The organism is Staphylococcus simiae (assembly GCF_002902085.1).
GTDB classification, from domain to species: Bacteria; Bacillota; Bacilli; order Staphylococcales; family Staphylococcaceae; genus Staphylococcus; species Staphylococcus simiae.
The window spans coordinates 1-57,671 of sequence record NZ_PPQR01000015.1 but is presented as its reverse complement, the minus strand read 5'-3'; the positions used below and the strand labels follow the sequence as shown (position 1 = coordinate 57,671).

55 protein-coding genes, 1 other RNA gene, 1 pseudogene and 1 riboswitch (1 of these 58 running past the window's edge) are annotated in these 57,671 nt (G+C 31.8%); of the genes and pseudogenes, 47 read left to right on the top strand and 10 right to left on the bottom strand.

The genetic code is table 11. From position 1 onward, the window contains the following. Positions 1–47 carry the end of a glycoside hydrolase family 13 protein gene (locus CD113_RS02865; RefSeq protein ID WP_095092716.1) on the top strand. It extends 1,606 nt beyond the left edge of the window, so only the last 47 of its 1,653 coding nucleotides appear in the window; its start codon lies off the left edge, out of view; it ends in the stop codon at positions 45–47. Positions 48–218: 171 nt separating this feature from the next. Here CD113_RS02865 and CD113_RS02860 read toward each other — a convergent pair whose 3' ends face one another. The 3 genes from CD113_RS02860 to zwf form a co-directional block, all read right to left on the bottom strand. Continuing rightward, positions 219–1,118 (bottom strand): NAD(P)/FAD-dependent oxidoreductase, encoded by a 900-nt coding sequence (locus tag CD113_RS02860; protein WP_002461689.1) that lies wholly within the window; start codon positions 1,116–1,118, stop codon positions 219–221. A gap of 77 nt (positions 1,119–1,195) precedes the next feature. Further along, the gene (locus CD113_RS02855; RefSeq protein WP_002461690.1) at positions 1,196–2,062 is read right to left on the bottom strand and encodes an AraC family transcriptional regulator; all 867 of its coding nucleotides are present in this window, start codon (positions 2,060–2,062) and stop codon (positions 1,196–1,198) included. Positions 2,063–2,255: 193 nt separating this feature from the next. Continuing rightward, a complete protein-coding gene (zwf, locus tag CD113_RS02850; RefSeq protein WP_002461691.1) occupies positions 2,256–3,740 on the bottom strand; it encodes a glucose-6-phosphate dehydrogenase in 1,485 nt (494 codons plus the stop codon). A 771-nt stretch (positions 3,741–4,511) separates the two neighbouring features. Between zwf and rnz the strand changes: the two genes are divergently transcribed. Continuing rightward, positions 4,512–5,432, top strand: coding sequence for a ribonuclease Z (gene rnz / locus CD113_RS02845; protein WP_002461693.1), 921 nt, complete (start codon positions 4,512–4,514; stop codon positions 5,430–5,432). Between the two features lie 254 nt (positions 5,433–5,686). On the opposite strand, the gene proC is transcribed toward rnz, so the two are convergent. After that, on the bottom strand, positions 5,687–6,499 hold the full coding sequence (gene proC, locus CD113_RS02840) for a pyrroline-5-carboxylate reductase (RefSeq protein ID WP_002461694.1): 813 nt from the start codon (positions 6,497–6,499) through the stop codon (positions 5,687–5,689). 142 nt (positions 6,500–6,641) lie between these two features. Here proC and CD113_RS02835 point away from each other — a divergent pair, with 142 nt between their 5' ends. Together CD113_RS02835 and CD113_RS02830 are read left to right on the top strand one after the other, a co-directional pair. Then, entirely contained in the window at positions 6,642–7,412 is a 771-nt protein-coding gene (locus CD113_RS02835; protein ID WP_002461695.1) for an SDR family NAD(P)-dependent oxidoreductase, read from the top strand. Positions 7,413–7,417: 5 nt separating this feature from the next. Next, positions 7,418–7,669, top strand: coding sequence for a hypothetical protein (locus tag CD113_RS02830; RefSeq protein ID WP_002461697.1), 252 nt, complete (start codon positions 7,418–7,420; stop codon positions 7,667–7,669). A gap of 298 nt (positions 7,670–7,967) precedes the next feature. Here the strand turns inward: CD113_RS02830 and CD113_RS02825 are convergent, their stop codons facing one another. Then, positions 7,968–8,879 carry an aldo/keto reductase gene (locus CD113_RS02825; RefSeq protein ID WP_002461698.1) on the bottom strand — a complete coding sequence of 304 codons (912 nt, stop codon included), beginning with the start codon at positions 8,877–8,879 and terminating at the stop codon, positions 7,968–7,970. An 82-nt stretch (positions 8,880–8,961) separates the two neighbouring features. Here CD113_RS02825 and CD113_RS02820 point away from each other — a divergent pair, with 82 nt between their 5' ends. The 3 genes from CD113_RS02820 (at position 8,962) to xerD (ending at position 10,997) form a co-directional block, all read left to right on the top strand. Beyond that, on the top strand, positions 8,962–9,504 hold the full coding sequence (locus tag CD113_RS02820; protein WP_002461700.1) for an NUDIX domain-containing protein: 543 nt from the start codon (positions 8,962–8,964) through the stop codon (positions 9,502–9,504). Positions 9,505–9,608: 104 nt separating this feature from the next. Then, positions 9,609–10,058: a ferric iron uptake transcriptional regulator gene (fur, locus tag CD113_RS02815; RefSeq protein ID WP_002461701.1), complete on the top strand. Its 450-nt coding sequence runs from the start codon at positions 9,609–9,611 to the stop codon at positions 10,056–10,058. A gap of 51 nt (positions 10,059–10,109) precedes the next feature. Continuing rightward, positions 10,110–10,997 (top strand): site-specific tyrosine recombinase XerD, encoded by an 888-nt coding sequence (xerD, locus tag CD113_RS02810; RefSeq protein WP_095092714.1) that lies wholly within the window; start codon positions 10,110–10,112, stop codon positions 10,995–10,997. An 88-nt stretch (positions 10,998–11,085) separates the two neighbouring features. Here xerD and CD113_RS02805 read toward each other — a convergent pair whose 3' ends face one another. After that, positions 11,086–11,616, bottom strand: coding sequence for a DUF309 domain-containing protein (locus tag CD113_RS02805; protein WP_002464312.1), 531 nt, complete (start codon positions 11,614–11,616; stop codon positions 11,086–11,088). Between the two features lie 93 nt (positions 11,617–11,709). Between CD113_RS02805 and CD113_RS02800 the strand changes: the two genes are divergently transcribed. From CD113_RS02800 to CD113_RS02775, 6 genes are all read left to right on the top strand, one after another. Continuing rightward, on the top strand, positions 11,710–12,441 hold the full coding sequence (locus tag CD113_RS02800) for a segregation and condensation protein A (protein WP_002464311.1): 732 nt from the start codon (positions 11,710–11,712) through the stop codon (positions 12,439–12,441). Continuing rightward, positions 12,434–12,976 carry an SMC-Scp complex subunit ScpB gene (gene scpB, locus CD113_RS02795; RefSeq protein ID WP_002464310.1) on the top strand — a complete coding sequence of 181 codons (543 nt, stop codon included), beginning with the start codon at positions 12,434–12,436 and terminating at the stop codon, positions 12,974–12,976. Before CD113_RS02800 ends, scpB begins: the two co-directional genes overlap by 8 nt. Continuing rightward, entirely contained in the window at positions 12,969–13,706 is a 738-nt protein-coding gene (locus CD113_RS02790; RefSeq protein WP_002464309.1) for a pseudouridine synthase, read from the top strand. The genes scpB and CD113_RS02790 overlap by 8 nt, the downstream gene beginning before the upstream one ends. A 133-nt stretch (positions 13,707–13,839) precedes the next feature. Next, positions 13,840–14,565 carry a response regulator gene (locus tag CD113_RS02785; RefSeq protein WP_095092712.1) on the top strand — a complete coding sequence of 242 codons (726 nt, stop codon included), beginning with the start codon at positions 13,840–13,842 and terminating at the stop codon, positions 14,563–14,565. Then, a complete protein-coding gene (locus CD113_RS02780; protein WP_002462196.1) occupies positions 14,546–16,300 on the top strand; it encodes an ATP-binding protein in 1,755 nt (584 codons plus the stop codon). Before CD113_RS02785 ends, CD113_RS02780 begins: the two co-directional genes overlap by 20 nt. A 217-nt stretch (positions 16,301–16,517) precedes the next feature. Further along, positions 16,518–16,651, top strand: a riboswitch (FMN riboswitch). 62 nt (positions 16,652–16,713) lie between these two features. Then, positions 16,714–17,259: an ECF transporter S component gene (locus CD113_RS02775; protein WP_002462198.1), complete on the top strand. Its 546-nt coding sequence runs from the start codon at positions 16,714–16,716 to the stop codon at positions 17,257–17,259. 293 nt (positions 17,260–17,552) lie between these two features. Here CD113_RS02775 and CD113_RS02770 read toward each other — a convergent pair whose 3' ends face one another. Beyond that, a complete protein-coding gene (locus tag CD113_RS02770) occupies positions 17,553–17,801 on the bottom strand; it encodes a ferredoxin (RefSeq protein ID WP_002462199.1) in 249 nt (82 codons plus the stop codon). Between the two features lie 107 nt (positions 17,802–17,908). Here CD113_RS02770 and CD113_RS02765 point away from each other — a divergent pair, with 107 nt between their 5' ends. From CD113_RS02765 to ypdA, 4 genes are all read left to right on the top strand, one after another. Next, positions 17,909–18,862 carry a helix-turn-helix domain-containing protein gene (locus CD113_RS02765; RefSeq protein WP_002462201.1) on the top strand — a complete coding sequence of 318 codons (954 nt, stop codon included), beginning with the start codon at positions 17,909–17,911 and terminating at the stop codon, positions 18,860–18,862. After that, on the top strand, positions 18,852–20,231 hold the full coding sequence (locus CD113_RS02760; protein ID WP_002462202.1) for a RecQ family ATP-dependent DNA helicase: 1,380 nt from the start codon (positions 18,852–18,854) through the stop codon (positions 20,229–20,231). Before CD113_RS02765 ends, CD113_RS02760 begins: the two co-directional genes overlap by 11 nt. Positions 20,232–20,377: 146 nt before the next feature. Continuing rightward, the gene (locus tag CD113_RS02755) at positions 20,378–21,991 is read left to right on the top strand and encodes a LysM peptidoglycan-binding domain-containing protein (protein ID WP_095092710.1); all 1,614 of its coding nucleotides are present in this window, start codon (positions 20,378–20,380) and stop codon (positions 21,989–21,991) included. A gap of 635 nt (positions 21,992–22,626) precedes the next feature. Then, complete coding sequence (gene ypdA / locus CD113_RS02750; RefSeq protein WP_002462203.1) at positions 22,627–23,613, top strand: bacillithiol disulfide reductase YpdA; 987 nt, start codon at positions 22,627–22,629, stop codon at positions 23,611–23,613. 438 nt (positions 23,614–24,051) lie between these two features. Here the strand turns inward: ypdA and CD113_RS02745 are convergent, their stop codons facing one another. Further along, positions 24,052–25,020: an asparaginase gene (locus CD113_RS02745; RefSeq protein ID WP_002463039.1), complete on the bottom strand. Its 969-nt coding sequence runs from the start codon at positions 25,018–25,020 to the stop codon at positions 24,052–24,054. 75 nt (positions 25,021–25,095) lie between these two features. On the opposite strand from CD113_RS02745, the gene cmk reads away from it, so the two are divergent. From cmk to CD113_RS02620, 25 genes are all read left to right on the top strand, one after another. Then, positions 25,096–25,758: a (d)CMP kinase gene (gene cmk / locus CD113_RS02740; protein ID WP_002463041.1), complete on the top strand. Its 663-nt coding sequence runs from the start codon at positions 25,096–25,098 to the stop codon at positions 25,756–25,758. Between the two features lie 390 nt (positions 25,759–26,148). Then, positions 26,149–27,324 (top strand): 30S ribosomal protein S1, encoded by a 1,176-nt coding sequence (rpsA, locus tag CD113_RS02735; RefSeq protein ID WP_002463043.1) that lies wholly within the window; start codon positions 26,149–26,151, stop codon positions 27,322–27,324. Positions 27,325–27,470: 146 nt separating this feature from the next. Then, a complete protein-coding gene (gene der, locus CD113_RS02730; protein ID WP_002463045.1) occupies positions 27,471–28,781 on the top strand; it encodes a ribosome biogenesis GTPase Der in 1,311 nt (436 codons plus the stop codon). Between the two features lie 17 nt (positions 28,782–28,798). Further along, complete coding sequence (locus CD113_RS02725; protein WP_002463047.1) at positions 28,799–29,797, top strand: NAD(P)H-dependent glycerol-3-phosphate dehydrogenase; 999 nt, start codon at positions 28,799–28,801, stop codon at positions 29,795–29,797. Positions 29,798–29,964: 167 nt separating this feature from the next. Continuing rightward, complete coding sequence (locus CD113_RS02720; RefSeq protein ID WP_001043863.1) at positions 29,965–30,237, top strand: HU family DNA-binding protein; 273 nt, start codon at positions 29,965–29,967, stop codon at positions 30,235–30,237. A gap of 650 nt (positions 30,238–30,887) precedes the next feature. Continuing rightward, complete coding sequence (locus tag CD113_RS02715; RefSeq protein WP_002463049.1) at positions 30,888–31,460, top strand: hypothetical protein; 573 nt, start codon at positions 30,888–30,890, stop codon at positions 31,458–31,460. Between the two features lie 2 nt (positions 31,461–31,462). Beyond that, the gene (locus CD113_RS02710; protein ID WP_002463050.1) at positions 31,463–32,188 is read left to right on the top strand and encodes a demethylmenaquinone methyltransferase; all 726 of its coding nucleotides are present in this window, start codon (positions 31,463–31,465) and stop codon (positions 32,186–32,188) included. Position 32,189: 1 nt separating this feature from the next. Next, positions 32,190–33,149, top strand: a complete 960-nt coding sequence (locus CD113_RS02705; RefSeq protein WP_002463052.1) for a polyprenyl synthetase family protein — start codon at positions 32,190–32,192, stop codon at positions 33,147–33,149. Between the two features lie 100 nt (positions 33,150–33,249). Then, positions 33,250–33,699 (top strand): nucleoside-diphosphate kinase, encoded by a 450-nt coding sequence (gene ndk / locus CD113_RS02700; protein ID WP_002463054.1) that lies wholly within the window; start codon positions 33,250–33,252, stop codon positions 33,697–33,699. Between the two features lie 276 nt (positions 33,700–33,975). Next, on the top strand, positions 33,976–35,142 hold the full coding sequence (gene aroC / locus CD113_RS02695) for a chorismate synthase (protein ID WP_002463056.1): 1,167 nt from the start codon (positions 33,976–33,978) through the stop codon (positions 35,140–35,142). A 23-nt stretch (positions 35,143–35,165) separates the two neighbouring features. Then, on the top strand, positions 35,166–36,230 hold the full coding sequence (aroB, locus tag CD113_RS02690) for a 3-dehydroquinate synthase (protein WP_002463058.1): 1,065 nt from the start codon (positions 35,166–35,168) through the stop codon (positions 36,228–36,230). A 9-nt stretch (positions 36,231–36,239) separates the two neighbouring features. Continuing rightward, on the top strand, positions 36,240–37,544 hold the full coding sequence (gene aroA, locus CD113_RS02685) for a 3-phosphoshikimate 1-carboxyvinyltransferase (RefSeq protein WP_002463060.1): 1,305 nt from the start codon (positions 36,240–36,242) through the stop codon (positions 37,542–37,544). Between the two features lie 6 nt (positions 37,545–37,550). Beyond that, on the top strand, positions 37,551–38,795 hold the full coding sequence (locus CD113_RS02680) for a tetratricopeptide repeat protein (RefSeq protein ID WP_002463062.1): 1,245 nt from the start codon (positions 37,551–37,553) through the stop codon (positions 38,793–38,795). 12 nt (positions 38,796–38,807) lie between these two features. Then, entirely contained in the window at positions 38,808–39,359 is a 552-nt protein-coding gene (locus tag CD113_RS02675) for a YpiB family protein (protein ID WP_002463063.1), read from the top strand. Between the two features lie 2 nt (positions 39,360–39,361). Further along, a complete protein-coding gene (locus CD113_RS02670; RefSeq protein WP_002463065.1) occupies positions 39,362–39,955 on the top strand; it encodes a DUF1405 domain-containing protein in 594 nt (197 codons plus the stop codon). 66 nt (positions 39,956–40,021) lie between these two features. Next, positions 40,022–40,702 carry a zinc metallopeptidase gene (locus CD113_RS02665; protein ID WP_040801705.1) on the top strand — a complete coding sequence of 227 codons (681 nt, stop codon included), beginning with the start codon at positions 40,022–40,024 and terminating at the stop codon, positions 40,700–40,702. A 537-nt stretch (positions 40,703–41,239) separates the two neighbouring features. After that, positions 41,240–41,557 carry a nucleotide pyrophosphohydrolase gene (locus CD113_RS02660; RefSeq protein ID WP_002463069.1) on the top strand — a complete coding sequence of 106 codons (318 nt, stop codon included), beginning with the start codon at positions 41,240–41,242 and terminating at the stop codon, positions 41,555–41,557. 26 nt (positions 41,558–41,583) lie between these two features. Further along, on the top strand, positions 41,584–42,726 hold the full coding sequence (bshA, locus tag CD113_RS02655; protein WP_002463071.1) for an N-acetyl-alpha-D-glucosaminyl L-malate synthase BshA: 1,143 nt from the start codon (positions 41,584–41,586) through the stop codon (positions 42,724–42,726). A 4-nt stretch (positions 42,727–42,730) separates the two neighbouring features. Then, entirely contained in the window at positions 42,731–43,933 is a 1,203-nt protein-coding gene (locus tag CD113_RS02650; protein WP_002463074.1) for a CCA tRNA nucleotidyltransferase, read from the top strand. Then, a complete protein-coding gene (locus CD113_RS02645; RefSeq protein WP_095092708.1) occupies positions 43,920–44,891 on the top strand; it encodes a biotin--[acetyl-CoA-carboxylase] ligase in 972 nt (323 codons plus the stop codon). The genes CD113_RS02650 and CD113_RS02645 overlap by 14 nt, the downstream gene beginning before the upstream one ends. Positions 44,892–44,921: 30 nt before the next feature. Then, entirely contained in the window at positions 44,922–47,621 is a 2,700-nt protein-coding gene (locus CD113_RS02640) for a helicase C-terminal domain-containing protein (RefSeq protein WP_002465023.1), read from the top strand. A gap of 452 nt (positions 47,622–48,073) precedes the next feature. Next, complete coding sequence (gene asnS, locus CD113_RS02635; protein ID WP_002465024.1) at positions 48,074–49,366, top strand: asparagine--tRNA ligase; 1,293 nt, start codon at positions 48,074–48,076, stop codon at positions 49,364–49,366. A gap of 282 nt (positions 49,367–49,648) precedes the next feature. Continuing rightward, positions 49,649–50,332, top strand: coding sequence for a DnaD domain-containing protein (locus tag CD113_RS02630; protein ID WP_002465025.1), 684 nt, complete (start codon positions 49,649–49,651; stop codon positions 50,330–50,332). Next, positions 50,325–50,984: an endonuclease III gene (gene nth, locus CD113_RS02625; RefSeq protein WP_002465026.1), complete on the top strand. Its 660-nt coding sequence runs from the start codon at positions 50,325–50,327 to the stop codon at positions 50,982–50,984. Before CD113_RS02630 ends, nth begins: the two co-directional genes overlap by 8 nt. Before the next feature lie 4 nt (positions 50,985–50,988). Then, positions 50,989–51,333 (top strand): YpoC family protein, encoded by a 345-nt coding sequence (locus CD113_RS02620; protein WP_002465027.1) that lies wholly within the window; start codon positions 50,989–50,991, stop codon positions 51,331–51,333. A gap of 500 nt (positions 51,334–51,833) precedes the next feature. Here the strand turns inward: CD113_RS02620 and CD113_RS02615 are convergent, their stop codons facing one another. Further along, entirely contained in the window at positions 51,834–54,047 is a 2,214-nt protein-coding gene (locus CD113_RS02615) for a transglycosylase domain-containing protein (protein ID WP_002464742.1), read from the bottom strand. Continuing rightward, positions 54,044–54,670 carry a Holliday junction resolvase RecU gene (gene recU / locus CD113_RS02610; RefSeq protein ID WP_002464741.1) on the bottom strand — a complete coding sequence of 209 codons (627 nt, stop codon included), beginning with the start codon at positions 54,668–54,670 and terminating at the stop codon, positions 54,044–54,046. Before recU ends, CD113_RS02615 begins: the two co-directional genes overlap by 4 nt. 299 nt (positions 54,671–54,969) lie before the next feature. On the opposite strand from recU, the pseudogene CD113_RS02605 reads away from it, so the two are divergent. The 5 genes and pseudogenes from CD113_RS02605 to rnpB all read left to right on the top strand — a co-directional run. Next, positions 54,970–55,281, top strand: a pseudogene (locus CD113_RS02605) (transposase); the annotation flags it as partial. Positions 55,282–55,774: 493 nt separating this feature from the next. After that, entirely contained in the window at positions 55,775–56,125 is a 351-nt protein-coding gene (locus tag CD113_RS02600; protein WP_002465119.1) for a DUF1798 family protein, read from the top strand. 1 nt (position 56,126) lies between these two features. Beyond that, complete coding sequence (locus CD113_RS02595; protein ID WP_002465118.1) at positions 56,127–56,690, top strand: DUF1273 domain-containing protein; 564 nt, start codon at positions 56,127–56,129, stop codon at positions 56,688–56,690. 13 nt (positions 56,691–56,703) lie between these two features. Beyond that, the gene (gene gpsB / locus CD113_RS02590; RefSeq protein WP_002465117.1) at positions 56,704–57,054 is read left to right on the top strand and encodes a cell division regulator GpsB; all 351 of its coding nucleotides are present in this window, start codon (positions 56,704–56,706) and stop codon (positions 57,052–57,054) included. Positions 57,055–57,117: 63 nt separating this feature from the next. Further along, positions 57,118–57,498, top strand: an RNA gene (rnpB, locus tag CD113_RS02585) — RNase P RNA component class B. Positions 57,499–57,671 lie beyond the last annotated feature (173 nt).

The window sequence follows — 57,671 nt, the reverse complement described above, 5'->3', positions numbered from 1 at the left end:
AAAATTTACAGCCGTATGAAGCATTTGTTGCTGAAATTAACGACTAAATCTGGAATGTGCAACGATAATACATCATTTACTTAGGAGTAAAATTAAATATCATTTGCAACATAGAAGCTACATTTGACACATAATAATTTGGCTATAAAACAATGCATATTAACGACTAATAATTAACCTCAGAAAAGTTAAATTCCTTTTCTGAGGTTATTGTTATATTATTCAATATCATCTTCATCGATGATTTGCATTGCAACAAACTTAGCAATATTATTACCACTTGAAGCAGCGTCAATCAATTGTGAAGGTCTAATCGTTGAAGATTCGCCAGCAACGAACACACCTTTAACTGATGTTTCTCCAAATTCATCGATATCAATACTATCATCATCTGCTCGTTTTAAATTTAATGATGTTAAAAATTCGAAATGGCTATCCAATTCAATACCAACTAAACCAGCAGAACGTGTGATAGTTTTACCATCTTCAAAAATAACACGACTTAGTTGACCATTATCATGTTCAAAGCGTTTAATTTTTCCATTTATAAGTTGAATATTTTTATTTTGAAGGTACTTTATGTCCTCTTGAGTTAAATGGTTGTCATCAGAAGGATTCATAATAATATCACTAACCCAATTTGAAACTAATTTTGCCATAAAGGTAATATGTTCAGATGGAACAGATACGATTAACGATTGATCTTTGAGTTCATAACCATCACACCATGGACAGTAAAAAACAGATTTGCCATAACAAGCTTCAATACCATCTATATGAGGTAATTGCTGTTTTAAACCAGTACAAATCATTATTTTACGTGCTTTAAATGTTGAGTTTAAAGTTTGTACTTCAAAATATTGTTCAATCTTCTTAATATCAATAACTGTGTCGTTAAGTCGTTCTACGTCAGCATATTTGTCAACATCGTGTTGTGCGTTTTGACGTAAAGTACTAGGTGTAACACCATCTTGAGTTAAAAAAGCATGTGAATGTTCAGTAACTTTATTTCTTGGATTATCGTTATCAATAACTAAAGTCGTTTTAAGTGCGCGCCCTAATGTTAAGGCGCTAGCAAGACCTGCAGGCCCTCCGCCAATTATGATGACATCATACATATGTAAACACCTTCCTAATTTTCAATTTGTTAATAATAAAAAAGAGTAGTGTAAAAAACTACTCTTTTAGTTAATTGTTAATATTCATGATATGAACCTTGTTTAACAGGTACCCACAATTGTATTTTAGTAAACGAATCTTCGAATGTGATATCAAGAGGGTAGACCTCAACATATAAACTATTGCGTTCATAAGGTAATGTTAATTGTAGACTAGATTCAATATAATACCACGCTTCATTTGTTGCATAATCAATTTCGCCTTGTAAATTAAATTTAGCATAATGTCTACTAGGTAAATATCTACTTTCTAAGTGAGCAGGGTACCTTTCACTTGGAACGCCTACAAAAATTTCTAAACCATCATCCAAAGGACAACTAACGACAAAAAGTTCAAAAGGGCTGATATCGTTATAACGCCTTAACTCTTTTATCTTACCATCGATGAGCAAGTCTTCTAAAAAATCGGGTACGTTGAAAGGATGCGATAAATCCTTTGTTTCAATAAAGCGAACATAGCCAACTAATGAAATATCTTCTGTTTTTTCTAATCTATAGCGATAAGGCGCTCTTTCAGTAGTGGATAGTTTAATATATAATCTCTTTTGAATTTGTAACTCATTTTTTTTAGTTGATGCTTGAATAGGAGATACACCGTGAAAATCACTGAAATCATTAGCGAAATCATTAGAATTAGCATAATGATACTTTTTTGCGATATCCATTAAGCGTGTTGCACCATTTACTACATCATTCGCTGCCAAAGTCATTTTACGAGCTCTTGCATAAGCTTCTGGTGATAAGCCGACAATCATTTTAAAAGATTGATCAAGATGATAAGGCGAAAGCCCAACGTAATCACTTAATGCTTGCAAATTGAACGGCTCTAATAAACGATCTTCAATATAAACAATTGCCTGTTGTATTTGCTTGATAACGTCCAAAACTTTCACTCCAATTAATTCAATCATTTACTTATATTTTACATTATTTTTAAGTAATATACACCTATTAGTTAGTGGTTTATTAAATTAGTTTACTAATTAAAAGTTGTATAGAAAAAGCGAGTCATAAAAATAAGTATATGATTGATAACTTTACTATTTCTATGATTCGCTTGAACATTTTAACATTAAATTAATGGATATCGTCCCACCATTGATTACCGTCACGCGATAATAATAATTCACTTTCTAATGGTCCGTTAGTACCTGATACATAATTAGGGAATTCAGGGTCAATCATATTCCACTGATCTTGAATAGCGTCTACAAATTTCCAAGTAGATTTAAGTTCTTCCCAATGCGTAAAGTTTGTGGCATCGCCTTTTAGACAGTCGAACAATAGATTTTCATACGCATCTACGGTGTTCATTTTATCTTGTGCACTCATTGAATATGATAATTGTACAGGTTCTGTTTCAATACCTTGTGTATTTTTCTTAGCATTTAAATGCAATGATACACCTTCATTAGGTTGGATATTTATGACTAATAAATTAGAATCAAGACGTTTATCAGTTTCATAATATAGATTCATAGGGACTTCTTTAAATTCAACAACAACTTGAATTGTTTTAGTTTTCATACGTTTACCAGTTCGAATATAGAAAGGAACGCCAGCCCATCTGAAATTATCAATCGTTAATTTACCAGATACAAATGTAGGTGTTTCTGAATCATTGGCAACACGATCTTCATCACGATATGCTTTAACTTTTTTACCATCGATATAACCTTCACCATATTGTCCGCGAACAAAGTTCTTTTTAACATCTTCAGGTTCTAAGTGGCGTAATGATTTCAATACTTTAACTTTTTCAGCACGGATATCGTCACTATTTAAACTAATAGGCGCTTCCATAGCTAATAAGGCAACCATTTGTAACATGTGGTTTTGTACCATATCTTTTAATGCGCCACTTGATTCATAATAGCCACCACGATCTTCAACGCCTAATACTTCTGAAGATGTGACTTGGATATTTGAAATATATTTATTATTCCATAATGGCTCGAACATAGCATTTGCAAATCTTAATACTTCAATATTTTGTACCATATCTTTACCTAAATAATGGTCAATACGGTAAATTTCTTCTTCTTTAAATGATTTACGAATTTGATTATTAAGTGCTTCTGCAGATTTCAAATCACTACCAAAAGGTTTTTCAATGACTAAACGTTTAAATCCTTTTGTTTTAGTTAAGCCGGATGATTTTAAGAAATCTGAAATAACACCAAAGAATTGTGGCGCCATAGCTAAATAAAATAAGCGATTACCTTGTAATTTAAATTCGTCATCTAGTTTATTACTAAATGTTAATAGCTCTTGATAACTTTCTTCTTCACTGACATCATGTTTATGATAAAAAACATGTTCCATAAATGCATCTATTTTATGTGTATCTTTAACGTGCTTTTGAATTGATGATTTAACTTGATTTCGGAAATCATCATTAGTAAGGTCACGACGTCCGATACCGATGATTGCAATATGTTCATCTAAATTATCCTGTTGATAAAGATGGAAAATAGATGGGAATAATTTTCTGTGACTTAAATCACCAGTTGCACCAAAAATTGTAATTAAACAAGGAATATGTTTGTTGTTAGTACTCAAGATTAAAACCTCAATTCTTATTTAGATATATGATTTAATATTATAAGATAAAAGCAATACAAACGTCATATAATATGCTTGAAGAGACTGCGATAAACAGCATACTTTATTTAATATGATGCAATTGACAGTAACTGTCGGGACAATAAATCAATGATAAACCAATATTTGTTGTCTTAACCAGTCTTGCCGGGTTGGGATTACGAAATAAAATTTATTTCTGTCCCACTCACCTGTGCTACTACCGAAACAATACGCCACAACTTTTAAAATATGATAATCATTAATTATATTATAGTTGCTAATTTTCAAAAATAATCTTCATATCACTAATATGATATTGAACACGAACAAATCGTTAACATGTTATGCTGAGCGTAATTACATAAAGGTCACTACAAATATTAACTATTATTCAAAATATGATAACTTATAATATTACAAATAATTATTATTACTGCTTAGTATAACGCAAGTTGCTATTTATATATAGTATGACGTTGCAGCAAAAAATAATCGTCATTAAATATGATGCGATTGATAATAGCTGTTTGATTACTATGATATTGATAAATGAGCTTTTATAAAATTAGTCAGTCATACAAAGACGAGACGATGTCATATATTTACCACTAAAATAGCTTCTTTTACGTTCCTTAGACGTATGACTGTATATGTCATGGATTTAGTTAGTGAAGATTTTAATAAAATTTAAAATAATAATCATTATGATTTTATGATAAAATAAATTGAAGAAAAGGAGGGGCATATATGGAAGTTACATTTTTTGGTACGAGTGCCGGTTTGCCTACAAAAGAAAGAAATACACAAGCAATCGCATTAAACTTAGAACCGTATTCTAATTCCATATGGCTGTTCGACGTTGGAGAAGGTACACAACATCAAATCCTACATCATTCTCTGAAATTAGGAAAAGTGAGCCATATTTTTATTACACATATGCATGGTGATCATATTTTTGGCTTACCTGGTCTACTTTCAAGTCGTTCGTTCCAAGGTGGCGATGGAAAGCCCCTTACATTAATAGGTCCAAAAGGTATTAAAGAGTTTGTGGAAATGTCACTATCATTATCAGAATCTCATTTAAATTATCCTATTACATATATTGAAATTGATGAGGACTTATCATATAGTCATGACGGCTTTACTGTAGAAGCACGTATCTTAAATCATGGGATACCATCATATGGTTATCGTATTGAAGCCCCAGAAACAACGGGTACCATTAATGTACAAGCACTAAGAGATATCGGTTTAGAACCTGGCCCTAAGTATCAAGAAGTTAAATTACAAGACACATTTGAATATAATGGACAACTTTATCAATCACAAGATTTCAGAGGACAATCAAAAAAAGGTCCTATCATTGCTATTTTTGGCGATACGAAACCTTGTGCCAATGAACAATACATAGCACAATATGCCGATTTAATGGTGCATGAAGCGACTTATATCGAAGGTGAAAAAACACTTGCCAATAATTATCATCACAGTCATATTGATGATGTTTTTGATTTGATAAAACATGCCCAAGTAAAACATAGTTTAATCACGCATTTAAGTAACCGATACAATGTTGAAGATATTGAGCAAATTAACCAAGCATTACAGAATAAAGCAGATACACCACAATTTAGCTTTGTTAAAGATTTTGATAGTTTTAAAATATAAAATGAACTTGAGATTAAGTTGTACACTTACTTTTTTAACTACTGTTAAATATAGTCACATTAATGAGGTTATCTATTTTTTTTAGGACTGATAAATAAAAAAAGAATAATTATGTATCAGTCCAACTTGGGAGAGAACCATTAATGATAACTAAATATTAAATAAGGGGAGTGGTACTAAGAAATAAGTTTTCAAAAAAGTATTTCTTAGTATCACTCCCTTAAAATTTAGTTCATGATGAATAGTTATAATAATTAATCTTCAACATTAGATAATTCAATGCTTCGTTCTACTGCAGCATTTAAACAGTCTTCAAAAATGGCAACGATATCATATTGAGATAATGTATCTAAACCCGCTTGAGTTGTACCACCTTTGGAGGTAATATTTTTACGTAATTGAGCCATACTTAAATCTGAACGCTCAATCATCTTACTTGTCCCGATAATTAAATTTCTAATAGATTCTTCGACTTGTTCTTTTTCTAAACCTAATTTAGTACCAGCTTTAACATATTGTTCAAAGACATGATATAAAAATGCTGGACCGCTTCCAGTTATGGCTGTAACTTGATGTAAATGGTCCTCAGACACTTCAATAACAGAGCCAAAAGCTTTAACTAAGTCGTTCACTTCATCTTTAGATTTAGGATCAAAATTAGTGGAAAAACTGATTCCAGTTACGGAATGCCCAACTTGTGCATTTGTGTTTGGCATAATTCGTGCGATAGGATTTTTACAATTTAATTGTTGTTGAATATAATCTATAGGTATACCTGCCATGATAGAAATGAAACGATTACTTTCACTAACGTGTTCAGTGATACGTTCAGCAAGCGCATCAAAATCATGAGGTTTAGTCCCTAGAAATACATAATCCGCATCTTTTAATAATTGTTTATCATCATAACTATAATTAACACCTAGTTTAGCAGCAAAATCTTTCAACGCTTGTTCGTTAGACTTGTTTGTTAAGTAAATATCATTAGGATCTAAATTACTAGAGTTAATAATGCCAGTAAAAATTGCTTGAGCCATGTTTCCAGCGCCATAAAATACAAGTTTCATTAATACCACATCCCTTTAATTTTTGATTTGTATTGTGTATATATTTATTATAATAATATATTAACATAATGAGTCCCGTTGTCATGTAAGTAATAATTAACATAATTCAAAGTATAGTAATAGTAGAAAAGGAGGGAGTAAGTTGATAGGACAACATTATGTTGTTACAGGTGGAACAAGTGGACTTGGTAACGCACTTGTCTTTAAATTGTTAGCTAAAAAAGTTCATGTAACATTGTTAGTACGAGATATGAACAAAGCACATCAATTATATAAAGATCAATATCCTGAGTTAATAAACATTGTATCATGCGATTTAACTTGCCAAGAAGACATACAACATTTAGTTAATGTGTTCGATACACTACCCAAAATTGATGGCTTGATCTATAGCGCTGGAATGGGTTACTTTAAAGCTATAGACCAACATAATGATAAAGAAATGATTAATACGTATCAATTGAATATTTTAGCTTTTAACTTATTGTTGTCTGTATTACGACCTTTTATAAGTGATGATGGTCATATCGTTGGTATCACTAGCCAAGCGGCATTTGTTACTCAAGCTTATGCGGCTCACTATGGTGCATCAAAAGCAGCCATCTATGCATTATTAAACGCTTTAAGGTTAGAAGAACCGACGTTACATATTATGACAGTTAACACTGGACCTGTAGCCACACCATTTCATCAAAAAGCAGACCCTAGCAATACTTATGCTAAAAAAGTTGAAAAATTAATGATTAATGCAGATGAACTAGCAGATAAAATTATTAAAGGTATCCTTAAGAGACAGTTAGAAATTAATGAGCCTCGTTGGATGCATTATATGTTGAAAATGTATCAACTGGCACCACGACTTGCTGAAAAATATTTTAAAAGATTGTTTAGTAATAAAGGTGAAAAGGGGTAGTTGAGTTGATTTGTAGTATAGAAGGTATTGTTCGACAAGCTATAACAAATGCTCAATATAAAAGGGCTTTTGAAGTGTTTCAACTTCGTGACTTAATTGGTCAAGAATGTTTTAATGCTTTAAATTCAACAGAACAACAGTTTGTTGCAGAGAAATTTAAGTTATTAGTGCTACAACATCAAGTCCTAGGTGTAAGTATTAGCCAGCAATCAGAAGATTATGATGTTGACGATATTATCTATAAAAAGCAATATTAATAATAAAAGATTCTCTAATGTTTAGGACTGATAAATATAAAGTGAATAATTTAAAATATAAATTATTTTGAAGCCAAGACTCCTAAGGTGGGGTACGAGACTTAAAAAATAATTATGTATCAGTCCATTTTAACAGAGAACCTAATAAAACCCTTTGATATAACTAAGGAAATTTAGCTATATCAAAGGGCTAAATTTTTATAATCAATTTCAAAGATGTTTTGAACAATGATTTAAGTTTGATTGATAGACATCAAGATAATCAAAATATATGTCAATTTAGTCGTATTAATAGATGTTAGTTGATTAAATGATTTGTATATTGTAAATCTTTAACACGTTCTCTTGCAGCTTTAATTTGATCTAAACTAACTTCCTTATAGTAATTTTCAATATTTTCATCAAGTTGCTCAACACTGCTAGCACCCACAATAATTGAACCTAAAGCATCGTGGGATGTTAAATAATTGAATGTTAAAGCAGTTAAATTACTTTCAATTTCTTTGATAGACGCAATCGTTTCTCCTAAGTCATCGTGAGTATAGTCAAATATACCGTCTTTAAATTTTTGGTCAAGTGCATCAACGCTATTTGCTGTTAGCAACCCTTTAAATACCGGGCCACGTGCAAGAACTTTAACATTTTTATCATGGATAGCATCTAATAAATCTTCTGGTCGGTTATCTATAAGATTAAATTGAGACATGATTGTGTCAATTTGACTGTGTTTCAAGTAGTAATTTATAACATTTGGTCTGATTGATGAAATACCATAAGCACGTATAATACCTTCTTGCTTCAATTCATCGAAAGCACTAATTGTTTCATCTAATGGGTCATCAATAGTACCACCATGTAATTGATATAAATCTAAATGATCTAAGCCTAACCGTTTAAGAGAGCCTTTGACTGCTTCTTTAATATACGCTTTTGATGGATCCCAAATCGTATCACCATTGTCAGTTAAACGATTTCCCACTTTGGTTCCTATAACAATATCATCTCTTTGTTGGTACTTTTTAAGTGCACGTCCAACTATTTCTTCGTTAACACCTTTATCATACATATCAGCAGTATCAAAGTAAGTAATTCCTTGTTCGATAGCTCGTTCTATAATGGGTTGAGCTTGTTTGAAATCAGTGCCTAAACTCATACAACCTAACCCTAATTCAGATAATTCAATGCCACTTTTTAATATATTTTTTTGCATGAATGTTCTCCTTTCGATACACTTTAACTAACAATGCTAGTTTATCAATTAATAAAATAAAATGAAAGGAACGTGATTATAAATGTCTTTTAAAGAAAAAACAATTGATCGTACAGTGATATATAATGGACATATTATTGATTTAGAAGTACACAAAGTTGAGTTGCCAGATGGTCAAACATCAACGAGAGAGTTAGTTTATCATAATGGTGCAGTCGCAATTTGTGCTGTAACACCGAATAATGAAGTGTTGTTAGTTAAACAATATCGTAAGGCTGTTGAGCAAACATTATTAGAGATTCCTGCTGGTAAATTAGAACAGCAAGAAGAAAGAGAAGAAGCAGCCAAACGAGAATTAGAAGAGGAAACAGGTTACAAAACAAATACACTACAACATATTACTGATATGTATGGTTCTCCAGGATTTTGTAACGAGAAACTGTCTATATATTTTACTGATAAGTTAATAGAAGGAACTTTAAATTTAGATGACGATGAATTTGTTGAATTATATAAAATTCCAATTGATAATATTCGAAATATGCTTGATAACAAGGAAATTGAGGATGCAAAAACAGTTATCGCATTACAATATCTGTTACTAAATTATAATCATTCTAAATAACAATTGAGAAATGCTTGCGTTTTATTGAGAAAACTGTTAATTTTATACATGAAGTAAACAATAATTTGTAATGATTTTAATTATTAGTAGAGGAGTGGACATCGTTGGAAGAACGTTTAAATCGTGTTAAACAACAATTACAACAATCCTCTTATAAATTAACTCCGCAACGCGAAGCTACTGTAAGAGTTTTAATTGAAAATGAGAAAGATCATCTTAGTGCTGAAGATGTATATTTAAAAGTAAAAGATAAAGCACCAGAAATTGGATTAGCGACTGTGTATAGAACATTAGAACTATTAGCTGAACTAAAAGTTGTCGATAAAATCAACTTTGGTGATGGTGTCGCTCGTTTTGATTTACGCAAAGAAGGCGCTAAACATTTCCATCATCATTTAGTATGTATGGAATGTGGCAAAGTTGATGAAATTGATGAAGATTTATTACCAGAAGTTGAAAATAGAGTTGAGTCAGAGTTTAAGTTTAAAATTTTAGATCATCGCTTAACGTTTCATGGTGTTTGTGAAGAATGCCAATTGAAAGGTAAAGGATAACAGTAATTGCGTAGGTTAATATAACCTTCGCAATTTTTTAGAGGTGTTCGGATGGATACAATTATTGAAGAATATTTAAAATTTATTCAATTAGAAAAAGGTTTAAGTGCTAATACAATCGGTGCTTATAAAAGAGATTTAAAAAAATATCAAGAATATTTAGAAGAACAACGCATTGCTCATATTGACTTTGTTGATAGGCAAGTCATTCAAGAGTGTTTGGGTTATTTAATTGATCAAGGTCAATCTGCTAAGTCGTTAGCAAGATTTATTTCTACGATTCGCAGTTTTCATCAATTTGCATTAAGAGAACGCTATGCAGCAAAAGATCCGACAGTGTTATTAGAATCACCTAAATATGAAAAAAAGTTACCAGACGTGTTAAATATCGAAGAGGTACTAGCTTTATTAGAAGCACCTGATTTAAATAAGTTAAATGGTTATAGAGATAGGACCATGCTTGAATTATTATATGCAACCGGTATGCGTGTATCTGAAGTCATTCATTTGGAATTAGATGATGTTAATTTAATAATGGGCTTTGTCAGAGTGTTTGGTAAAGGTGACAAAGAGCGTATCGTACCTCTCGGAGATGCTGTGATTGATTATTTAACTACATATACAGAAGAGATTCGTCCGCAATTGTTAAAAAAGACGGTTACTAATGTATTATTTTTAAATATGCATGGTAAATCATTATCACGACAAGCAATATGGAAAATGATTAAACAAAATGGTGTTAAGGCTAATATAAATAAAACACTAACACCTCATACACTGAGACATTCATTTGCAACACATCTTTTAGAGAATGGCGCTGATTTAAGAGCAGTGCAAGAGATGTTAGGACATTCAGACATATCAACAACACAATTATATACACATGTATCTAAGTCTCAAATTAGAAAAATGTATAATCAATATCATCCAAGAGCATGATTAATTATGGATAAAGTAAATAAACCCACTGTATTAAGGAAAGTGTGACAATATAAGTTTAGTAACAGCATGTCACACTTATTGTATGTTAGTCCTTAGTGTAGTGGGTTTTATGTTGTCGTTCGCGAAGTCGCTGTGCTAGTGCCAACGCTTTGTTATGAATAACTTCTGAACGATCTCTTTCAAGATGATGGTTAATGATATAACTATCGTTAATTATTTGGTGATTAAAATAATAGTCTGTGTATTGTTGTCTAATTATAAGTTCAAATTCAGCATAGATTGGTAATTTTACAGGTTGATATACTTTATTTTCTTGGATGTTATATAGTAAACGGTCAATGAGTAATTGGAGTTGTTTAAGGTCAAGATATAATTGATCACCATCAGTAGTAGTAGCTAAAATATGCTTAGCTTTAATAAAAGATTTTTCAGCACCTTTAATATTATGTCGTCGATAATGATAACAAGCAGTTGTAAACAATATCAAACCAACAATAGCATCACTTTTAGAATAGTTTGCTTGTTCTTTCCAAGCATCTTCTAAAATATCATGACATAAAAAATAATGTTGATGGGTATGGAATTGATAATAAAACTTGATAAGTGCTTGTTGCATTTAATTACCACCCTAATTTAAAAGTTTCATATATTCATGCTATAATATTTTAGTGAATGATGCACATATAACGCGCAATTTGAGGTAGATAATATGTATGAAGTGAAATTAGATGCATTTAATGGGCCATTAGATTTATTATTGCATCTTATCCAAAAATTTGAAATTGATATTTATGATATCCCAATGAAAGCATTAACTGAGCAATATATGCAATACGTTCATGCGATGAAACAATTGGAAATTAATTTAGCAAGTGAATATTTAGTCATGGCATCAGAATTATTAATGATTAAAAGTAAATTATTATTACCTCAATCACAAAATGACATTGATGTTGACGATGATCCACGTGAAGACTTGGTTGGTAGATTAATAGAATATCAAAATTATAAAGAATATACTGCAATATTAAATGATATGAAGCAGCAACGTGATTTTTATTATACGAAGCGACCAACAGATTTAAGTCATTTAGAAAGTGATGAATCATGGGATCCTAACCATACTATAGATTTAACGGAATTAATCGTCGCATATCAAAGAGTTAAAAATAGAGTTGAGTTAAACACGCCTAAAGTTGTAGAAATAAGAAAAGAAACCTTCACGATACAACAAGCAACAGATCAAGTTCGTGCAAGACTAAAAAATAAAGAATCCTTTAACTTTTTTAGTCTTTTTACATTTACTGAACCTATTGAACAAGTAGTTACTCACTTTTTAGCAATTTTAGAAATGTCAAAATCAGGAATTATTAATATTGAACAACAACGTAATTTTGAAGATATTAATATTTTAAGAGGAGTGAACTACAGTTTTGAATAAACAGGGAATATTAGAATCGTTACTCTTTACTGCTGGTGATGAAGGTATTGAGCAGCAACAACTATTAGAAATATTAGATATTAATGAGCAAGAGTTAGAAAATTTAATTAAAGACTATGAATCTAATGGTTTAATGATTCAACGATATGGTAAAACCGTTATATTAACAACAAAGAAAGAAGCGGCAAATTACATTGAACAATTAATAGAACAAAAGTCTCAAATGAAATTGTCTCAAGCTGCGATGGAAGTATTATCAATTATTGCTTATAATCAACCACTTTCTAGAAGTGATATTGAAATGATTAGAAGCATTAACTCAGATGGTGCAGTAAAAACATTAATAGCAAAAGGGTTAGTAGAAGCCAAAATAGTTAATGGCGAACGAAGTCAACAACTCATTACTACAGATTTATTTTTAAATGTGTTTGGCATCTCAAATATTGAAGATTTACCGACAACTGAAGAAGACGAAGAAGAAATGGACGACTTTTTCAGTAATTTAGTCAATCAAAAAGGAGAAAATAATGACTAAGGAATTAGAAAGATTACAAAAACGTATTGCTAATAGTGGTTATACATCAAGAAGAAAAGCAGAAACATTAATTACTGATGGAAAAGTGCAAGTGAATGGTCAAGTGGTAACTGAGCTGGGTACAAAAGTTAAACCTTCCGATGTTATTGAAGTTGAAGGTATTAAAATAGAACTAGAAGATAAAATTTATATGTTATTTCATAAGCCAGCTCAAGTTATTTCTAGTGTATCTGATGATAGAGATAGAACAGTTGTTACAGATTATTTTCCAGAAATTGAAGAACGTATTTATCCAGTAGGTCGTTTAGATTACGATACATCTGGTTTGTTATTACTAACAAATGATGGTGAGTTTACTAATTTAATGACACATCCTAGATACCAAATTAAAAAGAAATATGTTGCGAAATTAAAAGGATATTTAATGAGAGAAGAAGTTAAAGCGTTAGAAAAAGGTATTGAATTAGAAGATGGTTTAACGCAACCAGCCGTAGTTAAAGTGAAAAAGCAAGATAAAGATAAAAATACAACGTTAGTTGAAATAACGATTACTGAAGGACGCAATCGACAAGTTAGAAGGATGTTCGAACATTTTGGTCATCATGTATCAAAATTAAGCCGTATTGAATACGGTCCTTTAAATATTGTGGGTCTTAATGCTGGAGATAAGCGTGTGCTAACACCTCATGAAGTAAAAGTTATGAGACATTTGGCAGAACATGGCAATTAATCAATAAAAGTATGTATTAAACAAAAAAGTTTGAGATTTTTTTCACAAATTTTATTTTTTTAATAACTGCATGCGTTTTCCTATGCTATAATATGTATGTAATGAAAAGCACAGTGTGGGAGGTAGAACCTGTATGTCAAACGAAATACTTATCGTAGATGATGAGGATAGAATCAGAAGATTACTAAAATTATATCTAGAAAGAGAATCTTTTGAAATCCATGAAGCAAGTGATGGTAAAGAAGCTTTAGAACTTGCTATGGAAAATAATTATGCCTGCATACTACTCGATTTAATGTTGCCAGAGATGGATGGTATAGAAGTGGCAACTCAATTGCGTGAACATAAACAAACACCAATTATCATGTTAACTGCTAAAGGAGAAGAAACTAACCGTGTGGAAGGTTTTGAATCTGGTGCAGATGATTATATTGTTAAACCATTTTCACCAAGAGAAGTCGTCTTACGCGTTAAAGCACTTCTTAGAAGAACGCAATCTACAACTGTAGATCAAAGTGAACCTCACGCGAGAGATATAATAGAATTTAAACATTTAAAAATAGATAATGATGCACATCGCGTACTTGCTGATAATGAAGAAGTTAATTTAACACCAAAAGAATATGAATTATTAATTTATTTGGCTAAAACACCAAATAAAGTTTTTGACCGTGAACAATTATTAAAAGAAGTATGGCATTATGAATTTTATGGCGATTTACGAACTGTAGATACACATGTTAAACGTTTGAGAGAAAAGTTAAATCGAGTATCTCATGATGCTGCACAAATGATTCAAACTGTGTGGGGCGTTGGTTATAAATTCGAGGTAAATGCGAATGATGAACCGACTAAATAGTGTCGTAATTAAACTGTGGTTAACTATTATTTTAATAGTAACGACAGTTTTAATTTTCTTAAGTATTGCTCTCATTACATTTATGCAATACTATTTCACACAAGATACTGAAGATGCTATAAAAGAAGATGCTAAACGCATCAGTTCATTGGTCGAAGAATCACATAATAAGTCAGAAGCGATTAAATATAGTCAAACGTTAATTGAAAATCCTGGCGGTTTAATGATTATAAATAATAAACATAATCATCGAACAAAATCATTGTCTGAGACAAAAGTTAAAATGTTAAACGAAATTACTAAAAATAATGATTTCGATGATGTTTTTGATAAAGGCAAATCTATTACTAAAAATGTCACAATCAATGATAAAGGAAATTCTAAATCATATATGCTGGTTGGTTATCCAACTAAAGCGCAAACGAATAGTAACAGTAATTATAGTGGCGTTTTTATTTATAAAGACTTAAAATCTATCGAAGATACTAATAACGCTATTACAATCATTATAATTATAACTGCTGTAATCTTTTTAATTGTGACAACAATTTTTGCGTTCTTTTTATCTACACGAATTACAAAGCCATTACGTCATTTGAGAGATCAAGCGCAACGTTTAGCAGCAGGTGATTATACTAACAAGACGACTGTTACAACAAACGATGAAATTGGACAATTATCTAGAACTTTCAACCAAATGAGTACAGAAATAGAAGAACATATTGATGCACTGTCAACATCGACTAATATTCGAGATAGTCTAATCAATTCTATGGTTGAAGGTGTTTTAGGTATTAACGAAAATAGAGAAATTTTAATTTCGAATAAAATGGCTCAAGATATAACCTTAAATATGGGTGACATGACAAAAGATGCATTGGAACAACAAATAGAAGATACTTTTATATCACAACAAACAGAAATTCGTGATTTAGAAATGAATACAAGATTTTATGTAGTTATCACTTCATATATTGATAAAATCCAACAAGGTGGTAAAAGTGGCATTGTTGTGACAATTCGAGATATGACAAATGAACATAACTTGGATCAAATGAAAAAAGATTTTATCGCTAATGTATCACACGAATTGCGAACACCTATATCATTGTTGCAAGGCTATACAGAGTCTATTGTTGATGGTATTGTTACTGAACCTGAAGAAATACGTGATTCTTTAGCAATTGTGTTAGATGAATCTAAACGCTTAAATCGATTAGTGAACGAATTGTTAAATGTAGCACGTATGGATGCTGAAGGTTTAACAGTAGTTAAAGACATACAACCTATTTCATTATTATTAGATAAAATGAAAGTAAAATATAGACAACAAGCTATAGATTTAGGTTTAACGATGACATTTGATTATTGCGAAGATAAACTTTGGGATTATGATATGGATAGAATGGAACAAGTGTTAACCAATCTTATTGATAATGCTTCAAGATATACTAAATCAGGTGATAGTATTTCTATCACTTGTGATAGTGAAAATGATAAAGATGTGCTATATATCAGTGACACTGGAACTGGCATTGCACCTGAGCATTTACAACAAGTATTTGAAAGATTTTATAAAGTAGATGCGGCCAGAACTAGAGGTAAACAAGGCACTGGCTTAGGATTATTTATTTGTAAAATGATTATAGAAGAACATGGTGGAAGTATTAACGTTGAAAGTGAATGGGGTAAAGGTACGACCTTTATCATTAAATTACCGAAAGCCCAATCTTAAATAGAAATTCATTTAAAGGATTAAAGTGTTGTTGTAGAAATGACATTTTAATCCTTTTTTGTTTAAACATAGTAATGTCAAATTTACCTTTACTTCATAATGTAGTTAATAAATATTTCAACTTTTAATTAAATAAAACACCAAGCTAAAGTTGGAGCAAAAGTATTGAGATATAAAATGTAATGGGCTATGATAAATAAGTAAAAAATATTTGAAAATTCATCTTCGGGGTCGGGTGAAAGTCCCAACCGGCAGTAATTTAAGCCTGCGACCTGCTATTTCGATTGAAGTAGTGGCTGATCTAGTGTGAATCTAGAGCCGACAGTATAGTCTGGATGGGAGAAGATGGAGGTCTATTGTTGTACAATTTTCCTCCTATTCTGTACGAGATGAATGGAAGGAGAAAATTGAATATGCAACAAAATAAACGACTCATTACTATAAGTATGTTAAGTGCAATTGCTTTTGTATTGACTTTTATTAAGTTTCCAATACCATTTTTACCGCCATACTTAACTTTAGACTTTAGTGATGTACCATCATTATTAGCAACATTTATTTTTGGTCCAGCTGCAGGTATCATTGTAGCTCTTGTCAAAAATTTACTAAACTATTTATTTAATATGGGTGATCCAGTCGGTCCATTAGCTAACTTTTTAGCAGGTATAAGTTTCTTATTAACTGCTTATGCTATTTATTATAATAAACGTTCAAATAAAGCATTAATAACTGGTCTAATAGCAGCAACAATTGTGATGACTATTGTACTAAGTATATTAAATTATTTTGTGTTGCTACCACTATACGGCATGATTTTCAACTTAGGTGATGTTGTTAACAATCTTAAAGTTGTTATTGTGTCAGGTGTCATTCCATTTAATATTATAAAAGGTATTATTGTTTCTGTTATATTCGTCTTGTTATATAGAAGACTTAAAGGCTTTTTACAGAGAATATGATTAGTAACAGCACTAGTAAAAATATAATTAAAAACGAGGCAATCATAAATGTTTATGGTTGTCTCGTTTTGTTTATTGTATGCAATAAGATATCGATTAATTCATTTTGTTACATGAATTTGATAAGGGGAGTGGGACAAAAATAGTTGTTTTAAAATAAATTCTGTTATTGAATCGTCCTAAAGCCATTTAAATTAGCAACTTATAACAAAAAAAGAGTGTTCAGAACATGATTGTAATCTGAACACTCCTTAATTATTAGTAAAACTAACCCAATATAATATTATCTATAATTATTCAAATTTTAATGCGTCACCATCAAATGGCTCATCTGCAATTTTTATTGAATCAGTTGGACAACCATCTAATGCATCTTCCATATCTTCATATAATTCTTCTGGTACTTCAGCAGTACCTTGATTATCATCTAGGATTACGAATGCAATACCTTCGTCGTCGTAATCATATATATCAGGAGCAGCTGCACCACATGCGCCACATGCAATACAAGTATCCATATCAACGATTGTATATTTTGCCAAAATCTTCGCCTCCTTTGATAAAAATGCTAAAATAGAAACATATCATTAATTTTAAGCATCCTATCATTTATTTTCAATTTAAAAGTTTTACAGAGTGAGGGTTTAACTTGCAACATATTATAAAAACAGCGCAACAGCTAACGTATAACTATAAAACAAATAAAAGTATATTTAATATTTTAAGTGGTAAGAAATCTCACCAAACATTTTTTGACGCTTGTAGTCAACAACAGTTGTCATTATATCATAGTTTACCTCATTTAAAATATCCGTCTTTTGAGCGATTTTTAGAACAATCACAACAAAATAGTAAAAATTTTAATATCATAACACATCCTAGGTTTACATTTGATAGTCTGGCGCAAACGTTTAATGCTTTGCAGTTATTAGTCCAAACCATTTCAAACACTGAACAAGAATGTTTTAAATTTATACCTATAGCACATAATCATAAAGTTCAAGAAATTGTCAAAAATGTATATAACAATATTGTCAATCGCAATCAAATCGATGCATTTAAACAAGAATTGTTTCAACTATTTGAAGCCATTAGTCAACAAGGAACATGCTACTTACATTATTATTTGCAAGGACATGAAGAATCAATGTATACGAGACAACAAGTTAGTTTAATTGATAATATTCATCCTCTCGAACTGTATGAATTTGAAATGAATAATTTAGTCACCATGATGTTTGAATTAGAAACACCTAACTATCCTATTTTAGGAGAATTAATCGTCAAACCAACATTATTGAATCAAACATATAAAACTTATAAAAAATTATTAGCAGGTTTTACGATGGCTCAAATAGCTAACCAACAACAAGTTAAGATTAATACAATAGAAGATCATGTATTAGAAATTTTTATTAAAGGATATATGACTAATTATGATGATTACTGCTCGTCTTCACAGCAACAATTATTTATAACATTTTATCAAACTAGACGAGAAGAACGTTTAAAGGTATATAAAGAACATTTCGAACAATTGACTTATTTTCAAATAAAAGTATTAATCGTTGGTATTGAAAGAGGTGAAATCAGTGCTTCATAAATTTTTACAACAAAAATTTGGATTTGATGATTTTAAACCCGGACAGGAAGCAGTTATTGACAGTGTGCTATCTGGTCAACATACATTAGGTATATTACCTACTGGAAGTGGTAAAAGTTTATGTTATCAATTACCAACATATATTAATGAAAAACCAACGCTTATCATTTCGCCATTAATTTCGTTAATGGATGATCAAGTGATGCATTTGAAATTAAATGGTGAAAAACAAGTTGCATGCATACACTCAGGTTTGGATGAAGTCGAAAAACGTCATAATATTAAAATGTTACAGCATAGTCGCTTTATATTTTTAAGTCCTGAATTTATATTGCAACCATTCAATTTTAAACTTATTGCTGCTATTGATTTTGGGCTCATTGTGCTAGATGAAGCACATTGCCTCTCTGAATGGGGTTATGATTTTAGACCGCATTATGCACTTATTGGAAAAGTAACAAAGCATTTTCACAAGGCAACAATATTAGCATTAACAGCAACAGCGCCATCACATTTACGTGATGATTTGAAAAATATGTTAGCAGTAGACTTCCAGGTTATCAAAACGACGATGAATAGACCCAATATTACTTTTAGTCATCTTAATTTTAATGATGATAGCGATAAAACTGATTGGTTACTATCTTTTTTAGAATATTCAGGCCCAACAATCGTCTACGTCTCCTCTAAAAAATTATGTCATCAACTTGCACAACAAATTTATAATCATGGATATTTAACAGGTATATACCATGGTGATATGAATTATCAAGAACGACAAACAGTTCAACAACAATTTTTAAATAATGATATTCCAGTGATTGTAGCGACAAGTGCATTTGGTATGGGGGTTAATAAAAAAGACATTAGAACAATTATTCATTTTCATTTGTCATCCAGTCCGTCGAACTATTTACAAGAAATTGGTAGAGCAGGCAGAGATGGTCAACCTAGTCAGGCAATTAGTTTATATCAACCAGATGATAGTTTTATACTGGAAACTTTATTATTTAGCGATATGATCACTGATGAAGATATACATCAATTTTCAGTAGGCCAACTATTATCACAAGAAAAACAGAACATATTAACTACACTTGCATCTTATTATAGTATTAATGACTTAACGCTCATTTTTAATCAATCATTTAAAAGGAAGCAATTAGGATTTTATAGGATGTTGGGGTATATCAACTTAGATCAGTGCCGACGTCGTTATTTATTGGAATTTTTTAAGGAGGTGCCTCCTAAACAGCAACAATGCTGTGATATAGATGATGACATTGATAGAATTAATATTAAAAATAAAAAAGAAGTAGTAAGAAAACTGGATGTTAAAGAAAAATTACAAAATTTGTTCCAAAGTTAGGTATTGCTTTACTAAAGGAAAAAAAGCAAGATATAATTACAATATAAGCAACAAATATAATTTTAAATAATATTGATAAACATACATAAGTCAGGCATAAAAGGGTATATGTTATGTAAAATTAATAGCTAGAAAGGAAAATGGTAATGTCTAATAATAATTTTAAAGACGATTTTGAGAGAAACCGTCAGTCAATTGAACCAGAACAGCATTCTGACTATTCAGAAGAAATGCAGCAAGATCAACCTGATTCAACAAATGAATCAACGCAGGAAAAAGTAGAGCAACATTTTCCTCCGAGAAATCAACATAGAAGAAAAAGACGTCGTGATTTAGCGACAAATCATAATAAAGAAGATCATGAAACAGAGCAAGCAGCACATGATACTCATGATGCGTTCCAAAATGAAGGTTCAAGTGCTCGTGAGGAAACAGGATCTCTAGACGATCGTTACGATAACTATGATCTACATAATAATCAACAAGATGAGTTAAAAGCCTCTAAGGACCAACCAAAAACTGATCAAACAGCAGAATCTAAGTCATCACGTGTTAAAAAAGGTGTTGCAGGTGGGGCTGGCGTTGCTGGCAATGCTGATGACAATCATTTTAATGAAAAGAGACGCGACAAAGAATCAAATAAGGATGATCACAGCATAACTAATCATCGTAATACCGATACTCATGGTGAGCAAGATGATCATCATAAAGATAAAAAAGCAGCAGGTATTGCAGGTGCAGCAGGCGTAGGAGCAGTTGGTGCGAGTACACTAGGTAAACATGAACATGATAAACATAAAGAACATCCTAATCATCAAGAGGAAACTAATCATCATGCCAAACATGCTGAAAATACAGTTGGTCAACAAACTGATGCTCATGGGGAGCATAATAACCATCATAAAGGCAAAAAAACTGCAGCAGGCGTAGCTGGAGCGACAGGTGCAGCAGCAGTCGGTAAACATGCACACGATAAACATGACTCAGATAATAATTCACATGATGAACAAGACAAAAATCAAAACAATCATCATGACAAGAATAATAAAGGAAAAAAAGCAGCTGCAGTTGGTGCAGGCGCTGCAGGAGTAGCTGGTACAGGTGCTGCAATGGCTAAAGGCAAAAGTTCACAACATCATAGCTCTAAAGATGATGAACGTAAAGACCATGAACATAATGGTAAAAAGAAAAAAGGCGGTTTAATGAAAGTATTGTTACCATTAATCGCTGCAGTATTAATTATTGGAGCTATAGCTATTTTTGGTGGTATGGCTTTAAATAATCATGATAATGGTTCTAAAGATAATAAGATTGCTAACACGGATAGTAAATCTAATGATTCAAAAGATAGTAAGGATAGTAAGTCAGACAAAGATAGTAAAGATAGCAAAGAAAGTAAATCTTCTGACAAAGCAAAAGACGATAACAAAGATCAAGCAAGTGATGACAATGCTGATCAAGCAGCAACTACTGATGCTGATAACCAATCAGATGATCAAAACAGTAATGATACAAACCAAGCAACAACTAATCAAAATAATAACCAATCACAACAACAAAGTAATCAAAATCAACAAAATAACACTCAAAGTAATAGTAATGGTCAATCACATACGGTTTCTGGACAAGAAAATTTATACCGTATAGCGATTCAATACTACGGTTCAGGATCACCTGAAAATGTTGAAAAAATTAGACGTGCTAATGGTTTAAGTGGTAATAATATCCATAATGGACAACAAATTGTTATTCCACGATAATATATCATTTTAGATAAATGAAAATAATGACGATATAATATTATTGTATAAAATGAGACTGCCAACAGAGTATAGAAGATGTTGGCAGTTTTTTTAGTTTTGTAATGTACAAGTTGGACAAAGGGTCCAACATAGAGAAATCGATTGTCTGAAATAGGTATACACTTTATTAATTCATAATAAACTGCATAAGATTTTTTTAGCTATCAAGATAGCAGAAACTCTACCATGCAAGGTTGGGCAAGGGACCCAACATAGAAAAATTTTATAAGGATTACAGTTACACTATAAGTGCAACTGCATAGGGACCCAACACAGAAAAATTCTTAGCAAAGAATTTTTACAATGATGTGTAAGTTGGGCAAGAGCTACTAAAGATTAATAATCTAACTTGCTTTGATTGTACAAGTAAGGTACGAAGATACCAAAAGTATGAGTCTTATTATTTAAAAAAACTAAAGCAAATAAATTTTGGGTTACTTTATTGCAATAAAGATTATTTTTAGTCATAAAGGTAATCTGTTCAGAAAATAACAACAAAAATGTCATGAATTTATCATAAATAATCAAGCACAGTCTTAGCTAACACTGATACAAACTGTTATAATTATTTGGGATTAAAGGAGGCCGAAACAATGCAAAAAGTAGAAAGTATTATTATTGGTGGAGGGCCATGCGGATTAAGTGCGGCCATTGAACAAAAAAGAAAAGGTATTGAAACCTTAGTTATTGAAAAAGGAAATGTTGTTGAATCCATTTATAATTATCCAACACATCAAACATTCTTTTCTTCAAGTGATAAATTAAGTATCGGAGATATTCCATTCATAGTTGAAGAAAGTAAACCTAGAAGAAATCAAGCACTTGTTTATTATCGTGAGGTTGTTAAACAACATCAATTGAGAATAAATGCGTTTGAAGAAGTCTTAACAGTTAAGAAAATGGATAACAAGTTTACTATTACAACAACAAAAGACGTTTATGAATGTCGTTTCTTAACAATTGCTACTGGTTATTATGGTCAACATAATCAATTAGAAGTTGAAGGTGCAGAATTACCAAAAGTATTCCACTATTTCAAAGAAGCACATCCATATTTTGATCAAAATGTTGTGATCATCGGCGGTAAAAACTCTGCAGTAGATGCAGCGTTAGAATTAGAAAAAGCTGGTGCGAATGTGACAGTGCTTTATAGAGGTAGTGATTATCCTTCAGCAATTAAACCATGGATTTTACCTAATTTTACAGCGTTAGTTAAACATGAAAAAATTGCTATGGAATTCAATGCCAATGTAACTCAAATTACAGAAGATACTGTTACTTTTGAAGTGAATGGTGAAAGTAAGACGATAGCAAATGATTATGTCTTTGCTATGATTGGCTATCACCCTGATTATGACTTTTTACAATCAATCGGTATCGATATTAATACGAATGAATTTGGTACTGCACCTGTCTACAATAAAGAAACTTACGAAACAAATATAGATAATTGTTATATCGCAGGTGTGATTGCAGCGGGTAATGATGCGAATACAATATTCATTGAAAATGGTAAATTCCATGGCGGTATCATTGCTCAAAGTATATTGAGTAAAAAACAAACACCATTAGAATCATAGAATGTCATAAATTAAACCGAGATGCTAACGATAAAGTTAATATCTCGGTTTTTTGATTTTCTATTTTGGGACTGATAAATAAATAATAAATAATTTTAAAACTAAAATTAATTTGAAGCCGAGACTCCTAAGGTAGGGACCCAACACAGAAAAACTGGTTATCCAGTTTTTTCATGCCATGCAAGTTGGGCAAGGGACCCGTCATAGAAAAATTTTAAAAAGGATTACAGTTGACACTATTAGTGCAACTGCATAAGAACTAGTAAAGATTATAAATCTAACTAGTTCTAAATGTGCAAGACGGGCAAGGTTGGGCATTGGGGCCCCAGCAAAGAAAAATTCTGGCGACAGAATTTTTACAAAATTGTGCAAGCTGGGGTGCGAGGCTTGAAAATTTAATAATGTATCAGTCCAATTTTGGAGAGAACCGATTTTTGATTATGATTCGAAATATGTTTTAATTTGTTGATAGTTAAGGCCATTACTAATACTGACTAATAATTTTAATCTTGCTTTTGGTCCATTTAAACCATTGGAAAATATTAGGCCTTGTTGGGCTAATTGATAGCCACCACCTTCATAAGCATATAATGGACTTACAATACCATTAAAGGATCTAGATACTAAGACTATTGGTACTTTTTGTTGTATAAGCTGTGTCAGTCCTTTTAAACAACTAGGAGGTAAATTACCTTGTCCTAAAGCTTCAATAATAATACCATCAACGCCTTGAGTACTATAAAAGTCAAAAATATCACTCGATAATCCCATATAAGCTTTAACTAAAGGGATATTTAAACTGTCATTTATATTAGGGTAAGATGCTTCAAGATATGGTGAATGATGAAATTGGACACGATCTTTAGTTAATACGCCCAGTGGTCCATGGTTAGGACTTTGGAATGTATTAGTATTTGATGTATGAGTTTTAGTCACATTTCGAGCGGTATGTATTTCATCATTAAATACTACCATCACACCTTTATTTTGTGCTTTATCATCAGAAGCAACACGAATTGCTGAAATATAATTATATAAACCATCTGCACCAATTTCATTAGACGAACGCATAGCACCTGTGATAACAATAGGTGAATGAATATCTATTAATAAATCTAATAAATAAGCCGTTTCTTCTAATGTGTCAGTACCATGAGTAATCACAAAACCGTCATATTGTTTGGTATTAGCATATTGTAAAATAATGTCTTTTAAGTCATTTACATGGTTAATAGTCATATGGGGGGAAGGAATATTAAAGGGACTCAATTCGTCTACTTGAGCATATTGTTTAATGATATCTTCATGTAAAGATATTGGGTTAATATCATTCGTTACAACTTTATTTGATTGATCTTGTGACATACTGATTGTGCCACCTGTATGAATAACAAGTAGATGTTTCATAGGTTTCCTCCTTATTTCATTTACTTAATTATGATAAAATATTATTCATAAAACAACAAGGAAGGGAAATAGAGCATGAGAGCGATTAATATTGCAATTGATGGGCCGGCAGCTGCGGGAAAGAGCACAATAGCTAAGAGAGTGGCGAGTGAATTATCAATGATTTATGTTGATACTGGCGCAATGTATAGAGCTATAACTTATAAATATTTGAAATTAAATAAGACTGAAGATTTTTCTGAGCTTGTTAATCACACAACATTAGAATTAGTTTATAAAAAGGATAAAGGCCAATGTGTCATTCTTGATAATGAAGATGTTACAGATTTTCTTCGTGAAAATGATGTTACACAACACGTTTCTTACGTAGCATCTAAAGAACCAGTTCGTACCTTCGCTGTTAAAAAACAAAAAGAATTAGCAGCTGAAAAAGGCATTGTTATGGATGGTCGAGATGTAGGCACGGTTGTGTTACCAGATGCTGACTTAAAAGTATACATGATAGCATCTGTTGAAGAACGTGCAGAACGTAGGCTTAAAGATAATAATTTAAGAGGTATTGAATCAAACTTTGAAGATTTGAAAAAGGAAATTGCTGACAGAGATCACTATGATATGAACAGAGACATATCTCCACTAAAAAAAGCTGACGATGCAATCACATTAGATACTACTGGGAAGTCAATTGAACAAGTAACAGCAGAAATTTTAGCCCTTGTTAAAGAAATTGCTGACTAAAGCAATATACAATTAGACGATATTGGAAAATTAAGTCATGAGATATCAATAGGTTATAAGAATAACTTATTAATTTTTATTCATCTCATGGCTTTTTGTTTTATAAAAGTATAAATTTTTACTATAATAGTATTTGTAACGATAAATACGTAACATCTTAATACAACAATTAAAACTTTTAGACAAACTTTATACAGAAAATGTATAAAGTTGACTATTTATTACAACATTAATTTCAAATGGATCATGGACATTAACAATATGATGGTAATTAGGTGACATATTTATGGACATTGTGAAATTGATAACGCTAATGTAGATAGAATTTCTTGACAATTCTGTCAGTTTATAAGATGTTATAATTATGTAGTGTATAAGGAGGCAATCAAGATGACTGAAGAATTCAATGAATCAATGATTAATGATATTAAGGAAGGTGACAAAGTTACTGGTGAAGTGCAACAAGTTGAAGATAAACAAGTTGTTGTTCACATTAACGGTGGCAAATTTAATGGTATTATACCAATAAGTCAACTTTCAACACATCATATTGACAGCCCCAATGAGGTTGTTAAAGAAGGTGACGAAATAGAAGCGTATGTCACTAAAATAGAGTTTGATGAAGAAAATGATTCTGGTGCTTACATTTTATCTCGCAGACAATTAGAAACAGAAAAGTCTTACGAGTACTTACAACAAAAATTAGATAATGATGAAATTATTGAGGCTGCTGTTACTGAAGTTGTTAAAGGTGGCTTAGTTGTAGACGTCGGTCAAAGAGGTTTTGTTCCAGCATCATTAATCTCTACAGACTTCATTGAAGATTTCTCTGTATTTGATGGACAAACTATTCGTCTTAAAGTAGAAGAGTTGGACCCAGCAAATAATAGAGTCATTTTAAGCCGTAAAGCAGTAGAACAAATTGAAAATGAAGCTAAGAAAGCTGAATTATTAGATTCATTAAATGAAGGCGATGTTATTGATGGTAAAGTTGCTCGTTTAACACAATTTGGTGCTTTCATTGATATAGGCGGCGTTGATGGTTTAGTACATGTTTCAGAATTATCTCATGAACATGTTAAATCACCAGAAGAAGTTGTATCCGTTGGCCAAGAAGTCAAAGTTAAAATTAAATCTATTGATAAAGATACTGAACGTGTATCATTATCAATCAAAGATACTTTACCAACGCCATTTGATAATATCAAAGGACAATTCCACGAAGATGATGTTATTGAAGGTGTAGTTGTAAGACTTGCTAATTTTGGTGCCTTTGTTGAAATTGCACCAGGCGTTCAAGGTTTAGTGCATATTTCTGAAATTGCACATAAACATATCGGTGCACCTAGTGAAGTATTAGAACCAGGACAACAAGTTAGCGTTAAAATTCTTGGTATTGATGAAGAAAATGAACGCGTATCATTATCAATCAAAGCTACGTTACCAAATGAAGATGTCATCGAAAGCGATCCTTCAACAACTCAAGCATATTTAGATAATGAAGATGAAGATAATCCAACTATTGGTGATATGTTTGGAGACAAACTTAAAAACCTTAAATTATAATATTTAAGATGAATTTAATACTCCGTGCGTAAAATATACGTGCGGAGTATTTTTTTGCAAAGATCTGTTTAATGATATACACAGTTTGATTAACAACGGTCATGTGATAAAATTAAAAAGATATAAGAAAGAGAGGAAGTTAGTTTATGACTAAACCTGTAGTAGCAATTGTAGGTAAACCTAATGTTGGAAAATCTACCATTTTTAATAGAGTAGTTGGAGAACGTGTTTCAATTGTTGAAGATACACCAGGTGTCACAAGAGACCGTATTTACTCATCTGGTGAATGGTTAACACATGAATTTAATATTATAGATACAGGCGGTATAGAAATTGGTGACGCGCCTTTTCAAACCCAAATTAGAGCTCAAGCTGAAATAGCAATCGAAGAGGCTGATGTCATTATATTTATGGTGAATGTGCGTGAAGGTTTAACACAAAGTGATGAAATGGTTGCTCAAATTTTATACAAATCTAAAAAGCCTGTCGTCTTAGCTGTAAATAAAGTAGATAATATGGAAATGCGTAATGATATTTATGATTTTTATTCATTAGGCTTTGGAGAACCATATCCAATTTCAGGTTCACATGGTTTGGGTCTTGGAGATTTATTAGATGCCGTTGTGGAACATTTTGGTGAAGAGCAAGAAGATCCTTACGATGATGACACAATAAGATTATCAATCATTGGTCGACCTAACGTTGGGAAATCTAGCTTAGTTAATGCTATATTAGGCGAAGAAAGAGTCATTGTGTCAAATGTAGCAGGCACTACAAGAGATGCTGTCGATACTGAGTATTCATATGATGGCCAAGACTATGTACTAATTGATACAGCTGGTATGCGTAAAAAAGGTAAAGTTTATGAATCTACTGAAAAATATTCAGTATTACGTGCTTTAAAAGCTATTGAACGCTCAAATGTTGTATTAGTAGTTATTGATGCTGAGCAAGGTATCATTGAACAAGATAAACGTGTTGCAGGTTATGCACATGAGCAAGGTAAGGCAGTTGTAATTGTAGTTAATAAGTGGGATACAGTCGAAAAAGATAGTAAAACAATGAAAAAGTTTGAAGATGAAGTTCGCAAAGAATTCCAATTTTTAGATTATGCGCAAATTGCATTTGTTTCTGCTAAAGAGGGTACTAGATTAAGAACATTATTCCCTTATATTAATGAGGCAAGTGAAAATCATAAAAAACGTGTTCAAAGTTCAACTTTAAATGAAGTCATCACAGATGCTATTTCAATGAACCCTACACCAACAGATAAAGGAAGACGATTAAATGTTTTCTATGCTACACAAGTTGCGATAGAACCACCTACATTTGTGATTTTTGTGAATGATGTAGAATTAATGCATTTTTCATATAAACGTTATTTGGAAAATCAAATCAGAGCAGCATTTGGTTTTGAAGGAACACCAATTCATTTAATTGCAAGAAAAAGAAACTAGTAAACGGGGGTAGAATAATGACTAAAGTAACAGTATTTGGTATGGGAAGCTTCGGTACAGCCTTAGCAAATGTGTTGGCTGAAAATGGTCATGATGTATTGATGTGGGGTAAAAATCAACAAAGTGTTGATGAATTAAATTTACATCATATGAATAAGAAGTACTTAAAATATGCTAAGTTGAATCATGCAATTACGGCTACTACAGATATGGATCAAGCCATTCAGTTTGCCGATATTTATTTAATGGCCTTACCAACAAAAGCAATGAGAGAAGTTACGACTTTAATTGATAGTAAATTAACTTCTAAAAAGACATTTATTCACGTCGCTAAAGGCATTGAAAATGAAACATTTAAACGTGTGTCTGAAATGATAGAAGATTCAGTATCTCCAGAACATAATGGAGGCATTGGAGTATTATCAGGACCAAGCCATGCTGAAGAAGTCGTTGTTAAGCAACCAACAACTGTAGCTGCATCTTCAAAAGATGAACAAATCAGTCATCTTATTCAAGACTTATTCATGAATGATTATTTAAGAGTCTATACTAATAATGATTTAGTGGGCGTTGAATTAGGTGGTGCTTTGAAAAATATCATTGCGGTAGCGAGTGGTATTGTTGCAGGTATTGGTTTCGGAGATAATGCTAAAGCAGCATTAATGACACGTGGATTGGCTGAAATCAGTCGTTTAGGTGAAAAATTAGGTGCAGATCCTATGACTTTTCTTGGTTTAGGCGGTATAGGTGATTTGATTGTTACTTGTACTTCAACACATTCAAGAAACTATACTTTAGGATATAAATTAGGTCAAGGTGAATCAATGGAACAAGCATTAGCAGAAATGAATATGGTCGTTGAAGGTGTATATACAACCAATTCTGTATATCATTTAGCAAAGGAACAGCATGTCGATATGCCAATCACAAACGCATTATATCGCGTCCTATTTGAAAATATTTCTGTTAAAGAGTGTGTTAAAGAGTTAATGGAGCGCGACAAAAAAGCTGAATAAAAAGGGAATTATTACACATATTTTCCTTTTTATAACAATTTATGAATAGAAATGGCTTAAATTCAACGTTTTTGCTATATAAATGATTGCGATTTATACAAGGCATGTGTTAAAGTTTTAGCATAATGATATAATATCATTATTAAACCTCAGGAGGTGTATGTCTAATGAACAAAACAGATTTAATCAATGCAGTAGCAGAACAAGCTGATTTAACTAAAAAAGAAGCTGGTTCAGCAGTAGACGCTGTATTCGAATCAATCCAAAACTCACTTGCTAAAGGTGAAAAAGTACAATTAATTGGTTTCGGTAACTTTGAGGTACGTGAGCGTGCTGCTCGTAAAGGTCGTAACCCTCAAACTGGTAAAGAAATTGATATCCCAGCAAGTAAAGTTCCAGCATTCAAAGCTGGTAAAGCATTAAAAGATGCTGTAAAATAATTTTACTTAAAAAAGCCCTTGTTAAAGGGCTTTTTATTTTGGCTATAAACTTAGATATTCACAGAATACGATTTAGATATAGCCATTTGTTTATCCAATAGACAGAAGAGACCAAGATAAAAAATCTATAATAAATTTGTGGTATTTGGCCGTAACTTTTTGAATGGGAGTGGGCCAAAAAGCATTTTACACTTAAAATTAAGTATTTGGCAGTAACTGTCTGGTTTGTAAAATGCTAATATATCAACATTTTACAAACCTAGTCAGTCTTGCCGGGGTGGGCCTACGAAATAATTTGTTTTGAAATAATTATTTCTGCCCCACTCCCATCATTTTAGTCAGTCATACTGGAGCGATGGGGCTGCGACATAAAAGCTGCTAATAGTGATATCTGTCTCAATACCATCAATATATTGAGCTTCCACAGCAATTAGATCATGAATGAATGCTATAATTTAAGCGTAATTTATTTTTAGCGTAATCATTATCACAAAAAATATAAAATGATTTGAAAACGAAATAACAATCTATTGCAAAAGGAAATGGCATTTATTTTCATGAAAATATTAAGTAATATATATGTTTCAAAATATTTTAATTTGTGACATATAATGTTAATATGAATAGTGATAATAACGTGAGGTGTAGACATGGAAACAACTATCAGCAAATTAGACAAGCAAATAGAAGAACGTTTGAAGGGTGTAACTGATTATGAACCGATACGTATGAATCAACGTTTAGGTCAATTATTAGATAACTATGACATCCCAGACGTTGCAAAATTAGCATGCCTCACAATTGACACTTCAATGAGACATCTTGACGATGTAACTTATAATCAACTATCCAAACATTCTATTTTGATAGGGGATTTAATTAGTGCCCATTTTTATACGCTACTGGCAGAAATAGATGACTCTAATTTTCAATATAAAATTAGTAAGGCTATAGTAGAAGTAAATGAATTAAAATCATCACTACATCAACAAGTATTAAATCGTGAAGAAATCATGCAAGCAATTATTAAGATAGAAACAGTATTTCCTTATATAACAATTAGCCATTTTGGTATTATTGAAGATGAAACAACAATCTATAACTATTTGTTTGAAGATATGTCAGATTACTATCCATCATACTTCAAAGAATATAAACAAAGTGAAGTTAAGGAATACTTGAGCACCATCCAAAAAAGTTATTTGAAAAGTAGAGGTAATTAAGCATGGCTGACAATAAAGCAAATAAAGAACAAGTACATCGCGTATTTCAAAATATTTCTAATAAATATGATCGATTAAACAATATTATTAGCTTTGAACAACACAAAGTGTGGAGAAAACGCGTCATGAAAGAAATGAATGTTCAAAAAGGTGCATCAGCATTAGATGTTTGCTGTGGTACTGCTGACTGGACAATTGCCCTAAGTAAAGCAGTTGGTCCTTTTGGAGAAGTCACAGGATTAGATTTTAGTGAAAATATGTTGGCTGTTGGTAAAGAAAAAACTGCAGATATGGAAAATGTCAAATTAGTACACGGTGATGCCATGGACTTACCTTTTGAAGATAACTCATTTGATTATGTAACAATCGGTTTTGGTTTACGTAACGTACCAGAATACTTAGTTGCATTAAAAGAAATGAATCGTGTCTTGAAACCAGGGGGGATGGTAGTTTGTCTTGAGACTAGCCAACCTACTTTACCAGTTTTTAAACAAGTGTATGCACTATATTTTAAATTTGTGATGCCAGTTTTCGGAAAACTATTTGCTAAATCAAAAGATGAATATGAATGGTTACAACAATCAACATTTAATTTTCCAGGTAAAGAACAATTAAAGAGAATGTTTGAGCAAGCTGGTTTTACAAATATAAAAGTTCGTAGCTTTACAGGTGGCGTTGCTGCAATGCACCTTGGCTATAAAGAAAAAGATACTACCAAAGGTGATTAACGTGGCAAAGTTAAACATGAATAATGAAATAAAAAAAGTAGAAAAGCGTCTTGAAGCGGCAATTAAAAGTAAAGACCAAGTTTTACAACAATCTTCTTTACATTTGTTATCATCTGGTGGTAAACGTGTGAGACCAGCATTTGTGATATTGAGTAGTCAATTTGGTAAAGATCAAGAAACATCTGAAGAAACGTATCAAGTTGCAGTGGCTTTAGAATTGATACACATGGCAACTTTAGTTCATGATGATGTCATCGATAAAAGTGATAAACGTCGTGGTAAGTTAACTATCTCTAAAAAATGGGATCAAACAACAGCTATTTTAACAGGGAATTTTCTGTTAGCTTTAGGTTTAGAACATTTAATGGCAGTTAAAGATAATCGTGTGCATCAATTAATTTCACAATCTATCGTCAATGTTTGTCGTGGTGAGTTATTTCAATTTCAAGATCAATTTAATCACCATCAAACGATTACTAATTATTTAAGAAGAATTAATCGTAAGACAGCATTATTAATTCAATTATCAACAGAAGTTGGGGCGATAACGTCTCAATCAGATGTAGAAACTGTGCGTAAATTGAAATTAATTGGTCATTACATTGGTATGAGTTATCAAATCATTGATGATGTACTTGATTTTACAAGTACCGAAAAGAAATTAGGTAAGCCAGTCGGTAGTGACTTAATGAATGGTCATATTACATTACCTGTATTACTAGAGATGCGTAAAAATGTTGCATTCAAAGAAAAAATTGAGCAATTAACGCCAACGAGTGATGTTAAACAATTTAAAGATTGCGTTCAAATTATTCGTCAATCTGATAGCATCAATGAAGCAAAAGAGGTAAGTAGTAAATACTTAACAAAAGCATTAAATTTAATTGATGAACTTCCAGATTCACAAGGTAAATCTTTACTGAAATCATTAACTAAAAAAATGGGGTCTAGAAATACGTAAGTCACGTGAAAATTGTTGAAAGCGCTTTACTAACCTGGTACTATAGAATAGTAATATACATAAATCGCTATTATTATTTAAACACAGGGGGATACATAAAGTGGAACGCACATTTTTAATGATTAAACCAGATGCAGTACAACGAAACATGATTGGTGAAGTGTTATCTAGAATCGAAAGAAAGGGACTTAAATTAGTAGGCGGTAAATTAATGCAAGTACCTATGTCATTAGCAGAAACGCATTATGGCGAACATAAAAACAAACCATTTTATAATGATTTAGTTTCTTTTATAACATCAGCACCAGTATTTGCCATGGTAGTTGAAGGGGAAGATGCTGTCGCAGTATCTCGTCATATTATTGGTAGTACTAATCCTTCAGAAGCGGCTCCAGGTTCAATTAGAGGAGATTATGGATTAACGGTAGGTAGAAACATTATTCATGGCTCTGATTCAGTTGAATCAGCTCAACGAGAAATTAGTTTATGGTTTAACGAAGAAGAAATCACTAGTTACGATTCACCAAGAGATACTTGGTTATATGAATAAATAAAATTTAAAATAACATAATGCAAAAGTTGAGATAAATGATTAGTTTGTCTCAACTTTTTTCTATGCATAAATAAAAAACGATATATGTTCAAAGCAATATTTATATTATAATTGTAATAACTATTCAAAATTTAGATAATTCTGATATTAGAACCAACACAAATTGTTAATATCATGGTTGAATTGCAAACAGTTATGAAAATACTGTGAATATGATAATATTAACAACATATTGTATAGAAACCGTGGAATTGTAGAAAGGAGCGAGTGTATATGAGATATCTGACTTCAGGTGAATCACATGGACCGCAATTAACAGTAATTATAGAAGGTGTTCCAGCTAATCTTGCTATTAAAGCTGAGGATATTAATAAAGAAATGTTTAAAAGACAGGGTGGCTATGGTCGAGGTAGACGTATGCAAATTGAGAAAGATACGGTTGAAATCGTCTCAGGCGTAAGAAATGGTTATACACTTGGTAGCCCAATTACCATGGTAGTAACTAATGATGACTTTTCACATTGGAGAAAAATCATGGGTGTTGCACCGATTAGTGACGAAGAACGTGAAGCGATGAAACGAACAATTACGAAACCACGCCCAGGACATGCAGATTTAATCGGAGGAATGAAATATAATCATCGCGATTTAAGAAATGTATTAGAACGTTCATCTGCAAGAGAAACAGCTGCTAGAGTAGCTGTTGGAGCTTTATGTAAATTAATGTTAGAACAACTTAATATTGATGTATATAGTCGTGTAGTTGAAATTGGTGGTATTAAGGATAAAGACTTTTATGATAGTGAAACTTTTAAAGCACATTTAGATCAAAACGATGTGCGTGTCATTGATGACACTATTGCACAAGCAATGAGAGATAAAATTGATCAAGCGAAAAAAGATGGTGATTCAATCGGTGGTGTTGTACAAGTAGTCGTTGATAATATGCCTATTGGTGTAGGTAGTTATGTACATTATGACCGTAAACTAGATGGCAGAATTGCACAAGGTGTTGTTAGTATTAATGCCTTTAAAGGTGTTAGCTTTGGAGAAGGTTTTAAAGCTGCTGAAAAACCAGGTAGTGAAATTCAAGATGAAATCTTGTATAACAGTGACATTGGTTATTATAGAGGGTCAAACCACTTAGGTGGCTTTGAAGGTGGTATGTCTAATGGTATGCCTATTATTGTTAATGGCGTAATGAAACCAATACCTACACTTTATAAACCACTAAATTCTGTAGACATTAATACTAAAGAAGACTTTAAAGCAACAATTGAACGTTCTGATAGTTGTGCCGTTCCAGCTGCAAGTATCGTATGTGAACATGTCGTTGCCTTTGAAATTGCTAAAGCATTGTTAGAAGAATTTCAATCTAATCACATGGATCAACTACAACAACAAATCAAAGAACGCAGACAGTTAAATATAGAATTTTAATTTGTAAAGATTGAGGTATGACTATGAAATTACAAACAACGTATCCTACAAATAACTATCCAATTATTGTAGAACATGGTGCGATTCAACAGTTAAATCGTTTTGTGTCTAGTTATGATCAAACATTTATCTTAGTAGATGAACACGTCAATCAACTTTTTGCTGATAAATTAAATGAGTTATCAAAGTTACAGCATATTCAAAAAGTAATTATCCCAGCAGGAGAACAAACAAAAACATTTAAACAATTTGAAGAGACACTAGAATTTATTTTATCTCACAGTATTACGAGAAATACTGCGATTGTTGCAATTGGTGGAGGTGCTACAGGTGATTTTGCTGGGTATGTAGCAGCATCTTTACTTCGTGGGGTTGCTTTTATTCAAGTACCAACAACAATACTTGCACATGACTCAAGCGTAGGTGGCAAAGTTGGAATCAACTCTAAACAAGGTAAGAACTTAATTGGCGCCTTCTACAGACCTACAGCAGTTATATATGATTTAAACTTTTTACAAACTTTACCATATGAAGAAGTGTTGAGTGGTTATGCCGAAGTATATAAACATGCACTTCTAAATGGTCAACAAGCTACATTACAACTTGAACAACATTTTGATTCACAACAGTCATTATCACAGTTAGCTGGAATAGATCAATTTATAATAAATGGTATTAAAACGAAGCTCAACATCGTAGTGTCAGATGAAAAAGAACATGGTGTACGTAAACATTTAAATTTAGGACATACGTTTGGTCATGCAGTAGAGTACCAACATAAAATTCCGCATGGCCATGCAGTGATGATTGGTATAATTTATCAATTTATTGTGGCGAATCAGTTATTTGATTCTGGTCATGATATTAAACATTACACTGATTATTTCTTAGCGTTAGGTTATCCATTAACAATGATAAAAGATTTTGATTTTGAAACGTTATATCAATATATGTTACGAGATAAAAAGAATGATGAACACGGCGTACAAATGGTACTTATTAAACAATTTAATGATATAGCTGTGCAACATATTGAAGAATCAGTTATACATGATGCATTTTGCGAATTGCAATCTTATTTTAAGTAGGTGGAATTATTGGTAAATGAACAACAAATTGATATTAATGGACCATTAAGAGGAGATATTGAAGTTCCAGGCGATAAATCAATGACACATCGTGCCATTATGTTAGCTTCGTTAGCTAAAGGTATATCAACGATTTATCAGCCTTTATTAGGTGAAGATTGCAAGCGAACAATGAACATATTTCGTTTACTAGGTGTTGAAATTACAGAAAATGATGACAGTATTGTGATAAACTCTCCTGGATATGCAGCGTTTAAAACGCCACATCAAGTCTTATATACAGGTAATTCAGGAACAACAACGAGATTACTTGCTGGTTTGTTAAGTGGTCTGGGCATTGAAAGTGTGCTTTCAGGAGATGAATCTATAGGTAAACGTCCGATGGATAGAGTGATTAAACCATTAAAAATGATGAATGCTAATATCGAGGGCGTAGATGGTAATTTTACCCCGTTAATTATTAGACCGAGTGAAATTAATGGTATGAATTATCAGATGGAAGTTTCAAGCGCTCAAGTAAAAAGTGCGATATTATTTGCAAGTTTATTTTCACAACAACCATCTGTTGTCACGGAATTAGATATTAGTCGTAACCATACCGAGACGATGTTTAAACATTTTAATATTCCTATTACGGTTAATGGTGACACGATTACAACTACAGCCAATGCCATTCATCACATCAAAGCAGCAGATTTCCATGTACCTGGAGATATTTCGTCAGCAGCATTTTTCATTGTTGCTGCTTTGATAACACCAAACAGCGATATCACAATTCATAATGTTGGAATCAATGAGACGCGTTCAGGTATTATAGATATCGTACGTCAAATGAATGGGAATATTGAATTATTGAATGTTACAGATGGAGCGGAACCTACTGCTTCTATTAGAGTTCAATATACACCTAATTTAACGCCAATGACGATTGAAGGCAATTTGGTACCTAGGGCAATCGACGAGTTGCCTGTTATAGCTTTATTGTGTACGCAAGCAACTGGAACAAGTATCATTAAAGATGCTGAAGAATTAAAAGTAAAAGAAACAAATAGAATCGATACGACAGCAGATATGTTAAATTTACTTGGTTTTAATATCCAACCAACCAACGATGGTTTGATTATTCATCCTTCTGAATTTAAAACAAATGCAGTTGTCGACAGTTTAACTGATCATCGTATAGGTATGATGCTAGCAGTCGCATCATTACTATCAAGTGAACCGGTAACGATTAAACAGTTTGACGCTGTTAACGTATCATTTCCAGGATTTTTACCAAAATTACAGTTTTTACAAAGAGAAAATGAGGGATAAATTCAAATGGAAGATATCTATAAACTTATAGACGATATCAATCTACAGAAATTAGACAATTTAGATACACGTGTCAACGAAGCATTGGCTACAGATAATGATGATGCGCTATTTATTTTAGGAGAAACGTTATATAGCTTTGGATTAATGCCTCAAGGTTTAGAAGTCTTTAGAGCGTTATATCATAAATATCCTGATGAAAGTGAGTTATTAATCTATTTTATTGAAGGATTAATGGCAGAGAATCAAACTGATGAAGCGTTAGAGTATTTGAGTTATGTAGAGCAATCACCTGAGAAGCTAATGCTTGAAGCTGATTTATATCAACAAATAAATATGATCGAAGTTGCGATTGATAAGTTGCAACAAGCCATTGAAATCGAACCGAATGATCCTATTATTCATTTTGCATTAGCTGAAATTTTATATTATGATGGCCAATATTTACGAGCTACAACAGAATATGAAACAGTGTTAGAAACTGGGGAATATCAAGTTAATGGTGTCAACCTATTTTCACGTATGGCAGATTGCAGTCTACAAAGTGGCAATTATAGTGATGCGATTCGTTTATTTGATGAAATTAGCGAAGATGAAATGACATCAGAAGATTATTTCAAAAAAGCTATCGCATATGATAAAAATGATTTAACGCAAGAAGCTATTAAAATTATGACGTCATTATTATCGAAAGATCCTGACTATATTCAAGGATATCTTTATTTACAATCATTATATGAAAATGACAAAAACTTTGCGGATGCAATTGAAACAGGTAAAGAAGGTCTACGTTTAAGTCAATTTTACAAAGAATTAATGTATAGCACTGGAAGTCTAGAAATTGAACATGGAGATGCTAATGAAGGTGTGATGTTATTGAAACAAGCGCTGGAAGTAGATAATGGCTATCAAGAACCGCTATTAATGTTAAGTGATTTATATCGTAATGAGGAAGATTATGAAGAAATCATTAATTTATTAACATATGTAGACGAAGAAGACTTAGATCCAACGTTTATGTGGCATTTAGCATTTGCCTATGGTCAAGAAGAACGAGATAAAGAAGCACAACACTTCTTCGAATTAGCTTATCCAACATTGAATACGAATATTGACTTTATGAGTGACTATTATTTCTATTTAATTGAGATAGGTCGTAAAGACGAAGCGTTAACTATCTTGAATCGATTACTGGAACTCGATCCTAGTAATGAAACATGGCATGATGAATTAATGAGAATACAATCATAAAGGAAGTATTGTATGACAGAGACACTCGTTAAAATGAAACAAAGTTTTATGGAATATTTATTATTTCATTATCAATTTAAATCACGTATCGCCATATGGAGTTTAAATTTTATCAAAGCTAATGAGCAATTAACGCATCAAATTCATTTTGTAAAAGATAAAGTAGCTGGACATGAAACATTAGAGATTGCAGAAGCGGGTAGTAACGCTTCTGCAATTCGATTTACAAAGGATAATATATCCTTACTTAATACCAATGAAATATTTGATTATATTAGTCATACTGATAAACCATTTGATATACAAATTCATTTTTCAAATCAAATGACTAAAGAACGTCGTCTTGATGATATCATTATTGCTCAATTAACTGAATCATCTAAGTACGACTTATATTTACATGATTTACAATCAATATCTTTAAATCAAGTGAAACAACGTTTATTAATTGAACGTATATTGGATAACATTGACCTTAGTTTGCAAATGAATGAGGAACATCGTTTCTATCAATTAACACGGATACTAAATATAATAAAAGCCAAAGATACCGGAGGACAATAGCGATGACATTTAAGGAATTATGGTCAGTATCACTGTATAATCGTACATGGCTATTGTTATTATTAATAGGTAATATATTAGGTACAATTTATGGTTATATATGGTATGGTAGTCAATTACAACAGACTGCTTGGTACTTTATGATTTTTGTTCCAGATAGTCCTACAGCAACGTTATTTTTATCCATGTCAATTTTACTTATGTTAATGAATAAACATAATAGTCTCATTGATACATTGGCTTTTATTACGTTAGTGAAGTATGGTGTCTGGGCAGTCATAATGAATATTATTTTGTTCGTAGTGCATCATGATATTACTTTAACTGGAATCATGTTATTATTATCCCATGCATTTATGGTTATACAAGCGTTGTATTTTTATCCGAGAATGACGCAATCAACATTAGCATTAGGTATTGCTATCGTTTTCGTATTGTTAAATGATTATATTGATTATGTTCATTTACAATTTCCGTACTATGATATTATTGCACATCATTTGTGGCAAATAGGTCTAATTACAGTTGCTTTGAGTGTAGGTGCAATCCTCTTGTTCATCAATTTTAAAAATATATTCAAAGAGTATATGATTTGATTAAATTCATAAATGCCAGTAAAATATTTATAAAGGAGAGTGAGTTTATTGTCTTCAATATTTTCTATGATAATATATTTCGTAATATTAATGGTAATTCCGTTGTGGGCACAACATAAAGTTAAATCTAACTATGAAAAATATTCACAAGTTAGATCCACAAGTGGAAAAACGGGTCGTGAAGTTGCATTAGAAATCCTACATGCAAATGGCATCTATGATGTCGATGTGGTCAAAGGTGACGGCTTTTTAACAGATCATTACGATCCTAAAAATAAAGTTGTTTGTCTATCTCCTGCAAACTATGATCGACCATCAGTCGCTGGTACTGCAATTGCAGCCCATGAAGTTGGTCACGCGATTCAAGATCACCAAGGTTATTGGTTCTTAAGATTTAGAGCTGCTTTAGTTCCTGTAGCGAATTTAGGTAGTTCATTAAGCTATATTGTAATTATGCTTGGTATGGTCTTAACTGTGATGGGTAGTGCTTTTGGTTCAACAGCATTATGGATTGGTGCTGGATTAATGTCACTTGCAGTATTATTCTCAATCGTGACACTACCAGTCGAATTTAATGCAAGTTCTAGAGCAATGAAACAAATCACATCATTAAATATTGTTAACGAAAAAGAATACAAACATGCACGTAAAGTGCTTTCAGCTGCTGCAATGACATATGTAGCTGCAACAGCAGTAGCAGTAGCAGAACTTGTACGTATCATTTTATGGGCACGTTCAAGCGAATAAACAACATAAAGTTAAGTGTTAAATAACTTAAGCTAGCAAAGTTCACAGATGAGCTTTGCTAGTTTTTTTCATTTGACTAAAGATAGATATAAATATAACTTTGACATTATAACGAAACAGATAGATGAAATACTTTTAAATTATTTTCCATATTATAAAATAGTTACACATAGTTAACGGTTAGCTTGAGACTCAGTTTAAATGGTTAGCAATAAATCGAATAATATTAAAAATTTACTTGGCACTGAAGAGACAGGTACAAAGAGCATTTAACACTTAAAATTAAATATTTGACACTGACTGTCTAATCTCCAAAATATTAATAAATCAGCAATTCAAAAAACCTAAGACGCTTGTCGAATTGGGATTACGAAAAAATCTTTTATAGTAATTTTTTCTGTCCCAGTCCTTTTAGATATCATCTTTAAACATAACGATAGATTTATACTATTAATACATGCTATATTGCGCAACGCATGCATGTATAACTAAATTGATATATACTATATAAGACATGCAAAAAAGGAGAATGACGCTATGAAATCTATGGAAGATATGCAACGAGAAGTAGATGACTATATTGGCCAATTTAAAGCTGGTTATTTTTCACCGTTAGCCAATTTAGCTCGTCTTACTGAAGAAGTCGGCGAGTTAGCGCGAGAAATTAATCATACATACGGTGAAAAAAAGAAAAAAGATTCAGAAGATGATAATACAATTAAAGCAGAGTTAGGTGATAACTTATTTGTGTTATTATGTCTAGCAAATTCTATGGGTATTGATATGACTGAAAGCTTTAATGATACAATGACTAAATTTAACACACGAGATAAAAATAGATTTGAACGTAAATAATAAAGATAGAAAGGATGGGTTTGTTAATGAAAATAGGTATAACGTGTTACCCGTCCATGGGTGGATCAGGTATTATAGCAACTGAATTAGGTATTAAACTAGCGGAAAGAGGACATGAAATACATTTTATAACATCAAATATTCCATTTAGGATTAGAAAACCGTTACCAAATATGATATTTCATCAAGTTGAAGTGAACCAATATGCAGTCTTTCAATATCCGCCGTATGATATTACGTTAAGTACTAAAATATCAGAAGTGATCAAAGAATATGATTTAGATATTTTACATATGCATTACGCCGTTCCACATGCAATTTGTGGTATTTTAGCACGTGAAATGTCTGGTAGAGATATTAAAATTATGACAACATTACACGGTACTGATATTACAGTATTAGGATATGATCACTCATTACAAGGTGCTATTAAATTTGGTATCGAAAAAAGTGATCTAGTAACAAGCGTAAGTCAATCACTAGCTGATGAAACACATGCTATCATTGACACGGATAAAGAAATTATTCCGATATATAATTTTGTTCGTGAAAAGGAATTTCCTACGAAACATAATGAAGCATTAAAAGAACAATATGGTATTGATTCTCATGAGAAAGTATTAATTCACGTTTCAAATTTTAGACAAGTTAAACGTATCGATACTATTATTGAAACATTTGCTAAAGTACAACAACAAATTCCAAGTAAGCTTGTGCTGTTAGGTGACGGACCTGAATTAATACCAATGCGTCAGAAGACGAAGGAATTAGGTATTGAAGATCAAGTATTATTCTTAGGTAAACAAGATTGCGTCAGTGAATTTTATCAAATGGCTGATTTAGTACTATTATTAAGTGAAAAAGAAAGCTTCGGTCTGACATTATTGGAAGCAATGAAAACAGGTGTCGTTCCAATAGGTTCAAATGCTGGTGGTATTAAAGAAGTCATTAAACATGAAGAAACTGGATTTATCGTTAATGTAGGTGATAGTGATAAAGCCAGTGAATATGCAATCAAATTACTTCAAGATGATGCGTTATATCGACGTTTACAGCAAAATATGTTGCAAGATATTACAGAACGTTTTGGTTCAGAATTAATTACGGATCAATATGAGTATTATTACGAACAAATGTTGACACAAGATAGTAAGTTAGAAAGTGAGTAAAAAGATGGATACTCAATTATTTGAACAAGCCAAACCCATTTTAACTACAATAACAGATCAAGGTTATGAAGCTTATTTTGTTGGTGGCTCAGTTAGAGACTATATTATGGGAAGACATATTCATGACATTGACATTACAACGAGTGCCACACCTGATGAAATCGAAAGTATCTTTAGTCATACGATCCCGATTGGCAAAGAACATGGCACAATTAACGTTGTGGTTGAGCATAATAATTATGAGATAACGACGTTTAGAGCAGAAGAAGATTATATTGATCATAGAAGACCAAGTAATGTTATTTTTGTCCGTGATTTATATGAAGATTTACAGCGACGTGATTTTACGATGAATGCCATTGCAATGGATCAACATTATCAACTTTATGATTATTTTAATGGTCAAGAAGATATTAAACAAAGGCTAATTCGAACGGTTGGTAATGCTAATGAACGTTTTGAAGAAGATGCATTAAGAATGATTCGTTGCTTACGTTTTCAATCACAATTGACTTTCGATATTGCGCCAGCTACTTATCAAGCGATGTCACAACAAATGTCAGACATTCGTTATCTGTCTATTGAACGGATTATTACTGAGTTAACAAAATTATTAGCTGGTGCCAACGTTGCAGTCAGTTTTTACAATATGATTGAATTACAAGCATTTGATTACATTCTATTTTTTAAAAATTTTAAGATGGATAACATTACAGTAACAGAGCCAATATCTCTTGAATTATTTATTGCCATTGTGTTAGCACAACAACCGCAAAGTGATAGCTTGAAACAGCTTAAATTAAGTAATAGACAAATAAAAGCAATTCAACAATATGTTAAGTTAATTACAACATTACCAGACATTAGTACGAAAGACCAATTAAAATTAGTGGTCTATGATTTTGATGTGCAATTGATTAAAGAGATTATTAATAACCGAGATATACTTAGTGCCAATGACCTTGCAACAGCCCAACCGCTAATTGTTAATCAACAATCGGTTGCTGAAATTGAACGTTTATTACCAATACATCAACGTCAACAAATGGCTGTCAATGGTGGGACGTTGATGTCACATTTAACAAAACCAAGTGGTCCATGGATTAAGGAAGTCTTGAGACAAATAGAATGTGCGATTATAACGAATAAAGTAGAAAATAGTGAAAGTGAAATTTTGAAATGGGTGGATAATCATGTCAAAATATAGTCAACAAGTTTTACAATTACTTTATCATAGCCAACCTGATTATATTTCTGGACAAAAAATTGCTGAGCAACTTGATATATCAAGAACAGCTGTCAAAAAAGTTATTGATCAATTAAAAGCACAAGGTTGCGATATTGACTCAGTAAATCATAAAGGACATATACTTAAAGCTTTACCAAACCAATGGTATCCAGGTATAGTTGCTGAAATGACATCTACATCAAATTTATTTGATTTTTGCGAAGTGTATGACACAATAGATTCAACGCAACTTGCAGCTAAAAAGTCTCTAGTAGGTAATGATCAACAATTTTTTGTCTTAAGTGATGAGCAAACACAAGGCAGAGGGCGTTTTAAACGTTATTGGAGTTCTACAAAAGGTCAAGGATTATGGATGTCAGTCGTCTTAAGACCAAATGTTCCATTTTCGATGATATCTCAATTTAATTTGTTTATAGCATTAGGAATAAGAGATGCTATTCAACAGTTTTCTGTTGATCCAGTTAAAATAAAATGGCCGAATGATATTTATATTGAAAAGGGTAAAGTATGTGGTTTTTTAACAGAAATGGTAGCAAATCATGATGGTATTGAAGCAATTATTTGTGGTATAGGCATTAATATGATGCAGCAGCAAGATGATTTTAGTGATGCTATTAAACATAGAGCGACAAGTATTCAATTGCATAACACAGATGACATAAATAGATATCATTTGTTACAAACATTGCTGCATAATATTGAATATCGCTATCGTCAGTTTTTAACTTTACCTTTTTCAGACATACGCGATGAGTATAAACATGCCTCTAATATATGGAATAGAACATTGACATTTACTGAAAATGACCAACAATTTGAAGGTCAAGCGGTTGATATTGATGAAGAAGGTTATTTAATCGTTCAAGACAATGATGGCAAGACGCATCAATTAATTAGTGCAGATATAGAATTTTAATGTATAGGTAAACGCAAGGAGAGATAGCTAATGGGAATAGCGACATATGCCGTTGTTGATTTAGAGACAACTGGTAATCAATTAGAATATGATGATATTATTCAAATCGGCATTAGTTTTGTGCGTCAAAACAAAATCGTCGATTCATATCATTCAATGATACGAACAGATTTAGACATTCCACCTTTTATACAAGCATTAACTGCAATTGAACAAGACATGTTGCAACAAGCGCCATATTTTGCTCAAATTGCTGATGAAGTTTATGACAAAATAAAAGACTGTATTTTCGTAGCGCATAATGTAGATTTCGATTTAAATTTCATTAAAAAAGCGTTTAAAGATTGTAATATTAATTACCGACCAAAGAAAGTCATAGATACCCTAGAAATATTTAAAATTGCTTTTCCCACAGATAAAAGTTATCAATTAAGTGAACTAGCAGAAGCACATGACATTACATTAGCTAATGCGCATAGAGCTGACGAAGATGCAGCCACAACTGCTAAATTAATGATCTTAGCGTTTACTAAATTTGAACAATTACCAATTGATACGTTAAAACAACTTTATTATTTAAGTAAAAACTTAAAATATGATTTATATGATATCTTTTTCGAAATGGTGAGACATTATCAAACGAAACCATTAGATAATCAATTTGAGCAATTTGAACAAATTATTTATCGTAAACAGGTCGATTTTAAAAAGCCAGTTATCAAGTATAAAGGTTCGTTAAAAACATTGTATACACAAGTAGTTGAAGCATTGAATTTAACTTATCGGCCACAACAATTATATCTATCTGAAATTATTCTTGATCAATTGATGCATAGTGACAAAGCGATGATAGAGGCTTCTTTAGGCAGTGGAAAATCTATGGCATATTTATTAGCTGCTTTAGTGTACAATATTGAGACAGGTAAGCATGTGATGATTTCAACGAATACGAAATTGTTACAAAGTCAGTTGTTAGAAAAAGATATACCGTCTATCAATGAAGCATTAAATTTCAAAATAAATGCCTTACTTATTAAAAGTAAACAAGATTATATTTCGTTGGGTTTAATTAGCCAAATATTAAAAGAAGAAACAGTCAATTACGAAGTTAATATATTAAAAATGCAGTTACTTATTTGGATTACTGAAACCATTACAGGAGATATACAGGAATTGAATTTAAAAGGTGGTCAAAAAATGTATTTTGATCAAAAAATAGAAACCTATGTTCCTGTTCGTCATGATGTCCATTACTATAATTTTATCAAAAGAAATGCACAAAACATTCAAATTGGTATTACAAATCATGCTCATTTAATCCATTCAGATGCTGAAAATACCATCTATCAATTATTTGATGATTGTATTATTGATGAAGCACATCGACTCCCAGATTATGCCTTAAATCAAGTCACAAATGAATTAAGTTACGCAGATATTAAATATCAGTTAGGACTCATTGGTAAAAATGAAAACGAAAAGTTACTTAAAGCCATCGATCAATTAGAGCAACAACGTATACTTGAACGTTTAGATATACCGCCAATTGATGTCTTTGGTTTAAAAGCAAATATGAATGACATTCATGACTTAAATGAACAACTCTTTACTACAATATTTAATATTATTAAAGAATCTGAAGTTTATGATGATGATGTACATCGTTTCCATAATGTCTTTAGTTTCGATACGACTGAAATTTTACGTGATTTGCATGCAATTATTGACAAACTTAATAGAACATTAGAAATTTTTAATGGCATAAGTCATAAAACAGTTAAATCTCTACGTAAACAGTTACTGTATCTTAATAATAAGTTCAAAAATATTGAGCAAAGTTTAAAAGATGAGCATACAAGCTTTATTTCTATTAAGAACTTAACGCAAAAGTCTACCATACGTTTATATGTGAAAGACTTTGCTGTTAAAGACATTCTTACAGAGCAAGTGTTAGATAAATTTAAATCCTTAATCTTTATTTCTGGAACATTGCAATTTAATCATTCGTTTGAAACGTTCCAACATTTATTTAATAAGGAAACACAATTTAATACGTATGAAGTTGCAACATCATTACAAAGTGCTAAGAACACTAATGTCTTTATTCCTAGTGATGTGGCATCTTATCAATATAAAAATATTGATGACTATGTGGCATCTATCGTTGATTATATTATTGAATATACCACAGTCACGCAATCTAAATGTTTAGTATTATTTACAAGCTATAAAATGATGCATATGGTGCAAGAATTATTGAATGACTTGCCACAATTTGATGACTACGTTATTTTGACACAACAACAAAATCAAAATTATAAAATCGTTCAACAGTTTAACAATTTTGATAAAGCGATTTTATTAGGAACATCGACTTTTTTTGAAGGTTTTGATTTTCAAGCGAATGGTATTAAATGTGTAATGATTGCTAAATTACCATTTATGAATAAACATAATGCCAAATATTGGTTAATGGATTCAGAGTTCACATCGACATTTAAAGAATATGTATTACCGGATGCTGTAACTAGATTTAGACAAGGTTTAGGGCGTTTGATTCGCAATGAAAACGACAAAGGTATCATTGTGTCATTTGATGATCGCTTAGTAAATAGTAATTACAAAAATTTCTTTGCCCAAACTTTAGAAAATTATCGTCAAAAGAAAGGCGATATCCAACAATTTGGTAAATTATTACGTCAAATTAATAACAATCATAAATCAACTTAACTTAAAGTACTTCTCATTAACGCATTTGATGTTATGGGAAGTGCTTTTTTAAGAGTTATCTATCAAATTGCACTGATAGTTGTGATGATTTGAATCGCCATTTAATTATATAAATCTAAAAAACAAAGACACATTTTATAGGTTTATAGTTGTTAGCGCTTATAGTAGATTACTATTTTATATATCACATTGTTTTGGTATTTGATTTAAGAACTTAACATAGAATTTAAATATAAAGTGGTCTGCTAGCAATATCATTGTGTTAATAAGAAAAGCAACGATATTATTAATGATAGCAAGTGATGTCGACGATGGTACTAACTATGTTGCCAATACGTTAATCCATTAGCCTAGATAGTACGATGACTTGATATCAAGTTCTAGAAACGAGTGTTATATTTTGTTAAAATAAAAAAGAAATATATGACAACTAAAATTTTAGGAGAATGGTTATGAAAACAACGATTAAACAAGCTAAAGATTATATAAACCAAGAAGTGACAATTGGAGCTTGGTTAACTAATAAACGTTCAAGCGGTAAGATTGCCTTTCTACAATTACGTGATGGTACAGGATTTATGCAAGGTGTTGTTGTTAAAGCAGAAGTTGATGAAGATACATTCAAATTAGCTAAAGACATTACGCAAGAAACGTCACTATATGTTACAGGTGTGATAACTGAAGACAATCGTTCTGACTTAGGCTATGAAATGCAAGTCAAATCAATTGAAGTGATTTCAGAAGCACATGATTATCCAATCACACCGAAAAATCATGGTACAGAATTCTTAATGGATCATAGACACTTATGGTTAAGATCTAAAAAACAACATGCTGTCATGAAAATTAGAAACGAAATTATTCGTGCAACGTATGAATTTTTCAATAATGATGGATTTACTAAAGTCGATCCACCAATTTTAACTGCTAGTGCACCCGAAGGTACAAGTGAATTATTCCATACTAAATATTTCGATCAAGATGCATTTTTATCGCAAAGTGGTCAGCTTTATTTAGAAGCTGCAGCTATGGCACACGGTAGAGTATTTTCTTTTGGTCCAACATTCAGAGCTGAGAAATCAAAAACACGTAGACATTTAATTGAATTCTGGATGATTGAAGGTGAAATGGCATTTACAAATCATGCTCAAAGTTTAGAAATTCAAGAACAATATGTCACTCATGTTGTCAAATCAGTATTAGAAAATTGTAAACTTGAATTGAATATTTTAGAACGAGATACGTCAAAATTAGAAAAAGTTGCAACACCATTCCCTAGAATTACGTATGATGATGCAATTGTCTTTTTACAACAACAAGGCTTTGATGATATTGAATGGGGCGAAGATTTTGGCGCACCTCATGAAACAGCCATTGCAAATCATTATGATTTACCAGTATTTATTACCAACTATCCAACTAAAATTAAACCATTTTACATGCAACCAAACCCAGAGAATGAAGATACAGTGTTATGTGCTGATTTAATTGCTCCTGAAGGTTATGGTGAAATTATCGGTGGTTCTGAACGTATTGATGATTTAGAACTATTAGAACAACGTGTTGAAGAATTTGGTCTTGATAAAGATGCTTATAGCTATTATTTAGATTTACGCCGTTATGGCAGTGTGCCACATAGTGGATTCGGTTTAGGATTAGAACGTACAGTTGCTTGGATTTCAGGTGTCGAACATGTAAGAGAAACAGCACCATTCCCAAGATTATTAAATCGTTTATATCCATAAGATATATGTGTCTGTCATTTTTTAGATAGTGTATAGCAAATAAGTAGCATGATAGCTTACATATTATTAATGGGAGTGGGACTATGAAATCTTTGCCAGTAAAGGATTTCAGTCCTGCTCCTGTTTTAGTTGTATAAGCATTTTTATAACAACTTTGCTCTAACATTGTTATGATATGATAGAAACGTAAAAAATGGGTTTCCTACTTTTTAGGACTGATAAATAATTAATTAATAATGTATCAATCCAATTTGTTAGAGAACCAAAAAAGGGGGCTGAGCTATGGATAAATATCAATTGAAAACAAGACCAGTCGTTATTCGACGTGAATTGTTAGATCACTATAGTGAACTTGGAATTGATGAACAAGACTTAATCATTTTAATCAAATTAATATATGCATCAGAAACTTCTAATAAGCAGCCTTCAATTGAGTTATTACAACAAGGTTCTACTATGCAACCTAGAGATGTAACTAATGTCATTCAAAATTTAATTCAACGTGAACTGTTAGAATTAAATGTTCAAAAGGATGAAGAAGGTCGTTTTACTGAATATATGAATTTAGATCCTTTTTTTGATAAATTAAGCCAACTATTAACACAACAAGAGATTGAAAATCAGGAACAAAATAATAAAGAAAAATTTAAACAGCTATTTAGATTATTAGAAGATACATTTGCTAGACCATTATCTCCCTATGAAATCGAAACGTTAAATCAATGGATTGATGTTGATCAACATGATATAGCGATCATACAAGCGGCACTGGACGAGGCAAATGGACAGAATAAATTGAGTTTTAAATATATTGATCGTATATTACTTAATTGGAAGAAAAACAATGTCAAAACAATAGAAGACTCTAAAAAAATTAGAGATCAATTCAATAAACCTAAGATGACACATGTAGTAAAAGAAGTGCCGAAATTTGATTGGCTAAATGGAGAGAAGCTAGATGATTAGTAAAAAGAAAGCACTTGAAATGATTGATGTTATTGCAGATATGTTTCCTGATGCCGAGTGTGAACTGAAACATGACAACCCATTTGAATTAACGATTGCAGTGTTATTATCAGCGCAATGTACAGACGTGTTAGTCAATAGAGTGACAGCAGAATTATTCAAAAAGTATCAAACGCCTGAAGATTATCTTGCTGTAAGTGATGAAGAATTGATGAATGATATTCGTTCGATTGGTTTATATAGAAATAAAGCGAAAAATATAAAAAAACTTTGTCGCTCGTTATTAGAACAATTTGACGGACAAATACCTCAAACACATGCAGAACTTGAAAGTTTAGCTGGCGTTGGCCGTAAAACTGCCAATGTTGTAATGAGTGTCGCGTTTGGAGAACCATCACTAGCAGTGGATACACATGTTGAACGTGTTTCCAAAAGACTTGGAATTAATCGCTGGAAAGATAATGTGAGACAAGTAGAAGATCGACTTTGTTCAATTATACCGAAAGATCGCTGGACGAAAAGTCATCATCAACTCATATTTTTTGGTAGATATCATTGTTTAGCTAGGAAACCCAAATGTGATATTTGTCCGTTATTAGACGATTGCAGAGAAGGTCAGAAACGTTATAAAGCTAGTTTGAAAGAGGCATAATGAAATGACTATAACAAGACAAGATTTTGAACAATTAGAAGCACAAATTGATATCTTTGCTAAAAAAAAGGCACTTAAATCAACTGAAGCCAAACCATATCTTGATGATTATTTTGATATGATTATACGATACTTTAAACAAGTAAATGCTATAGAAGATTCTTTGGATTTTGGTAACTTAGACCAATATCCTGTTGTACCGATGAATTTTGAAGAAAGATATCATTATATGATAGAACGCAAATATCATTTTATGGGATATAGACAAATGAAGACGTTGAAATCAGAATTAATCAAAATGAATGCGTCATATCAAACCAGACTAAAAATTAAAAATCAGCATAAATAACAGGAATGCTCTTTAGTCATACATCATCAATGGATGTCACTAAAGAGCATTTTTTTATGAGGAAATTTAAATCGTTTTTCAATTTTTTGCACCGATAACAATAAAATGACTAATTATGTAGCACTTCAATGTGGAGAGCCTGGGACAAAATGCATTTTACACTTAAATTTAAGCATTTGGCAGTAACTGTCTAGTTTTCAAAATGTTGCTTTATCAACATTTTGAAAACCTAGTCAGTCTTGCCGGGGTGGGAGGGACCCGTCATCAAAAATCCATGTATGGATTTTACATTAATGTGCAAGACGGGCATCTACGAAATAAATTTTATATAAAATTTATTTCTGTTTCACTCCCATTTTTTAGAACTGATAAATAAAAAATGAATAATTTATCAGCCAATATGACTGAGAAACTCAATTTGTTAGAGAAATTCATTGTTAAGACAAAAGAAAAATCCTAGATAACTCTATTACAGAGCTACCTAGGATTAAATTTTATATCTAGAAGAATGGAATAAAGTTAAATAATCTTGTAAATGCATTGCCACCACTATTAGATTGTTGTGATGAATTATTACTGCTTCCGTTTGATGATTGTGATGATCCATTGTTGTTGGCAGAAGTATCACTACTACCGTGAGTACTACGGTTAGTAACGTTACTATCTTGATTACCTGCAACATATAATGAGTCTGGTGCACTACCACCAACTGTGCTAGGACGTTTAAAGTCTTCGCCATCTCTTGAAGCAATTTGAGACATTACATTTTCGTATAAATATTGTGGATATTCTTGTTCATTGTGACCAATGAATGAATTTTCACCGTATTGTTTAACTTTACTGAAGCCCATCCATACTGACATTGTATATTGTGGTGTGAAACCATTGATCCATACGTCTTTCGCAGCATTATCAGGTAAGTTATATTGAGCGTAAGTTTCGCTACCGTAAGTACCAGTACCAGTTTTAGCACCCATATTAACGCCTGAAACACCATGGCCATATGCTGAACCATAGGCTTTGAAAGTACCTTTTAACATTTCAGCTAACATATAAGATGTTGAAGCTTTCATTGCTTTATGACTTGTATGATCATATTCAATTGTATCGCCATCACGAGTGACAACTTTTTGAATTGAATGTGCATTGTTATATGTTCCACCATTTGCAATTGCAGCGAATGCTGAAGCCAATTGAGTAGGTGAGAATTCAGATGCAGAACCACCAAGTACTTCTGAAGGACCAATGTCACCTTCGTAGTCTAAACCAAGTTTAGCTGCAAATTTCTTAGGTGCATCATTACCTGCACTTTCTTTAACTGCTTGCCAAGTTTTTAAGGCAGGAATGTTGAAACTTTGTCGTAATGCATCATAAATTGATACGTTACCGTGACTCTTAGTATCATAGTTTCTAAATGTTGAACCATCAACTTGATAAGCAGATTCATCTTGTACAGAATGATTTGTTGCCCAGTCCAAGTATTCAATTGCAGGACCATAAGCTAAGAATGGTTTTAAAGATGATCCAGTAGGGTGAGGGTCAGTAGCTTGGTTTCTATTTAAGACGTCTTTAAAATCACGTCCACCAGAGATTGCTACAAGGCCACCAGTTTTACTATCAAGAATTGTTGCACCAACTTGTTGATCTTTATTCTTATAGTAACTACCATTATCAATATCATTTTGTAATGTTTTTTGAACATCTTTGTCCATATTTGTATAAATCTTAATACCACTTTGTAACACAGATCCTAAATCTTCATCTTTGAAATGTTTGTTATTCATAAGTTCAGATTTAACAAAGTTAATATATGAGTTATACTCTGGATCTTTGTTTGTATCAACATTTTGACGATCTTCTTTAGAACGATTTACTAAGTTTGCTTTTAAGTTAATTTTCTTAGCATCTTTCCATTGTTTGTCGCTGATACGCTTATGGTAGTGCATTAAATAAAGTACTGTATCTTTACGATCTTCAGCAGCTTTAGGATGATCATAAATATTATAATTATTTGGAACCTGAGGTAAACCTGCTAGATAGGCTTCTTCAGCTAAGTTTAAGTCTTTTAAATCTTTATTGAAGTAGTACTTAGCAGCAGCTTTAATACCAGTTACACCATCAGAATAGTAAATTTTATTTAGATATACTTGGAAGATATCATCTTTACTATACTCTTGTTCTAAGCGATATGATAAATAAGCTTCTTGAGCTTTACGACCGATAGATTTTTGTTGTGATAAGAATGAATCTTTAACAACTTGTTGCGTTAGTGTTGATGCACCTTGCGCTCCGAATCCACCAGTTAAGTTTTTACCAATCGCTCCAAATAAACGTTTATAATCTAGAGCACCATGGTCATAGAAGCGATTATCTTCAGTTGCTAGAACAGCATCTTTCATCGATTTTGGAACATCTTTCAAATTAACATGTTCATGCCTTTGACCGTTATCTAATGTTTTAACAAGATCGCCATTTTTATCATATATTTTAGCTGGAATAGGATCTTGTAATTTAGCTTCTGTAAAAGCGGGCGCTTTCCAAGCATAATATGCAAACAATAAGATACCGAGTAAAAGAACAACGAAAAATGCAATAATCATGAAGCCAATAATCTTTATAATCGTTCTCTTAACATTTCTATTCTTTTTTGAATTGGACTTCCCATTATTTTGGCCATTTTGCTTAGCCTGAGAAGATCCTTTCTTTTCCGTCATACGCGGTCCTCACTTTCATCTAATATCAACTTATCAACTGCTTTAAGATAGTTTAATCTTGGTTGATACTGATAAGGAATATGGTAACCATTTTTTCGTATTTCATCAACTGTTATTGATTTTTTGATGTTAGCCTTGTATCTCGTCCAAAAATATTCGAACTTAGAGTAGGGCAATAAATACACTTCATCAAGGGTTTTAAAACGTATAATCAAAAATACAATACCTTGTTGTTGATATGTATTTTTCATATGTTCAACTTGATGATCATGAATATTGTTTAAAGGAAAAGAAGTCTTGTTTTTAGTTTCCTTTGCTTCAAAATCAATATAATGTCCTCGGTAAACACCATTATAATCAGTTGTTGAGGGTGTACGAAAATATGCTTCGTTGATCACGGCTTTACTCCGCTTAGGATAGTTAACGTTAACTATCTGCACTGGAGTAGGCTTTTTGTGAATAACTGCCATGCCACTTTTAAGATAAAACGAATTAGAGTGTTCGATATCATTTTCTAGTGACATACCACGTCCACCATAATCTATATTACTAAAGACAGCAGCTTTTTGCGCTCCGTCTGTAGTACTATTTTTACGATATGGTTTACCATTTGGATAATTCATACATTTCACCACACAAGTTTGGTAGTAAACGTTGTTAATTATACACAACATCATCTCAAAATTCCAAACTTAATTTAGTATATATGCGTTTGACATAGTACACCATTTATTATTTTAACGTGATTTCTGTAAATACACAATATGATTATCTTACATTTAATTGCCAATTGTGTTGGATAGTTAGGTTGAAGAGTAATAACAAATCATTTTTTTAATATGAAATTTCCATTTTGATAAACAAAATAAGAAGTAAATATTGTGGGATGAATATAGGTTTGCAATCAGGTAAATACTATTTAAAACAGCTCAATGCTTTTGTAGGTATTAATATCAAACGATATCAATCAGGTGGTACATCTAGTAGAGATACAATCAATAAACGTGGTAATAAAAAAGCGAGAAGACTATTGTTTTGGGTGGTTATGAATATTATAAAAGGTCAACATCATTTTGATAATCATGTCATCGATTATTATTATAAACTAAGAAAGCAGCCTAATGAGAAATCTCATAAGACTGCTGTCGTCGCTTGTATAAATCGATTGTTAAAAACGATTCATTATTTAGTAATGAATCAGAAATTGTACGATTATCAAATGTCGCCACATTAGCCAAACGTACAACCAAATATAGTTTAACACCTTATTCAAAAAAATTAAATTGAACGGTTTAATTTAGTAATGCTTATTTTATTTATAAGCACTTGACTAATCGTAGGAATGGAGCCTGGGACAAAATGTATTTTGCATTTAAAATTAAGTACTTGGCAGTAACTGTCTGATTTTCAAAAAGTTGATAAATCAACATTTTGAAAAACTAGTCAGTCTTGCCAGGGTGGGATTACGAAATAAATTTTTTATGAAATTTATTTCTGTCCCACTCGCACTTAGTTATTAAAGACTATTACTGTTACGTTAACTACAAGATTGCTACTGTAAAGATGTAACTTTAAAAATAATGACAATATAATAGGTAGAGTTTCGATTAAGTTGCTAACAAATGTTTATTGTTTAATATATTACAATAATAAAATATAATTAAGTTGTTAAGCATGACTATTGAAGTTCATTATGATAAATTTAATTATACGGAGGCGTCCATATGATGAAGTCAATAGTTGAACAACTTATATTGGAAATAAATGACATGCAACAAACATATGAGCATGTTAAGACAAATCAATGTGATCATGATTTTTATCAAATCGTACAACCATATGCATCAAAAATAGATCGTTTACTTAATCAATTTCAAACGTATAAGCTACAAATTATTCGTATGCCATATATGAATGACAAAAAGTTTGATTTACTAATGAAACATATCGAAGAATTATCTGTCGAATGTCATTTTCAACGAACAAGTAGGAAATTATTTATGGAAAAGATAAAGAGTGTACATTATGATCTACAAACGATAGAAGATGAGTTGTCTAACAAGGAGACATTATCTTAACATGATAAAAACAGTCTATATTACAGGATATAAATCATATGAACTGAACATTTTTAAAGATGACGCACCTGAAGTATACTATTTAAAGGAATTTATTAAGCATAAAATTAAGCAATTGTTAGATGAAGGTTTAGAGTGGGTGTTAATCCAAGGACAAATGGGTATTGAATTATGGACTGCAGAAGTTGTGATTGATTTGCAACAAAGCTATCCAGAGTTGAAATATGCTGTTATCACGCCGTTTCTTGGACATACTGAAAAATGGAATGAACATAATCAAGAAAAGTACGCCAATATTACTGAACATGCAGATTATGTTGATAGTATTTTTCATGCACCGTACCAGGGACCTTATCAATTTAAGCAAGCCGATCAATTCATGCTAGAACATACTGATCAAACATTGCTTATTTATGATGAAGAGCAGGAAGCAAGTCCTAAGTTTTTCAAGCAGATGTTAGTTGATTTTATGGAAAAAACAAACTATACTTGTGATATTGTGACGTTTGATGAATTAACAGCATTTATCAACGACTTACAGTGGTCTGAAGATCAAAGATTCTAATGAGGTGGAAAATATGTCAGATGTTTCATTAAAGTTATCAGCAAAAGATATTTATGAAAAAGATTTTGAAAAAACAATGGCTCGCGGCTATAGAAGAGAAGAAGTCGATGCATTTTTAGACGATATTATTGCAGACTATCAAAAAATGGCCGATATGAATAATGAAGTTGTAAAATTATCTGAAGAGAACCATAAATTGAAAAAAGAATTAGAAGAATTAAGACTACGTGTAGCAACATCTAGACCTCAAGACAATAAAAGTTTTGCTTCAAATAATTCAAACGCTTCAACATCAGCATCAACAAACAATGTTGATATTTTAAAACGAATTTCTAATTTAGAAAAAGCTGTATTTGGTAAATAATACCCGAATACATAAAGTTTAACTGTTTAACTAATTATGACTATGTTATAATCTTAAAAGTGATATTTTGGGTAATCGCTATATGATATAGAGGAAAGTCCATGCTCACACAGTCTGAGATGATTGTAGTGTTCGTGCTTGATGAAACAATAAATCAAGGCATTAAATTGACGGCAATGAAATAACCTAAGTCTTTAAGATATGGTTAAAGTAGTTTGAAAGTGCCACAGTGACGTAGCTTTTGTAGAAATATAAAAGGTGGAACGCGGTAAACCCCTCGAGTGAGCAATCCAAATTTGGTAGGAGCACTTGTTTAACGGAATTCAACGTATAAACGAGACACATTTCAGTTATTGAAATGGTGTAGACAGATGGTTATCACCTGAGTACCAGTGTGACTAGTGCACGTGATGAGTACGATGGAACAGAACATGGCTTATAGAAATATCACTACTAGTTTAGCTCTCCTAAATGCTGGAGAGCTTTTTTAATGGGAAAAGAAAGATATGTTAAAAGTTATGGCTCATTGTCAAAATCGGTTGATGTATAAATTTTGAATCGAATTTCATCAATTTAAGTCACTTATCCACTCCATTACATTTTCAAAAATAATGGAG

What these genes read in the sequence shown, in the direction of transcription:
- CD113_RS02860 (WP_002461689.1), bottom strand. Translation starts at nt 1,118, where the DNA reads ATGTATGATGTCATCATAATTGGCGGAGGGCCTGCAGGTCTTGCTAGC.
- rnz (WP_002461693.1), top strand. Translation starts at nt 4,512, where the DNA reads ATGGAAGTTACATTTTTTGGTACGAGTGCCGGTTTGCCTACAAAAGAA.
- proC (WP_002461694.1), bottom strand. Translation starts at nt 6,499, where the DNA reads ATGAAACTTGTATTTTATGGCGCTGGAAACATGGCTCAAGCAATTTTT.
- CD113_RS02825 (WP_002461698.1), bottom strand. Translation starts at nt 8,879, where the DNA reads ATGCAAAAAAATATATTAAAAAGTGGCATTGAATTATCTGAATTAGGG.
- CD113_RS02820 (WP_002461700.1), top strand. Translation starts at nt 8,962, where the DNA reads ATGTCTTTTAAAGAAAAAACAATTGATCGTACAGTGATATATAATGGA.
- xerD (WP_095092714.1), top strand. Translation starts at nt 10,110, where the DNA reads ATGGATACAATTATTGAAGAATATTTAAAATTTATTCAATTAGAAAAA.
- CD113_RS02805 (WP_002464312.1), bottom strand. Translation starts at nt 11,616, where the DNA reads ATGCAACAAGCACTTATCAAGTTTTATTATCAATTCCATACCCATCAA.
- CD113_RS02800 (WP_002464311.1), top strand. Translation starts at nt 11,710, where the DNA reads ATGTATGAAGTGAAATTAGATGCATTTAATGGGCCATTAGATTTATTA.
- CD113_RS02790 (WP_002464309.1), top strand. Translation starts at nt 12,969, where the DNA reads ATGACTAAGGAATTAGAAAGATTACAAAAACGTATTGCTAATAGTGGT.
- CD113_RS02785 (WP_095092712.1), top strand. Translation starts at nt 13,840, where the DNA reads ATGTCAAACGAAATACTTATCGTAGATGATGAGGATAGAATCAGAAGA.
- CD113_RS02780 (WP_002462196.1), top strand. Translation starts at nt 14,546, where the DNA reads ATGATGAACCGACTAAATAGTGTCGTAATTAAACTGTGGTTAACTATT.
- CD113_RS02775 (WP_002462198.1), top strand. Translation starts at nt 16,714, where the DNA reads ATGCAACAAAATAAACGACTCATTACTATAAGTATGTTAAGTGCAATT.
- CD113_RS02755 (WP_095092710.1), top strand. Translation starts at nt 20,378, where the DNA reads ATGTCTAATAATAATTTTAAAGACGATTTTGAGAGAAACCGTCAGTCA.
- ypdA (WP_002462203.1), top strand. Translation starts at nt 22,627, where the DNA reads ATGCAAAAAGTAGAAAGTATTATTATTGGTGGAGGGCCATGCGGATTA.
- CD113_RS02745 (WP_002463039.1), bottom strand. Translation starts at nt 25,020, where the DNA reads ATGAAACATCTACTTGTTATTCATACAGGTGGCACAATCAGTATGTCA.
- cmk (WP_002463041.1), top strand. Translation starts at nt 25,096, where the DNA reads ATGAGAGCGATTAATATTGCAATTGATGGGCCGGCAGCTGCGGGAAAG.
- rpsA (WP_002463043.1), top strand. Translation starts at nt 26,149, where the DNA reads ATGACTGAAGAATTCAATGAATCAATGATTAATGATATTAAGGAAGGT.
- der (WP_002463045.1), top strand. Translation starts at nt 27,471, where the DNA reads ATGACTAAACCTGTAGTAGCAATTGTAGGTAAACCTAATGTTGGAAAA.
- CD113_RS02725 (WP_002463047.1), top strand. Translation starts at nt 28,799, where the DNA reads ATGACTAAAGTAACAGTATTTGGTATGGGAAGCTTCGGTACAGCCTTA.
- CD113_RS02720 (WP_001043863.1), top strand. Translation starts at nt 29,965, where the DNA reads ATGAACAAAACAGATTTAATCAATGCAGTAGCAGAACAAGCTGATTTA.
- CD113_RS02715 (WP_002463049.1), top strand. Translation starts at nt 30,888, where the DNA reads ATGGAAACAACTATCAGCAAATTAGACAAGCAAATAGAAGAACGTTTG.
- CD113_RS02710 (WP_002463050.1), top strand. Translation starts at nt 31,463, where the DNA reads ATGGCTGACAATAAAGCAAATAAAGAACAAGTACATCGCGTATTTCAA.
- aroC (WP_002463056.1), top strand. Translation starts at nt 33,976, where the DNA reads ATGAGATATCTGACTTCAGGTGAATCACATGGACCGCAATTAACAGTA.
- aroB (WP_002463058.1), top strand. Translation starts at nt 35,166, where the DNA reads ATGAAATTACAAACAACGTATCCTACAAATAACTATCCAATTATTGTA.
- CD113_RS02680 (WP_002463062.1), top strand. Translation starts at nt 37,551, where the DNA reads ATGGAAGATATCTATAAACTTATAGACGATATCAATCTACAGAAATTA.
- CD113_RS02675 (WP_002463063.1), top strand. Translation starts at nt 38,808, where the DNA reads ATGACAGAGACACTCGTTAAAATGAAACAAAGTTTTATGGAATATTTA.
- CD113_RS02670 (WP_002463065.1), top strand. Translation starts at nt 39,362, where the DNA reads ATGACATTTAAGGAATTATGGTCAGTATCACTGTATAATCGTACATGG.
- CD113_RS02665 (WP_040801705.1), top strand. Translation starts at nt 40,022, where the DNA reads ATGATAATATATTTCGTAATATTAATGGTAATTCCGTTGTGGGCACAA.
- CD113_RS02660 (WP_002463069.1), top strand. Translation starts at nt 41,240, where the DNA reads ATGAAATCTATGGAAGATATGCAACGAGAAGTAGATGACTATATTGGC.
- bshA (WP_002463071.1), top strand. Translation starts at nt 41,584, where the DNA reads ATGAAAATAGGTATAACGTGTTACCCGTCCATGGGTGGATCAGGTATT.
- CD113_RS02650 (WP_002463074.1), top strand. Translation starts at nt 42,731, where the DNA reads ATGGATACTCAATTATTTGAACAAGCCAAACCCATTTTAACTACAATA.
- CD113_RS02645 (WP_095092708.1), top strand. Translation starts at nt 43,920, where the DNA reads ATGTCAAAATATAGTCAACAAGTTTTACAATTACTTTATCATAGCCAA.
- CD113_RS02640 (WP_002465023.1), top strand. Translation starts at nt 44,922, where the DNA reads ATGGGAATAGCGACATATGCCGTTGTTGATTTAGAGACAACTGGTAAT.
- asnS (WP_002465024.1), top strand. Translation starts at nt 48,074, where the DNA reads ATGAAAACAACGATTAAACAAGCTAAAGATTATATAAACCAAGAAGTG.
- CD113_RS02630 (WP_002465025.1), top strand. Translation starts at nt 49,649, where the DNA reads ATGGATAAATATCAATTGAAAACAAGACCAGTCGTTATTCGACGTGAA.
- nth (WP_002465026.1), top strand. Translation starts at nt 50,325, where the DNA reads ATGATTAGTAAAAAGAAAGCACTTGAAATGATTGATGTTATTGCAGAT.
- CD113_RS02620 (WP_002465027.1), top strand. Translation starts at nt 50,989, where the DNA reads ATGACTATAACAAGACAAGATTTTGAACAATTAGAAGCACAAATTGAT.
- CD113_RS02615 (WP_002464742.1), bottom strand. Translation starts at nt 54,047, where the DNA reads ATGACGGAAAAGAAAGGATCTTCTCAGGCTAAGCAAAATGGCCAAAAT.
- recU (WP_002464741.1), bottom strand. Translation starts at nt 54,670, where the DNA reads ATGAATTATCCAAATGGTAAACCATATCGTAAAAATAGTACTACAGAC.
- CD113_RS02600 (WP_002465119.1), top strand. Translation starts at nt 55,775, where the DNA reads ATGAAGTCAATAGTTGAACAACTTATATTGGAAATAAATGACATGCAA.
- CD113_RS02595 (WP_002465118.1), top strand. Translation starts at nt 56,127, where the DNA reads ATGATAAAAACAGTCTATATTACAGGATATAAATCATATGAACTGAAC.
- gpsB (WP_002465117.1), top strand. Translation starts at nt 56,704, where the DNA reads ATGTCAGATGTTTCATTAAAGTTATCAGCAAAAGATATTTATGAAAAA.